Origin of the sequence: Hydrotalea flava, from assembly GCF_001623405.1 — a bacterium.
In the GTDB taxonomy this organism is placed as follows: domain Bacteria; phylum Bacteroidota; class Bacteroidia; order Chitinophagales; family Chitinophagaceae; genus Hydrotalea; species Hydrotalea flava.
The window spans coordinates 1-49,735 of the sequence record NZ_LUHG01000044.1 but is presented as its reverse complement, the minus strand read 5'-3'; the positions used below and the strand labels follow the sequence as shown (position 1 = coordinate 49,735).

Annotated in this window: 44 protein-coding genes and 1 tRNA gene; 19 read left to right on the top strand and 26 right to left on the bottom strand. The window is 36.7% G+C overall.

The features are described 5' to 3' along the window. Positions 1-211: 211 nt before the first annotated feature. From A0F92_RS04480 to thrS, 3 genes are all read right to left on the bottom strand, one after another. Positions 212-2,695: a TonB-dependent receptor domain-containing protein gene (locus A0F92_RS04480; protein WP_068242115.1), complete on the bottom strand. Its 2,484-nt coding sequence runs from the start codon at positions 2,693-2,695 to the stop codon at positions 212-214. 195 nt (positions 2,696-2,890) lie between these two features. Further along, positions 2,891-3,490 (bottom strand): translation initiation factor IF-3, encoded by a 600-nt coding sequence (gene infC, locus A0F92_RS04475; protein ID WP_068242113.1) that lies wholly within the window; start codon positions 3,488-3,490, stop codon positions 2,891-2,893. Positions 3,491-3,542: 52 nt separating this feature from the next. After that, positions 3,543-5,480, bottom strand: coding sequence for a threonine--tRNA ligase (gene thrS, locus A0F92_RS04470; RefSeq protein ID WP_068242112.1), 1,938 nt, complete (start codon positions 5,478-5,480; stop codon positions 3,543-3,545). A gap of 142 nt (positions 5,481-5,622) precedes the next feature. Between thrS and A0F92_RS04465 the strand changes: the two genes are divergently transcribed. Then, the gene (locus A0F92_RS04465; protein WP_068242110.1) at positions 5,623-7,062 is read left to right on the top strand and encodes a hypothetical protein; all 1,440 of its coding nucleotides are present in this window, start codon (positions 5,623-5,625) and stop codon (positions 7,060-7,062) included. A gap of 26 nt (positions 7,063-7,088) precedes the next feature. Here the strand turns inward: A0F92_RS04465 and A0F92_RS04460 are convergent, their stop codons facing one another. Continuing rightward, complete coding sequence (locus tag A0F92_RS04460) at positions 7,089-7,676, bottom strand: DUF3347 domain-containing protein (RefSeq protein WP_068242109.1); 588 nt, start codon at positions 7,674-7,676, stop codon at positions 7,089-7,091. A gap of 159 nt (positions 7,677-7,835) precedes the next feature. On the opposite strand from A0F92_RS04460, the gene abc-f reads away from it, so the two are divergent. Continuing rightward, positions 7,836-9,776 (top strand): ribosomal protection-like ABC-F family protein, encoded by a 1,941-nt coding sequence (abc-f, locus tag A0F92_RS04455; RefSeq protein WP_253810156.1) that lies wholly within the window; start codon positions 7,836-7,838, stop codon positions 9,774-9,776. A gap of 114 nt (positions 9,777-9,890) precedes the next feature. On the opposite strand, the gene A0F92_RS15505 is transcribed toward abc-f, so the two are convergent. The 4 genes from A0F92_RS15505 to hutI all read right to left on the bottom strand — a co-directional run bounded on the left by A0F92_RS15505 (position 9,891) and on the right by hutI (position 14,707). Further along, positions 9,891-10,094, bottom strand: a complete 204-nt coding sequence (locus A0F92_RS15505; protein WP_167516808.1) for a hypothetical protein — start codon at positions 10,092-10,094, stop codon at positions 9,891-9,893. Between the two features lie 15 nt (positions 10,095-10,109). Beyond that, entirely contained in the window at positions 10,110-11,165 is a 1,056-nt protein-coding gene (locus A0F92_RS04445; protein ID WP_068242107.1) for an arginase family protein, read from the bottom strand. Between the two features lie 39 nt (positions 11,166-11,204). Next, positions 11,205-13,358, bottom strand: a complete 2,154-nt coding sequence (locus A0F92_RS04440; RefSeq protein ID WP_068242106.1) for a cation:proton antiporter — start codon at positions 13,356-13,358, stop codon at positions 11,205-11,207. Positions 13,359-13,474: 116 nt separating this feature from the next. Continuing rightward, positions 13,475-14,707 carry an imidazolonepropionase gene (gene hutI / locus A0F92_RS04435; protein ID WP_068242105.1) on the bottom strand — a complete coding sequence of 411 codons (1,233 nt, stop codon included), beginning with the start codon at positions 14,705-14,707 and terminating at the stop codon, positions 13,475-13,477. Between the two features lie 150 nt (positions 14,708-14,857). Here hutI and A0F92_RS04430 point away from each other — a divergent pair, with 150 nt between their 5' ends. The 3 genes from A0F92_RS04430 (at position 14,858) to ctlX (ending at position 18,052) form a co-directional block, all read left to right on the top strand. Further along, positions 14,858-15,508 (top strand): DUF3291 domain-containing protein, encoded by a 651-nt coding sequence (locus A0F92_RS04430; protein WP_253810154.1) that lies wholly within the window; start codon positions 14,858-14,860, stop codon positions 15,506-15,508. Positions 15,509-15,688: 180 nt separating this feature from the next. After that, positions 15,689-17,137 (top strand): arginine deiminase family protein, encoded by a 1,449-nt coding sequence (locus A0F92_RS04425; RefSeq protein WP_068242101.1) that lies wholly within the window; start codon positions 15,689-15,691, stop codon positions 17,135-17,137. A gap of 3 nt (positions 17,138-17,140) precedes the next feature. Beyond that, complete coding sequence (ctlX, locus tag A0F92_RS04420) at positions 17,141-18,052, top strand: citrulline utilization hydrolase CtlX (protein WP_068242099.1); 912 nt, start codon at positions 17,141-17,143, stop codon at positions 18,050-18,052. A gap of 46 nt (positions 18,053-18,098) precedes the next feature. Here ctlX and A0F92_RS04415 read toward each other — a convergent pair whose 3' ends face one another. Both A0F92_RS04415 and A0F92_RS04410 read right to left on the bottom strand, forming a co-directional pair. Continuing rightward, positions 18,099-18,866: a CHAD domain-containing protein gene (locus A0F92_RS04415; RefSeq protein ID WP_068242098.1), complete on the bottom strand. Its 768-nt coding sequence runs from the start codon at positions 18,864-18,866 to the stop codon at positions 18,099-18,101. A gap of 115 nt (positions 18,867-18,981) precedes the next feature. Next, the gene (locus tag A0F92_RS04410) at positions 18,982-19,884 is read right to left on the bottom strand and encodes an SDR family oxidoreductase (RefSeq protein ID WP_068242097.1); all 903 of its coding nucleotides are present in this window, start codon (positions 19,882-19,884) and stop codon (positions 18,982-18,984) included. A gap of 355 nt (positions 19,885-20,239) precedes the next feature. On the opposite strand from A0F92_RS04410, the gene pfkA reads away from it, so the two are divergent. From pfkA to A0F92_RS04380, 6 genes are all read left to right on the top strand, one after another. Then, positions 20,240-21,229, top strand: a complete 990-nt coding sequence (gene pfkA / locus A0F92_RS04405) for a 6-phosphofructokinase (protein ID WP_068242096.1) — start codon at positions 20,240-20,242, stop codon at positions 21,227-21,229. 29 nt (positions 21,230-21,258) lie between these two features. Then, positions 21,259-22,752: a pyruvate kinase gene (gene pyk, locus A0F92_RS04400; protein ID WP_167516807.1), complete on the top strand. Its 1,494-nt coding sequence runs from the start codon at positions 21,259-21,261 to the stop codon at positions 22,750-22,752. 86 nt (positions 22,753-22,838) lie between these two features. Further along, complete coding sequence (locus A0F92_RS04395) at positions 22,839-24,695, top strand: CocE/NonD family hydrolase (RefSeq protein ID WP_068242094.1); 1,857 nt, start codon at positions 22,839-22,841, stop codon at positions 24,693-24,695. Between the two features lie 78 nt (positions 24,696-24,773). Next, positions 24,774-26,429 carry a beta-N-acetylhexosaminidase gene (locus A0F92_RS04390; RefSeq protein ID WP_068242088.1) on the top strand — a complete coding sequence of 552 codons (1,656 nt, stop codon included), beginning with the start codon at positions 24,774-24,776 and terminating at the stop codon, positions 26,427-26,429. Positions 26,430-26,513: 84 nt separating this feature from the next. Beyond that, the gene (gene nagB / locus A0F92_RS04385; RefSeq protein WP_068242087.1) at positions 26,514-28,451 is read left to right on the top strand and encodes a glucosamine-6-phosphate deaminase; all 1,938 of its coding nucleotides are present in this window, start codon (positions 26,514-26,516) and stop codon (positions 28,449-28,451) included. Positions 28,452-28,457: 6 nt separating this feature from the next. Continuing rightward, positions 28,458-29,132, top strand: a complete 675-nt coding sequence (locus tag A0F92_RS04380; RefSeq protein ID WP_167516806.1) for a phosphatase PAP2-related protein — start codon at positions 28,458-28,460, stop codon at positions 29,130-29,132. 1 nt (position 29,133) lies between these two features. Here the strand turns inward: A0F92_RS04380 and A0F92_RS04375 are convergent, their stop codons facing one another. After that, entirely contained in the window at positions 29,134-30,231 is a 1,098-nt protein-coding gene (locus A0F92_RS04375) for a BamA/TamA family outer membrane protein (protein ID WP_253810152.1), read from the bottom strand. 153 nt (positions 30,232-30,384) lie between these two features. Between A0F92_RS04375 and A0F92_RS04370 the strand changes: the two genes are divergently transcribed. The 3 genes from A0F92_RS04370 (at position 30,385) to A0F92_RS04360 (ending at position 32,262) form a co-directional block, all read left to right on the top strand. Then, positions 30,385-31,197 (top strand): phytanoyl-CoA dioxygenase family protein, encoded by an 813-nt coding sequence (locus tag A0F92_RS04370; protein ID WP_068242085.1) that lies wholly within the window; start codon positions 30,385-30,387, stop codon positions 31,195-31,197. A 63-nt stretch (positions 31,198-31,260) separates the two neighbouring features. After that, positions 31,261-32,040 carry an SDR family NAD(P)-dependent oxidoreductase gene (locus A0F92_RS04365; protein ID WP_068242079.1) on the top strand — a complete coding sequence of 260 codons (780 nt, stop codon included), beginning with the start codon at positions 31,261-31,263 and terminating at the stop codon, positions 32,038-32,040. A 148-nt stretch (positions 32,041-32,188) separates the two neighbouring features. Next, positions 32,189-32,262, top strand: a tRNA-Arg gene (locus A0F92_RS04360). 317 nt (positions 32,263-32,579) lie between these two features. Here A0F92_RS04360 and A0F92_RS04355 read toward each other — a convergent pair. The 8 genes from A0F92_RS04355 to traK are packed head-to-tail and all read right to left on the bottom strand — an operon-like array spanning position 32,580 to position 39,013. Beyond that, positions 32,580-32,906 (bottom strand): helix-turn-helix domain-containing protein, encoded by a 327-nt coding sequence (locus A0F92_RS04355; protein ID WP_068242077.1) that lies wholly within the window; start codon positions 32,904-32,906, stop codon positions 32,580-32,582. Between the two features lie 3 nt (positions 32,907-32,909). After that, positions 32,910-33,209 (bottom strand): hypothetical protein, encoded by a 300-nt coding sequence (locus A0F92_RS04350; protein WP_068242075.1) that lies wholly within the window; start codon positions 33,207-33,209, stop codon positions 32,910-32,912. 5 nt (positions 33,210-33,214) lie between these two features. Beyond that, positions 33,215-33,976 carry a hypothetical protein gene (locus A0F92_RS04345; RefSeq protein WP_068242074.1) on the bottom strand — a complete coding sequence of 254 codons (762 nt, stop codon included), beginning with the start codon at positions 33,974-33,976 and terminating at the stop codon, positions 33,215-33,217. 41 nt (positions 33,977-34,017) lie between these two features. Beyond that, positions 34,018-35,823: a hypothetical protein gene (locus tag A0F92_RS04340; RefSeq protein WP_068242072.1), complete on the bottom strand. Its 1,806-nt coding sequence runs from the start codon at positions 35,821-35,823 to the stop codon at positions 34,018-34,020. Positions 35,824-35,827: 4 nt separating this feature from the next. After that, entirely contained in the window at positions 35,828-36,592 is a 765-nt protein-coding gene (gene traN / locus A0F92_RS04335) for a conjugative transposon protein TraN (protein WP_068242070.1), read from the bottom strand. Between the two features lie 18 nt (positions 36,593-36,610). After that, positions 36,611-37,846 (bottom strand): conjugative transposon protein TraM, encoded by a 1,236-nt coding sequence (gene traM, locus A0F92_RS04330; protein WP_262490031.1) that lies wholly within the window; start codon positions 37,844-37,846, stop codon positions 36,611-36,613. Between the two features lie 50 nt (positions 37,847-37,896). Beyond that, positions 37,897-38,394 carry a hypothetical protein gene (locus tag A0F92_RS04325; protein ID WP_068242068.1) on the bottom strand — a complete coding sequence of 166 codons (498 nt, stop codon included), beginning with the start codon at positions 38,392-38,394 and terminating at the stop codon, positions 37,897-37,899. Position 38,395: 1 nt separating this feature from the next. Next, on the bottom strand, positions 38,396-39,013 hold the full coding sequence (traK, locus tag A0F92_RS04320; RefSeq protein ID WP_068242066.1) for a conjugative transposon protein TraK: 618 nt from the start codon (positions 39,011-39,013) through the stop codon (positions 38,396-38,398). 139 nt (positions 39,014-39,152) lie between these two features. Between traK and A0F92_RS04315 the strand changes: the two genes are divergently transcribed. From A0F92_RS04315 to A0F92_RS04305, 3 genes are all read left to right on the top strand, one after another. Next, positions 39,153-40,529, top strand: a complete 1,377-nt coding sequence (locus A0F92_RS04315) for a hypothetical protein (RefSeq protein ID WP_068242064.1) — start codon at positions 39,153-39,155, stop codon at positions 40,527-40,529. A 141-nt stretch (positions 40,530-40,670) separates the two neighbouring features. After that, entirely contained in the window at positions 40,671-41,255 is a 585-nt protein-coding gene (locus A0F92_RS04310) for a DUF6088 family protein (protein ID WP_068242062.1), read from the top strand. Positions 41,256-41,363: 108 nt separating this feature from the next. Continuing rightward, complete coding sequence (locus tag A0F92_RS04305; protein WP_253810148.1) at positions 41,364-42,212, top strand: nucleotidyl transferase AbiEii/AbiGii toxin family protein; 849 nt, start codon at positions 41,364-41,366, stop codon at positions 42,210-42,212. On the opposite strand, the gene traJ is transcribed toward A0F92_RS04305, so the two are convergent. The 7 genes from traJ to A0F92_RS04270 all read right to left on the bottom strand — a co-directional run bounded on the left by traJ (position 42,213) and on the right by A0F92_RS04270 (position 48,612). Then, positions 42,213-43,331, bottom strand: a complete 1,119-nt coding sequence (traJ, locus tag A0F92_RS04300; protein ID WP_253810146.1) for a conjugative transposon protein TraJ — start codon at positions 43,329-43,331, stop codon at positions 42,213-42,215. A gap of 106 nt (positions 43,332-43,437) precedes the next feature. Then, a complete protein-coding gene (locus tag A0F92_RS04295) occupies positions 43,438-44,064 on the bottom strand; it encodes a hypothetical protein (protein WP_068242058.1) in 627 nt (208 codons plus the stop codon). Beyond that, a complete protein-coding gene (locus A0F92_RS04290; RefSeq protein WP_068242056.1) occupies positions 44,061-44,705 on the bottom strand; it encodes a hypothetical protein in 645 nt (214 codons plus the stop codon). The genes A0F92_RS04295 and A0F92_RS04290 overlap by 4 nt, the downstream gene beginning before the upstream one ends. 35 nt (positions 44,706-44,740) lie before the next feature. After that, positions 44,741-45,421, bottom strand: a complete 681-nt coding sequence (locus tag A0F92_RS04285) for a conjugal transfer protein TraI (protein ID WP_068242054.1) — start codon at positions 45,419-45,421, stop codon at positions 44,741-44,743. A gap of 6 nt (positions 45,422-45,427) precedes the next feature. Beyond that, complete coding sequence (locus A0F92_RS04280; protein WP_068242047.1) at positions 45,428-45,808, bottom strand: hypothetical protein; 381 nt, start codon at positions 45,806-45,808, stop codon at positions 45,428-45,430. A gap of 4 nt (positions 45,809-45,812) precedes the next feature. Then, positions 45,813-48,257 (bottom strand): TraG family conjugative transposon ATPase, encoded by a 2,445-nt coding sequence (locus A0F92_RS04275; RefSeq protein WP_068242046.1) that lies wholly within the window; start codon positions 48,255-48,257, stop codon positions 45,813-45,815. Next, positions 48,241-48,612 (bottom strand): DUF4133 domain-containing protein, encoded by a 372-nt coding sequence (locus A0F92_RS04270; protein WP_253810144.1) that lies wholly within the window; start codon positions 48,610-48,612, stop codon positions 48,241-48,243. Before A0F92_RS04270 ends, A0F92_RS04275 begins: the two co-directional genes overlap by 17 nt. Positions 48,613-48,858: 246 nt before the next feature. Here A0F92_RS04270 and A0F92_RS04265 point away from each other — a divergent pair, with 246 nt between their 5' ends. Continuing rightward, positions 48,859-49,302 carry a GyrI-like domain-containing protein gene (locus tag A0F92_RS04265; protein ID WP_167516805.1) on the top strand — a complete coding sequence of 148 codons (444 nt, stop codon included), beginning with the start codon at positions 48,859-48,861 and terminating at the stop codon, positions 49,300-49,302. A 156-nt stretch (positions 49,303-49,458) separates the two neighbouring features. Continuing rightward, the coding region (locus tag A0F92_RS04260) for a helix-turn-helix domain-containing protein (protein ID WP_167516643.1) at positions 49,459-49,735 on the top strand (277 nt) is incomplete at its 3' end.

Genomic DNA, 49,735 nt, shown 5'->3' with positions numbered 1-49,735 from the left:
GATCGAACTCTTTTAAAATACTGGCAATCTGATGGGGACTGAATCTACTCTTTTTCATAATTAAACGTTTTAAAGTTATACATTTTTTGTCTACTTATAAAACGTACTATTTTTGGGGGAGCTTACAGGGTGGCCTGGAATAAATTCTGAATGCTATGATGGTGATTGATAAATTGGAAATATAAATACATCAACAGTTCAGTAGCATATACTAACCATTGTCTAATCCACTTCCCCCGGAATCTGGCTTATTATTGTCGTCTTTTTTAAATTCTAACTTACCGAATTTCCAAGTAAAATTGAGTCCAATAGAGCGGAAAGGAATTTGTCTTAAATTATTGGTGGTAAAATTAGGCCCTGTTAAAACCGTTCTCTGATCAAGATATTGACTGAATACATTTACTGCTGTTAAAGCCAAACTTCCTTTTTTGTTCCAGAATTGTTTACGAACCGCAAAGCTATAAGTAGTGAAAGAGGGATACCTGCCCTGTACTTCATTTCTGGCAGAACGAAAATTACCAAATACTTCTGCTGCTACATCATGTTTAAACTGGTAACTCGCATTTAAATTAATATGGTAATTGAAACTATTTGAATTATAGCCGGGATCTAATGCGTTGATGGTATTGCGTTCATAAAAAAACATATTGGTACGCAGGTTTAATGCATTAGACACATCAATACTGGCAAATAAATTTACACCCATATTTTTCTCCAAGCCAATGTTCTGTCGAGTACTCACAGATACGTTTGTAAAAACCGAATCGCCTACGGTATAATCAGGATAAAAAACCACATAAGGCTGTATATCATGATTTGATGTGCGATAAAATGCTGCAATCATGAACGAACCTATATTATTAATTTGCTTGTTGTAACTCAACTCATAGCGGTTACCTATTTGGGGTTGTAAATAAGGATTGCCGGTTGAAATATTTTTAGGATCGCTGGTATTAACGAAAGGATTCAAATCCTGATAGCTGGGGCGTTCTATTCGTTTAGAGTAGCTAATTTTTAAAGTTGAATTGCCGGTTAATTTTCTGATGAAGTAAACACTGGGTACAAATGTATTGTAACCCGGGGTTTTTACCTGGGTGATTGCATTGGAATAATAATCGTTTATTTCAGTTCTTTCGTAACGTCCGCCAACTTTGGCATCAAACAAAGTTCCAACCGGAAAACTTAATTCGCTATAAACAGCATATACCTGCTGATGGTAGTTGAGATGGTTGGATTGTGTAGAATCGAAATAATAATTGCCGGTATTGTTATTGAGTGAAAGAATGGAAGCTGTGCTGTTAATATCGGTTAAAGTAACTCTGCCACCGGTTCCAAATTTTATTTTTGAGGTAATGGGTTGTGTATAATCTACCGTCAATACATGTACGTTATTGGTACCCGGATTATCGTTCTGTGTTCCAAAAAACTTTGAATCGGATGGTACTAAAAACTGCTCGCTGTTTGAGTAACCATGATTATGTCCAAAACTGGAATTCAATGAAATATCCAATTCCTGATCGGGCTTTGCAAATGTTTTCTTGTAATTTAAATTGGCATCAATATTATGAAAATGAAATCCGCCATTTGAGTTGCTGAAAGAAGTGATGTCAGATAACACATTGCCACCGTTCATTATATTGGTGGTGGTTTGTGTTTGGTTCACAAAACCGCTGCCGGCATACCCAAACAAATTATAATTTACACCGCCTGAAATATTATTCATTGAATCGAGTGTCCAGTCGAAGCCAAGCCCCGATTGCATGCCATGACGGGTAAAACGTGATGTGCCTGATTGTAATAAAGCAACATTGGTTTTATTCAGCGTATCCATCGATGCTCTGTCAACTGTATTGGGAGTGGTTGATCTTAAACGGGCACCGCCGCTTACAAATGCATTGATACCAAAATTTTTCTTTCTTGCTGTTAGGTTAAATGAACCATTTTGCAATAAAGTACCTGCTGTTAATGACAAATTTCCATTGATGCCTTTTGCATGGTTATCTTTTAAAATGATGTTAATGATACCACCTAATCCGGATGCATCATATTTGGCGCCGGGGTTGGTAATCACTTCAATACTTTTAATCTGGCTGGCAGGTATTGCCTGCAATACATCGGCAATATTATTGCCAAATGCGGTAGAAGGTCGTCCATTAATTAAAAACTGAATACTGGAACTACCTGCCAACTGTACATTACCATCTACATCTACTGAAACCATGGGCACTTTCTTCAATAAATCAGTAGCTACTCCGCTTTGTGAGGTAAGGTCTTTTTCTGCATTAAAAACCATTTTATCAATTTTGTTTTCAACCAAAGGCTTTTTTGCAGTAACGGTAACGCCTTGCAGTACATTTTCTTGTTTAGCCAATGCAATAACCGGTAAGTTGATGGAAGCGTTTTTTTGTACACTAACTGTATTAATGGTATATTCCTGATAACCCAGCGATTGTATTTTAAAAATATAATTGCCCGGAGCCAATCCTTTGATTACAAAAGAACCTGTACCATCGGTAATGGTTCCATTAATTACATTTTTGGTGCTTTTATTTAACACAGTAATGGTGGCATATTCAATGGGTTGTTTGCTTACAGCATCTATTACTTTTCCGGTTACTTTGCCCGCAACATCATCAAAAGCCTGAACCTGTGTTGAAACAATAAACAATAAAACAGTGAGGAAAAATTTATACATCAGTTAAAAGAATTTAGGCAACTAATAAATTGCGAAATTAACCTTGTATTCTGTAGGAAATCTGTATAGAAACTATGCAGTATGTTAAAATGTATGAGCGGTGTTACTTATTTGATGAATATCAAAAAACCTGATGTAAAATAAAAGAGGCGGCCTCAATTTTGAGACAGCCTCTTAAAAAAATGATGCAACAATTTATGCAGATTCTTTTTTCTTTTTTGCTGTTTTAGGGGTAAGCATCAGGAACATTCTTTTGCCTTCTAATTTGGGTAAACTTTCCGGCTGACTAATTTCGGCCAGTCTTTCAGCAAATTTTAATAATATCAGTTCTCCTCTTTCTTTAAACTGAATAGCCCTTCCTTTAAATTGAACATAGGCTTTCACTTTATTGCCATCTTGTAAAAACTTTTCTGCATGTTTGGATTTAAAGTCGAAATCATGATCATCGGTGCCTGGCGTAAAGCGAATTTCTTTTACTTCGCTTTGTTTGGCATTGGCTTTCATTTCCTTTTCTTTCTTCTTTTTCTCGTACAGAAATTTTTTGTAATCAATTACTTTACAAACCGGTGGATCTGCGTTGGGCGATATTTCCACCAAATCCATCTCTTGTTCTGCCGCAATTTTCAATGCTTCCTGTAACGGATAAATACCCACGGTTACATTATCGCCTACCAACCTTACCTGCGCTGCTCTGATTCTTTCGTTAATACGATGTTCAGGTTCCTGATGTCTTTGAAAGCGGGGATTCATTCTTCCTCCGTATCCACCGCTGTTACTTTTAAAAGGTAATGCCATTAAAACTGGTTTGATTTAAAAATTTAAGTGTAAAAATAATGATTAAATATTGCTATTCAACAGATTTACGGTTAGATATTTCTGCAACGATATTTTTTATGAAAGCTTCAACAGGTAAAGTGCCTACATCTCCTTTTCCCTGACGGCGAACTGAGAGCATATTTTCATTCATTTCTTTTTCGCCCACTACCAGCATATAAGGTATCCGCATCATTTCAGCTTCCCGAATTTTCTTTCCTATTTTCTCATTGCGTTCATCTACCTGAGCACGTACACGATATTGCTTCAATTGCCGTGCTACTTCCTGTGCATAAGCAGCAAACTTATCGCTAATGGGCAATACAGCCACTTGCTGCGGCGCAAGCCATACCGGAAATTTACCTGCATAATGTTCTAACAAAAAGCCAATAAATCGCTCATGTGTACCTAAAGGTGCCCTATGAATAATCAGCGGAATATCTGTATCATTATTGGCGGTGGTGTAGGCCAATGAAAATTTTCTTCCTGAATTAAAATCAACCTGGTTGGTGGCTAAAGTAAACTCACGCCCAATGGCACTCCATATCTGTACATCAATTTTAGGCCCGTAAAAGGCAGCTTCATCGGGCACTTCAATAAAAGGTGTATTGGTTTCTATTAAAACTTTACGTACCATTTCTTCGGTTTCTAACCACAATTGCGGTTCATTCACATATTTCTGCCCCAGTTTAGCCGGATCGTGCAATGATAAGCGCATCACATATTTATCTATTCCAAACAAATCAAAATATTTCAGATACATATTGTTTACTGCCTTAAATTCTTCAGCAAACTGTTCTTTGGTACAATAAATATGTGCATCATTCATATGCAAACAACGCACCCGCATTAGGCCAAATAATTCGCCACTCTGCTCATATCGATAGCAAGTACCATATTCTGCAATACGGTAAGGCAAATCGCGATAACTTTTGGGTTCCGCAGCAAAAATTTTGTGGTGATGCGGACAGTTCATGGCCTTTAAATAATATTTCTCTCCATCCATTTCCATTGGCGGGAACATACTATCTGCATAATAAGGCAGGTGACCGCTGGTTAAATACATGCTTTCTTTGGCGATGTGCGGTGTAACTACCCTTTTGTAACCGGCTTCTTCTTCTGTTTCTTTGGCTAATTTTTCTAATTCTTCAATAATGATGGTGCCATTGGGCATCCATAAAGGCAAACCCGGGCCTACATCATCATCCATTGTAAAAATGCTCAATTCCTTCCCCAGTTTACGGTGGTCGCGTTTTTTAGCCTCTTCCAACATGACCAAGTATTCATCCAATTCTTTCTGATTCGGGAAAGTAATACCATATACTCTGGTTAGTTGTTTATTATGCTCATCGCCCTTCCAGTATGCACCGGCTATATTGGTAAGTTTAATGGCTTTAATAAAACCGGTATTGGGAATATGCGGGCCACGGCACAGGTCGGTAAAGTTACCCTGGGTATAAAAAGTAATTTCGCCGTCATTTAAATTTTGCAAAAGGTCTAATTTGTATTCATCGCCTTTTTCATTAAAATAAGCAATGGCTTCCGCTTTGGGTATGGCTTTACGCTGATAGGCATTGGCCTGTTTAGCCAGTTCATTCATTTTTTTCTCTAATGCCAGCAAATCCTCTTCCGTCATTTTTCTGTCGCCCAAATCCATGTCATAATAAAATCCATGGTCAATGGCCGGGCCTACCCAAAATTTAACACCTGGAAACATACTTTCTACTGCTTCGGCCATTAAGTGTGCAGAAGAGTGCCAGAATGTTTGTTTGCCATCGGTATCATTCCAGGTAAGTAATTGCAAACTAGCATCGGTTTCAATAGGGCGGGTAGCATCCCAAACTACACCATTTACTTTAGCTGCCAGTACTTTTTTTGCTAACCCTTCACTGATAGATTTTGCTATTTCTAATGAAGTTGTGCCTTTTGGATAAGACCGCACTGCACCATCCGAAAAACGAATTTCAATCATATTTAATTTTAAATATATTTTTTAGAGAAACACAAAGGTAACAAATTGGCAGCAGAGATTTTTTTTTGTAATAAATTGCTCAAAAAAACCTTAACGCTTTATTATACTGCCACCCACTTTAAGAAACTTAGCTTTGTAAGATATGTATCGTGTTGTTGCATTAAGCCTTTTTCTCTGCCTGAATTTCCAACTGCTCCCGGCACAAAAATTAACGGGAATATGGAGAGGCTATTTTATACAAAAAAATTACAACCCCTTTTCCGGACAGTTTGTGGAAGACAGATATAAGTATGAAGTGCAAATTAATGAACTGCCCAATAAAGCATTAGAGGGCGTTACCTACTCATATAAAACCACTGTATTTTATGGCAAAGCCGAATTCAGGGGCCTATATACCCCTTCTACCAAAAATCTGGTGATCAAAGAAACCAAAATGCTGGAAATAAAAGCCGGTGATTTAACAGTGCCTTGTTTAATGACCTGTTATTTAGATTATAGCAAAGAAGGTAAAATGCAAACCCTATCGGGTACCTATTCCAGTATGGGTGAAAAAGATAAAAGTGATTGTGGCAGCGGGATGGTGTATTTAGAAAAAGTACAGGAGTCTGATTTTGAACCGGCTCCTTTCCTTAAACAACATCCGTTGGTTGAAAAAAACAAGTCCGAAAAATTAACGGAAACCATGCCATCTGCCGATATTAATATCAAAAAAATTCAAGAAGCACTTGGTGTTGTTGCGGATGGCAAATGGGGTACTGCAAGTAAAGCAACTTTACTGAAAAAAATTCCGAATGCACAACCCAATCCTGATTTTAGCAATCAGCAACAAGTAAATGCACTACTGATTCAAATACAAAAAGCAAATGCACAAAAAACGCAAAAAACCAAAACAGAAAGTGTAAAACCCACTCCTCAGCCAGTAACCGACTCAATCGAAAACATAAAAAAAGTACAACATGCATTGGGTTTAGTGGCCGATGGAAGTTGGGGGCCTAAAAGCAAAACTGCCTTATTGAAAAAAATTCCTGATACGAAGCCTGTTCCTGATTTTAACAAAAATGAACAAATTAATGCGCTGATTCAACAATTGCATCGAACAACACCTTCAACACCCACTACACAAAGCAATCCAAATGAAACAAAATCGGTTTTAAAAGATACAACAAAACCTATTGTTTCAGTAATGCCACACACTGTTATTCCTCCTGAATTAACGGAAAGGAAAAACAAAATGGTGAGAGAAATTTTTGTTTCCTCTCCTGATGTTAAAATTGATTTTTACGACAATGGCGTAATTGACAATGATACTATTACCGTATATGATGACCATCAATTAGTGGTGAACAGCGGCAGACTCAGCGAAAAACCCATTACAGTATACTTGCATCTGAGCAAAGAAAATCCAACACATGAAATTATTACAGTAGCCAATAATTTAGGCGATGTACCGCCCAATACCGCATTAATGGTAGTTACAGCCGGTAATGAAAGGCATGAAATTTTTATTACTTCTGATGAAGGTGTCAATGCCAAAGTACTAATTACTTACCGACCCAAAACCATCCGGGCAGAAAAATATTAAAATAATGATGCAAATGCAAGCTTGTTTTAAGGTTTAAATTGTAATGAATCCAATAAATTACCACAAACAGTTTTTGCTTTTGGCAAATATGGATTTTGAATTTCAGAACGATTACTTAACCAATCGGATCCAGCATTATTAAAAACAGTAGAACAATGAAAATGATATACTGTTTCTTTACTGTATTGAACGGTTCTAATTAAATCATATAACGCCTGGCTTACTGCAGCAAAACCTTTTAATTTTTCCTGCATATTTTGTTCACCACCCATACCCGCTAAATCTGCCTTTATGTTCGCAACATTTTGTTGTGCTGTTTCAATAATCACTGTATCTGCTTTCAGTAACTGAAACGGTAAACTATCGGCAGCAGTCATCATATCGGTAGCAGCTTTGTTCACAGTATTCATTTGTTGATGATACAATCCGTCAGACAATTGATAATACTGGTGCAGAAACACCGAAAATGCAGCATCAAATTTTATTTGGTGTTTCGATACCATGAGTGGCTCATCTGTATTTTTCTGAATAGGAACTTTCTTATCGGTTTGATTACATGCTACTAACCCTATTACAACAAAATAACATACAAAACCCCAATGCCATAATTTCATACCATCAATTTTATACTGAATAATACATCAAATTTACGTAAACCTGCGCAAATCAGTTCTGGATTACCTTCAATATATTGATAATTAGATGCATGTCATTTATTGCATGCATGCATTCGAACCAGACAATTACCTTTGCAGCAAAACATACAAAAAAAAATGTTGATAGGTTTACAAAATGTTACGTTTGAATTTGGTGCAAGAGTAATTGTAGCAGATGCTACCTGGCATATACAGCCGGGCGACAGAATTGGATTAATTGGGTATAACGGAACCGGAAAATCTACCCTTTTAAAGGTTTTGGTGGGCGAGTATACTCCATCAAAAGGCACAGTTGAAAAAGGGAAAGATACCACCATTGGTTATCTGCATCAGGATTTATTGAGTTTTGATACCAATGATTCCATTCTTGAAGTGGCGATGGGTGCCTTTGAAAAAGTAAAACAATTAGAAAGAGAAATTACGGAATTGGGTAAAATTTTGGAAACAAAAGAGGACGAAGCACTTTTAATGGCATATACCGATAAGTTACACGAACTGGAAGTAGCCGGCGGTTATACCATTCATCACAGAACAGAGGAGGTATTACAGGGACTTGGCTTTCAGAATGCCGATCTGCACCGTCCCTACAAAGAATTCAGTGGTGGATGGCGGATGCGGGTACTTTTGGCCAAAATGATTTTACAACAACCCGATGTACTATTGTTAGATGAACCGACCAACCATCTTGACCTGCCTTCTATTGAATGGTTAGAAAAATATCTGAAACACTACCAAGGCAGTGTTGTAATTGTGAGCCATGACAAGTTTTTTCTGAATAGGATGGTGAATAAAATTGTGGAACTATACCAACAGCAATTGCATGTATATGTAGGAGATTTTGATTTTTATGAAAAGGAAAAAGAGCTGCGTATTGAATTACAACAGAAGGCTTATGAAAACCAGCAGGATTATATACGCCAGCAGGAAAGATTCATTGAACGTTTCCGTTCAAAAGCTTCAAAAGCGGCCGCAGCACAAAGTGCCATAAAACGGTTAGATAAAATTGACAGAATTGAAAACGTTACACTTGAACGCCCGAACATTAAAATCAATTTCCAGGTGGATAAGCAACCTGGCAAAATAATATGCGAATTAAAAGATATACAAAAAAAATTTGGAGCTACTACAATCTTACAAAATGCACAGGCAGAAATAAACCGAGGTGATAAAATAGCACTGATTGGTGCCAATGGTAAAGGAAAATCTACTTTGTTAAGAATTGTTGCCGGTACCGAAACATTTGAGGGATTGCGCAATTGGGGCCATAATGTTGAGGAAAGCTTTTATGCGCAACACCAATTAGAGGCCTTAAACCTCAACAATTCAATTCTGGATGAAATGAAAGAATGTGGCAGCAACAAAAATGAATTGGAGCTGCGCACCTTGTTAGGTTGTTTTTTATTCAGCGGGGATGACAGCGATAAAAAAATCAGATTACTCAGCGGAGGTGAAAAAGCTCGTGTTGCTTTGGCCAAAGTAATTGTAAGCCGAAGTAATTTTTTATTACTGGATGAACCTACCAACCACTTAGATATGCATTCTGTTGAACTATTGGCCGAGGCACTCAATAATTATGAAGGCAGTTATTTATTAGTTAGTCACGACCGATTTTTTATTTCAAAAACAGCCAATAAAATTTGGGAAATTGTTGACTATCAGATTAAAGAATTTAAAGGAACTTATCAGGAATGGATAGAATGGAATGAAAGAATGGCGAAGCAAAATTCTTCCAAAAAAGAAGGAAAAGCGGCAACACCTCAGCCGGTTAAGGAAGTAGCTTTTCAAAAAAATAACATCCCATTCAATCAACTCGAAAAACAACAAAAAAAGGAATTAGCACAGGTAAAAAGAAAATTTCAACAAACAGAGGCTTTATTAGAAACACTGAACGAGAAAAAATCAGCTTTGGAAATATCATTGGTACACCCCGATTTGTACAAGGATCCTGCAAAATTTTCTGAATTTGAAAAAGCCTATGCTGCGATTCAAAAAGAATGGGATGCCGCTCAGCAGCAATATGAAATTTTATTTGAAAAATTGATGGAATTAGAGGGTTAATGGTCTGGCATTACAAACTCAAGCACAATTTTATATTGTTGTTTTGAAAGCGGGGAAATGTTGGTATTTTTTTGTAATTGCATGGTAACTACCGGATAAGTTGCTTTGGTAATATCAGATAATTTTGCAAATACAACTTTTGCTTCTGCAGAGCTGTTTTTTCTGAAAATAATAAACATAGCCCTCTCCCCTTGCAGCTTTTACATTATCAAAAGCTGCCTGATATTCACTAATGGCATTGAGTAAACTATCAAATCCGGATTGGGAGTAGGTATAAAAAACGGTATCGTTATTGGTATGTCTACTTTTTATAAACATTGTTATTTTTTTTACTCACAGTTGAGCCAGCATGGCCTTAATAAAGTCGGACACCAGATAACTGATTAATTTTCCGGAAGCAATATTCTGACGGCCATCTTCCAGTGTGGTAGCAGCTTCGCAGATATGTAAATAAGCAGGACGAGTATTCCAGGCCATAAAATTAACATATTGCCGAGCATGGATAACACCAATACCTGTTGGGCTGCCGGCACTACTCAATATATTCTCAATAGCATCCACATCTAATTCAATGCCACATAAACCTCCTTCCGTAAAACCGGCAGCATGTGCCATTGCCTGTTGAAAACTACGTTTTTCGTGCAGAAAAATATCTTCATAAGTAATGCAATCAATAAAAGGATTGTTCACAATATCCATCCAGATGTTTTGTGCAATATAATTTTCGTGAAGGCCCAGAATACAATATTTTTCCAAATAACCATCTTCTTCCGCATAGCGGAAAGCATTGCCACTATGCCTTCCTTCCATGGCACGGTAATCGGCATGTGCATCTAAATTAATTACATTTATCTGCGGCAAATCAATCACACCCGCTTTGTACCAGCCTTTTGCAGCACCTTTAATACAGGGGTAGGCATTGTTATGGCCACCGCCTATAATAATGGGAATTTTTTTTTGCTGGGTTATTTCATGAATCATCTGTTCTACAGCATCATCAATGGTATTTACTGCATGTCGGTAGGCTTCTATTTTTTCTTCATGATTATAGGCATTCATTTCAATAATATCCTGCAAAGAGTTAAAGTCGAAATAACCGGCTATCAAAATTTCCCGGCCATCTAAAAAATCGTTGCTTTGAATGTTGAGAAAAGTTTGCAAAAATGCTGACCAGGCGGTATGTGCGCCACCAATCCCTTCATTGGCCTTTATGCCAATATCTTCCGGAATACCCAGCACCACAAAATCCGCATCCGATTCCATCATACTTTCTCTAAATTGCTGCACCTGATGCATGGTCTGCACCCGCTCCCCTAATTTCGTTTCGTACCTGCGTATACGAACCAACGATAAAATGTCTTCTTTTTTAAATGGGTGCAGATAGGGCATAATTGAAAAGTTTATAAATAATATAAAATTATTCGAAGCTTATCTATCTCCATCTTTTTTCTTTTTAAAAATCAGGTCAATTCCCTTTTCGATGGAGGATTCAATTCCTTTTGCTATGGGCGCTAATGGAATGCCATCATATTCATTTTCCTGATGTGCATTATTTTGCTCCGGATAAATAATAATTTTATTATTCTCATCGAAATATTTTTCCAATTTATAGGGAATGTTTTCGAGAAAGCTATTATAAGACATTGTCCCCTTTCGGGAAGACACAAAAAACAACAAATCGGTTTTTACAATATTTCTTGATAAAATTAGGAAATCTTCCCAATTTGAAAATTCTTTGAAAGAAGGAACAAAATTAATTTTATTGTGGGTACAAAATTGTTGAATGGCTGAATAGGTTTTGTTGCTTCCAAATATTAAAACAGGGATTGAGAGTTCCTGCGACAGATAAATTAATTTCTTTAACCAGGCATTAAAGCCTGTTTCCAGTTCGGCAAGAGCCGGTATAATTACAACAATACGCTTATTATAAACAAATGGTTTCGATAAATGGGTAATGAAAATATTTTTATTAACTTTTGTTAATATATTTTCAAATTTATCGCTAATCAGGTTTTCCAAAATTCCATTTTTATGAGGCCAGCCTAATAAAATATAATCAGCCAATATTTCGCGGGTAATTCTTGAAATACCGCTGGAAACATTATGATCAATGGTAGTAACGGTATTCACCTTATTTTCAGTAGCAGATGCCTGTTGTTTATATTCTTCTAATTTATTTTTCGATAATATAATATTTTTTTCTGCAGTTTCATCATTAGGAACAACTGTTAAAATAGTAACGGGATTAGCTGATTTTTTGTCTTTAATTAAAATAGCCAAATCCAATATTTTATCAACTGTTTCAACATTTGCAGTAGGTATTAAAATTTGTTCACTGTTCATTACACTCGATTCTAAGATATCAATTTCATTTTTTTCCTTATTCAGCAATATTTTTTTGGAAGCTTTTTCAGTTGCAAAAGAAGAAAAAACACAAGTCACTAAAATCAGAATAATGGTACCATTTAAAATATTTTCATCAATAATATTAGCTCTAAAACCTACCAAAATAATAGCCAAAGTGGCAGCAGCATGTGAGCTGCTTAAACCAAAAATAAGTTGGCGCTGCGCTTTTGAGTACTTTAAAAATAGTTGTGTAAGCCAGGCTGCAAGCCACTTGCCAGATAATGCCACTGCAATTAAAGTACCTGCAACAATTAAAGCAGCTGGTCCATGCGTAATTACACTGACATCAACAATCATTCCCACGGAAATCAGGAAAAAAGGAATAAACAGCGAATTACCCATAAATTCAATCCGGTTCATTAAGGCTGATGAATGAGGAATGAGTTTATTGAGTGCTAAGCCTGCAACAAATGCACCAATAATGGGCTCTACACCGGCTACTTCAGCCAGAAAGGCAGCAAAAAAAACTACAGCCAAAACAAATATATAATGTGAATGGCGTTCACTTTCTAATTCTCTGAAAAACCATTTGGCAATTCGTGGAACCAATAAAAACATGATGGCTGAAAAAATAGAGAGCGATACCAGCAACCGTATCCAAAAATCGGAGTTTAATGTTCCTGCATGATTACCCATAATAATGGCTAAAATAATCAGCACTGCAGTATCTGTTAATACCGTTGCCCCCACGGTAATAGCTACCGCCTGATTTTTAGCAATTCCTAATTTGCTGACAATAGGGTATGCTACCAAAGTATGTGTAGAAAACATGCTCGCAGTTAAAAAGCTGGCATTTACATCGTATCCCAATAAGTAATGACATACCGGAAAACCAATACCCAATGGGATGATAAATGTTAAAAAACCAAACAGGAAACTTTTATTTTTATTGGCCTTAAACTCATTAATATCTAATTCCAATCCTGCTATAAACATAATGTATAGTAAGCCGATGGTTGAAAATAAATCAATAGCCGAATTTTTTTCAAGTAGATTAAAACCATGTGGCCCAATAATAACTCCTGAAATAATTAAACCTATAATTCCGGGTATGTTTAATTTTTTTAAAATAATAGGCGATAATAATATTATAAATAATATTAATGAAAATATCAACACAGGATTTTTTAACGGTAGTTGAAATTCATGAATAAAATGTTTGAAAAAATAGTTCATAAAATAAAAATTAAACCATAAGTTTATATTAAATTAAGATATGGCAATGTAACTGAAAAAACTAAAAAAAATATTTTTCAGTTACAATTTAACTCTTAAACAATTAAATTAGTTAATTATATCCAATTTCCCTCTATCATCACCTTGTCAATTAAATGCATTCCAAAATGGTAAGGTAAATAAGCAACTGACGGTATGGGTTTAGTGAAGATAAGGTTTGCTTTTTTACCAATAGTAATACTCCCTACCTCTTTTTCTATTCCCATAGCAAATGCACCATTTATTGTTGCAGCATTAATAGCTTCTTCAGGTAAAAATTCATTTTGTATGCAGGCTAATGACACTACAAAATTCATATTACCACTGGGCGATGAACCGGGATTATAATCGGATGCCAATGCCAACGCACAATTTTTCTGTAACATTTTACGTACTGGCGCATATTGCATTCGGAGAAAAAAAGCTGCAGTAGGTAGTATGGTACCAATGGTATTTGAGGTTGCCAATGCATGTATTGATTTTTCATTCATGGCTTCTAAATGATCAACGGAAATGGCTTTGTGCTTCACTCCTACTTCAACCCCTCCGCTTACAGCAAGTTGATTGGCGTGTAATTTAGCAGGTAAGCCAAATTTGTAGGCAGCTTCTAAAATTATTTCGGTATCAGCAACACTAAAAAAGTTTTGTTCGCAAAAAACATCCATATAATCGGCCAATTGCTCATCGGCAATTTTGGGTAGCATTTCCTGAATAATGAGTTGAATATAACCCTGTTTATTTTCCCGATACGCAGCCGGAATAGCATGTGCCCCTAAAAAAGTGGCTTTCACCGGTATGTTTACTGCTGCTTTTAACCGCTGTATTACCCGTAACATTTTTAATTCATCGGCAACTGTTAATCCATACCCACTTTTTATTTCAATAGCACCTGTTCCTAAATGTATCAATTCCTGCAAACGCAAGATGGCACTTTCATACAAAACCGATTCAGGTGTGGTATGTAAAGCAGCTGCAGAATTTAAGATACCACCCCCTTTGGCTGCTATATCTGCGTAACTCAAACCATTTAATTTGTCAACAAATTCCTGATCCCTACTTATTGCAAATACCAAATGGGTGTGACTATCGCACCAAGTAGGTAAAACAGTTGCACCACCTGCATCATAAACTGCATCATACGTTTTTTCAGGTAATGCATCCATACTACCATAAGCTTCAATTCTGCCTTTATGAATTACCAAAAAAGCATTTTCAATCATCGGTAAATCAGCCATTGCTTTTCCTCTGAGTAATTGGTTTTGTTCCCGAACATTGAGTAACTGATGTATGTTGGTAATTAGTAAATGCATGTCGGTAAATATTTATGCACCTGGCAGGTTAAACAATTCTAATTTAAATAATGTTACATTTATATTGCACTGTAACCGGCTAAAAATATGATTTGTTATGTACATATTGTAAGATACCCAAAATATTTGGAATTTTTTGGAATGCTCTCCATGGCAATTTTTAGACTACCATTGGTTTTTAACAGAAATATTCAATTCTATAAACTATTGGGTTGTGGTAAAAATGGCAGTTTTGATATACACCCCGATTGGCGTCAATGGGCCGTGTTAACCGTTGCAGAAACTGCAAAGGAAAGTGTACAACATACCGGTAAATTTTTGCAATGGTGGTGGCAATTGTTTCATTGTGAAATACTTCGTTTAAAACTACTACCTATTGAAGGGCATGGCACTTGGGATGGAAAATTATGTTTCGGCAACCTGCCACCAAAAACCGAATATAAGGGGCCTATTGCCATACTAACCCGAGCCACCATTCATTCCAAAAAAGTAAAAAGATTTTGGCAACATGTAGATGCCGTTTCTGCAGAAATGAAACAGGCAGATGGTTTCATTACATCGGTAGGAATTGGCGAAATGCCCTGGTTTAGAGGGGCAACTTTGAGTGTATGGCAAACAAAAGCTCAAATGCGTGCTTTTGCCTATACACAACCCTTTCATAAAGCAGTAATTGTAAAAACAAGAAAGGAAAACTGGTATGCGGAAGATATGTTTGTGCGCTTTATTCCGCTACAGGTATCAGGAACCTTACAGGGCATTGATCCTTTCAAAGGAAAATTGTACCTTGCGCCCAATGAATAGGTTTTTTACCATCATATTGCCTTATCTCAATCATTTTGCCTGGTTGTATCGCGGCCTGAATGCTATGCCTGATCATTAGCTTCTCTGCTATATACTTCCTTTTTTTCAATTAATTTTTTCAATGGAATACCAATATTGTATGTCTCATTGATCATTTCTATTACATAAAAATATTAATTTATGCAAAATACACAAGCATTGTTTGTGAACTCAGAAATTGGCACATTAAAACGATTATTGGTTCATAGTCCGGATAGCGGTTTGGGGAAAGTGGTTCCTTCAAAAGCGCAGGACTGGTTATTTGAAGATATTGTGCACTTAAATACCATTCGGAAAGAAGAATATGATTATTACACCAAAATATTGCTGCTTTTTTTAGATCCCGAAAAAATAAAGGGTAAACTTCCTGAGATTGATGCAGAAAAAGCCAACCGAAGTTTTTATAAACCAGATAATCCTGCCTTCTTCAAATCGGATAAAGTAATTGAATTAGAATGGTTACTGGCTGAAATTTTACTGAACGATGCAATTAAACACAGCTTAGTTGCTTCGGTTTGTGCCATAGAGGGATGCACTTTTAAAACACAGAATGCATTAATGGATTATGATGCAGTTTCATTAGCCAAAACATTTATCAGCGGTTCAGCAAAAAACAAAGAAATGCTGTTTGCACCCATACCCAATTTTATTTTTACACGAGATATTGGTATTACTATTAAAGATCATGTTTTATTGAACAAACCTGCTAAAAAAGCAAGAACCAGAGAAGCTTTGCTGGCGAAATATATTTTCTTTAACCACCCATTTTTTAAGGCATACCAGCAGAATATAATTGAATTAACCGATACCTATCAAAATCTTTTATTACCGAAAGAGGAAGATGAGAGAAAAATTACTTTAGAGGGAGGCGATATTATGGTGATCAGTAATGATCATTTACTGGTAGGCGTTAGTGAAAGAACATCGCCGGAAGCGGCAGCTAAAATTGCACATATTGTATTTAAGAAAAACCTGATGGAAAGAGTAACCATCATTAAAATACCAAAAAAACGCGATTACATGCATATTGATACCGTTTTTACACAGGTAAAAAAAAATGTATGGGTAATGTTGGGTAATTTTTCGAAAAAGGCAGTTTTACATGAAGATGAAGATGCCATTGAACGCACACTGGAACTGAAAAAAGACGAAAAAATAAAGATTAAACAATTCCATAAAAACGATCCGGAGAATAGTGTGCATTTTGATAGTCTGGAAGAGTTATTAATCGATATCAGTAAAAACGATTTTCATTGCAGGGAAGAAGATATTAAAATTATTTTTTCGGGTAATAATGAATTTCCTTACAGCGCCAGAGAGCAATGGACAGACTCCTGTAATTTATTGGCTATTAAAGAAGGGGTAGTTTTGGGCTACGACCGAAACGACAAAACCGCCGAAGCATTTAAAGCAGCAGGTTTTCAGGTAATACATGCCAAAGAATTAATTCCACAAATTGTTGCAGGAAAAATTAATACACAACAAATTACGGATACCCTTATTTTAATGCCATCTGCAGAATTATCGAGGGCCAGAGGCGGTTTTCATTGTATGAGTATGCCCTTATTAAGAGAAACAGTTAATGAATAAGTTATGCAAAACACTTCCCATTTATTAATGATACGTCCGGTTAAGTTTTCATTTAATGAACAAACTGCCGTGAATAATGCTTTTCAGCAAAATGATACCAATAATAATGTAGCAGAAATGGCAGCCCGTGAATTTGATGCTTTTGCACAAAAATTACAGGATAATGGTGTAGATGTTACCATTGTGGAAGATACCCCCGAACCGTATACACCAGATTCAATTTTCCCGAACAACTGGATATCTTTTCATGAAGATGGAAACATTATTTTATATCCCATGTTTGCAGTAAACAGGCGTGCCGAGCGGAAACCACATGTATTGAAAGCCATTGAAAAAAAATTCAGGATTCAAAATAAAATTGATTTAACTGCATTAGAAGCCAACCATCAATTTTTGGAAGGCACAGGCAGTATGGTTTTAGATCGTGATCATAAAATTGCTTATGCCTGTTTATCGCCCAGAACCCACATGAGTGCATTAAACAATTTTGCTGAAAAAACCGGTTTTACAACAGTTGCTTTTCACGCAAACGATCGAAATGGTTTGCCCATTTACCATACCAATGTAATGATGTGTGTGGCAGATCAATTTGTTGTGATTTGCATGGAAAGTATTACGGATGAAAATGAAAAAAAATTAGTGCGTGATGCCATTCAAAAAACGAATAAAAGCATTATCCCCATTAGCTTCCATCAAATGCAACATTTTGCCGGCAATATGTTGCAGGTGCAAAACAATAGGGGCGAAAAACTGCTGATTATGTCAACACAGGCCTATGAAAGTTTAACTGCTGACCAAATAAAAACTTTAGAAAATTATAACCGTATTATTCATTCCGGCTTAAATACCATTGAAACAAATGGCGGTGGCAGCGCCAGATGTATGCTGGCAGAAGTGTTTTTACCTGTTCAATAGGCACAATAAATAACAACTATTTTACCTGAGCAGGTTGCACCAGCATTTACAGCAGGTGTTTAACCTGCTTTTCGCGGTATTGTAAACCCGATAATAATGTGAGTTGTGCGGCACTTAATTGTTGCTGCAATTGTTTGTCAATTGATTTCTGTGCCTGTAATGCAACAAAGTAATCTTGTATAATAATAAGGTCGTGCCAATTACCGATTGCTTCTTGCAAATTATTAAAATAAGGGAAATGCGCTTCTTCAAAATCATCCCCTTCAATAGCCACCCATCGAATAGCATTCATCCAACGTTTAATTTTTTTTCTGAAGTCGTGCCACTCTTCTATCGTTAAATTTTTTTTCAACTGTTCCTGCAATTCAATTTTCAATTTTTGCATGTATTGCTCCGGTAAAAGGGCATTGGTTTCTTCAACCAGGGGGCCACAAATATCAATCACCTTTTGCAGGGCTTGTTTGTGTTTGGGTATATGTTGTAAAAAAATATGTTGCGAATACAATAAAGAACCTTGTAACCCCAACATAGTTTCTAATTCATTCATTTTATGCTGCTGCAGCCATTGTTGCAACAATTGTGTTTCACGTAATACCCCGGCTTCATCAAAAACAGAAGCCACTAATTTCGCTGCTTTTTTGATGCGATGTCTGGGATAAACCGTTTTTAAAAAATGTAAAATGGTTTTGAATTTCTTCAATTCAATCCGCATATCATGCAGTGCAGTGCTGCTGGCAGTTAATTCTACCTCATAAAGATTGTTGAAAACATTCTTTACCCTGAGTGCATAATATTTTTGAAATGGCGATGCCATAAAAATTGAGTACCTCTTTTATGTAATAAAATAGTTATTACATTGGCACATAAATTTACAACAACGGTTTCATTCCTGCATATTTTAAGGCTTGAACTTATCAAACAGCATCATTTTACTGGTATGAAACCTGTTTTTCAAAACTCAACCGGATGGCTGTTTCAAAATCAGTAGTAGTATAACCCAATATTTTTTCTGCTTTTTGAATGTTTAATCCACCTTGTTTTACTCGCTTTACCGGTTCAGGAAAATCGTTGGCTGTAACTGCTTTTAGATGATGTGTTGGTAATTGCAGTATGTTGGCCATTGAAATAGCCATTTGGTAGGGCGTTATGTACGTACTGCCCGCCAAATGAAAGGTTCCCGTTTCACCCTTAGTGATAATTTGATGCAGGCCTTTACAAAAATCCGAAATAAGCGTAGGGGTTCGGTACTGGTCGTTTACAATTGAAAACACTTCCTGCTGTTGAATTTTATCATACACCTGATGCAAAAAATCTTTTCTCACACCTTTTATTTCCGGGCCAAAAACAAAACTCGGCCGCACTACTGTAACCGGTTGGGATGTTTGCAATAAATATAATTCCGCCATTAATTTTGAAGCACCATAAAAATTAAGTGGTTGCTTTAAATCTTCTTCCGCATTAGGCCCATTGCCCCCGAACACAAAATCGGTTGATATAAATATGAAATGTACAGCCTGATTCAGGTTTGCTGCCTCCATTAAAAGGTGATGTGTTCCCAACAAATTTACCTGCAGACAGGCCTCCTGATTCAATTGGCATTCATCCGGCTTACTCATGGCTGCAGCATGCAATATCACATTGGGCTGATATTGCTCCATTACTTTCCGGATATTTTTTCTATTGGTAATATCCATCGTGGCATAATCATTCGGTATATCAATACTACAAACAGGCTTGGTTCCTGTAGCCACAAAATTTAATTTGTGTTGTAAACAATATTGAATGAAATGTGCACCAATAAAACCGTTAGCACCTGTAATTAAAATTTTCATCACCAATACTACAAAATTAATACATGGATGAAACTGTTTTCTGCTATTGCATCATTTTGAAAGAAATATTTTTAACGACAGTATATCCTCAACATATTCATATTCTACACATAGAAACACTTCTTAACCCATAACTGAATATGTATATCAATTAATTTGACAAAAATCAAATGATACAGCAAATAGGCCATACAAATCAATTTGCCATTATGTTTTGGTAAAGAAAAATTTAATACCCCGGGGCTAAATGGTGGTATACCGGTAATTGCTTACTTTTGCAACTTTAAAATAAAAAGCCTTGTGCTTTAAAAATTATTAACAAAACCATTGATAGCCGATAATTTTTCAATTAAAAATGACAGACAAGAAAAAAGTTACGAAAATAGGTGTACTAACATCGGGTGGTGATGCCCCCGGTATGAATGCAGCCATTAGAGCTGTTGTTAGAACGGGCTTATATTATGGCCTGGAAGTATTTGGTATTATGCGGGGATATAATGGTATGTTGGAAGATGATATTATACCCATGAACAGCAGAAGTGTTGCCAATATCATTCAACGTGGCGGCACCATTTTAAAAACAGCCAGAAGCAAAGATTTTTTTGAAACCGAAGGCAGAAAGAGGGCTTATACCAATTTAAAAAAATATGGCATTGATGGACTGGTGATTATTGGAGGAGATGGAAGTTTTAGAGGCGCACAACGTTTTGCCAACGAATTCGATATTCCCTGCATAGGTATACCCGGCACCATTGATAAAGATATGGCAGGTACTGATTATACCATTGGTTTCGATACTGCCGTAAATACTGCTGTGGATGCCATTGATAAAATAAGGGATACAATGGATGCACACGACCGTTTATTTATTGTAGAAGTAATGGGCCGTGATGCGGGTTACATTGCTTTACACAGCGGAATTGCAACCGGTGCAGAAAATATTTTAATTCCCGAAACTAAAACAGACATTGAAGAACTCATACATTCATTAACAGAAAAAGAAAAACGGAAAAAATTAGTAAATTTAATTGTTGTGGCTGAAGGCGAAGAATTTGGCGGTGCAGAAGAAATTGCCAAAGTAATTAAAGAAAGAGTGCCCAATGCCGATACCAGGGTATGTATTCTGGGGCATATTCAACGTGGGGGCGCTCCAAGCTGCCACGACAGACTGGTAGCCAGCCACATGGGTTATTATGCTGTAGAAAGTTTGTTAATTGGCAGGCATAATGTAATGGTGGGTGTTATCAATAATAAAATTCATTATACCCCATTAGATATGGCCGTAAAAGAAAAACAGGCTATTGGACAGGAATGGATGAAAATTGTAAAAATTCTTGCATCTTAATTATTTAGCAAAGCAAACCAACCAACTATATGTCTAAAAACATTGACAAGTACCTGTACTCAGAAATGAACAAAGAAGCAGGTATTGAACACGCTTATCACAGAACCAAAATTGTTGCAACAGTTGGCCCCGCCTGTAATACTTATGATAAATTGTTGGGCCTCGTTAAATCAGGTGTTAACATTTTTCGGCTTAACTTTTCTCATGGCACACATGAAGATAAACTCGAAATTATTCAATATATCAGAAAAATTAATGCAACACAACCCTATAATATTGCTATTTTAGGCGATTTGCAAGGCCCTAAATTACGCGTAGGCGAAATTGAAAATGGTTCGCTGCAAATTAATCCGGGCGATATACTCACCTTTACTTCAAAAGAAAAAGTAGTAGGTACAAAAGAAAAAATTTATGTATCGTATCCCAATCTGCACAATGATGTGGAGATTGGCAATAAAATTTTAATTGATGATGGCAAGTTGGAAGTGGTAGTAGATTCCATCACTGCTTCCGGCGATGTAAAAGTAAAAGTAACTTATGGCGGAATATTATTACCCAAAAAAGGCGTCAATCTTCCCGATACGAAAATATCCCTTCCTTCCATGACGGAAAAAGATATTACCGATTTTGAATTTATTGTTGACAATGAATTAGACTGGATAGCCCTTTCATTTGTAAGAAAGGCAGAAGATATTATTGACCTGAAAAGAAGAGTGCAGGAAAAGAAAAGCAAAATTAAAGTGATGGCAAAAATTGAAATGCCCTCCGCTTTGGTTGATTTAAGAAATATTATTATTGAATCGGATGGTATTATGGTGGCCAGGGGCGATTTAGGTGTTGAATTACCGGTTGAAAAAGTACCGATGGCACAACGCGATATTATTCGCAAATGCATACACAGAGCCAAGCCCGTTATTGTTGCAACACAAATGATGGAAAGTATGATGGACAGGGTAAAACCCAACCGCAGTGAAATTACAGATGTTGCCAACGCTGTTTTAGAAGGTGCCGATGCGGTAATGTTAAGCGGTGAAACCGCAACAGGTAATCACCCGCAATTAGTAGTGGAAACCATGCGTAAAATTATTACAGAAGTAGAAAATACCGAATACAGATATAACCGCGAAGAAGATTTAAAACCACAGCCCCACTCTCCTTCCTTTTTAAGTGATGCTGTTTGTTACAATGCCTGCAAAATGGCCGAAGATGTAAATGCACAGGCATTGATTGGTATGACGCAAAGTGGTTACACTGCCTTCATGTTGAGCAGTTACAGACCCAGAGCACCATTGTATATTTTTACAAAAGAAAAAACTTTGGTGAACCAATTAAGTTTAAGCTGGGGTGTCAGGGCTTTTCACTATGATGAAGAAGAAAGTTTAGATGATATTATCTTCGATCAAATTAATATTTTAAAACAACGTGGTTTCATAAAACCAAATGATGTGGTAGTAAATACAGGAAGTACACCTGTTGATAAACATTTGCCTACCAACGTATTAAAAGTTACAAAAATTGATTAATAGCAAATCATTCGTTTTTCATAAAAAAAGATTCTTCATTTGAAGAATCTTTTTTATTTTCATTACTCCCAACAAAATAAACTGCCATGCGAAAATTTTTATGGTTGCTCTTACTGAGCCCAATGATTTCCTTTTCACAAAATTCCGATTCGGCCTGGATTGTGCAACACTACATAAAAAAAGAAGTATATATTCCAATGCGGGATGGTGTTCGATTGTTTACATCGATTTATATACCCAAAGATTCCACAGAAAAACATCCCATTTTAATGACACGTACCCCATACTCCTGTGCGCCTTATGGTGAAAATGAATATAGAAAATTCTGGCGAAACCATTATAAAACCTATTTAAAAGAAAATTTTATCATGGTGATTCAGGATGTTAGAGGACGTTGGATGAGCGAAGGAGAATTTGTAAACATACGCCCCTATCAACCCAATAAAAAAAACAAAACCGATATTGATGAAACATCTGATACCTATGATACCATTGACTGGTTAATACACAATATTGACAATAACAATGGCAACGTAGGCATATTTGGCATTTCATATCCGGGTTTTTATACAGCCATGGCTGCATTAAGCAATCACCCGGCATTAAAAGCAGTGAGTCCGCAAGCGCCGGTTACCGATTGGTTTATGGGGGATGATTTTCACCATAATGGTGCATTCTTTGCCATGGATGCATTTGCCTTTTATTCATCGTTCGGAAAACCCCGACCCAAACCCACTACCGTTAGTCCCACTGCTTTTAATTACACAATTAAAGATAATTATCGTTTCTATCTTACAACCGGGGCATTACCCAATTTAACCCGGTTGTTAGGTGATAGTATTGCATTTTGGAATGACCTGATGAATCATCCCAACTACACTACTTGGTGGCAGGAACGAAATGATAGAAATTTTATGCAACATATTTTACCCGGAACAGCATCATTAGTAGTGGGTGGATTATTTGATGCAGAAGATTGTTTTGGGGCCTGGAATTTGTACAAAGCCATTGAAAGCAAAGCTAAAAACAATAACAAATTGGTAATGGGCCCCTGGTATCATGGCCAATGGGCAAGCGGCGATGGTTCACACTTAGGCAATGTTTATTTCAATAGCAATACAGCAGATTGGTATGCCCAACACATTGAAATTCCATATTTTAATTACTACTTAAAAGGAACAAGAAGTATAGATAGTATTGCAGAAGCCAATATATTTTTTAGTGGCGCCAATGAATGGCATCAGTTCTCTTCATGGCCTCCTGCTAACATACAACCACAATCCATTTATTTAGAAAAATCAGGAAAACTTACTTTCTCATCAAAAAAAGATAAAGCTATTAGTTTTGATGAATATATCAGCGATCCCGCAAAGCCGGTACCGTATACAGATGGTGTACATGAATACAGAACCAGAGAATATATGGATGATGATCAGCGCTTTGCTGCCACACGACCCGATGTATTGGTATATGAAACACCTCCACTAGAAGAAGATATTACCCTTGCCGGCCCGCTTACAGCACATTTAAAAGTAAGTATTTCTACCACTGATGCCGATTTTGTTGTAAAACTAATTGATGTTTTTCCGGAAGATTTTAGTTACCCAAACCAAAATACGTATCCGATGGGCGGATATGAAATGCTGGTGCGGGGCGAAATTATGCGTGGCCGATTCAGAAACAGTTTCGAAAAGCCGGAAGCATTTGTACCCAATATACCCACAGTAATTCAGTATACAATGCCCGATGTAGCGCATACATTTAAAAAAGGTCATAAAATTATGATACAGGTGCAAAGCAGTTGGTTTCCTTTGGCAGATAGAAACCCACAACAATTTATTGACATATACCACGCAAAAAACAGCGACTTTAAAAAAGCAACCATTCGAGTCTTTCATCACGATTCGTATGTACAGCTTCCTATTTTACCCAATTTTAAATAACAATTGAAGACGATAATATGCTATTCATCCATACTATCCAATTGAATACATCATTACAATTTTTATAAACAACCCATCATGAAAAAAACATTATATCTGTTTCTGCTTTTCGCCACAAAAATGCTTGTAGCCCAAAATGCAAACATTCGCATTATACCGGAACCTGTAAAACTCACCGTTCAAAAAGGCATTTTTACCATTACCCCAAAAACGGCTTTGGCAGTTTCTGATAAAGGCGATTTACATGCTGCAAATTTTTTCAATCAATACCTGAAAAAATATTATCATTTTCAATTACAGATAAAAGAACATCCCACACCCGGCAGTATTACCATCCATACAAAAAAATTCATCAAAGCACCCAATAATCCTGAGTTTTATTCATTCCAATCAAAGCCATCGGGTATTGATATTTCAGGCAATAGCTACGCAGGCAGTTTTTATGGCATACAAACCTTAATACAATTATTGCCGGTAAATATCACCACACAACAACTAAAAATTCCGATAGTAAGTATTGAAGATGAACCGCGCTTTGCATACAGAGGCATGCATTTAGATGTAGGCCGACATTTTTTTTCAGTTGATTTTATCAAAGAATACATTGATTTGGTTGCCCTACATAAAATGAATACATTTCATTGGCATTTAACAGAAGACCAAGGCTGGAGAATTGAAATTAAACAATACCCCAGATTAACTTCTGTAGGTGCTTATCGCAACGGCACCATCATTGGCCGTTCACCGGGCACAGGAAATGATGGTATAAAATATGGAGGTTATTATACACAACAAGAAATTAAAGAAGTAGTACAATATGCTGCCGATCGTTTTATCACAGTAATTCCTGAAATTGAAATGCCGGGGCATGCTTCTGCCGCTATTGCTGCTTATCCTGCATTAAGCTGCTTTCCCGACAAAAACACGCCTACACCTAAAAACAAAAATTTATGGAATGGCGATACTACCGGCAAACAAGTACAACAAAGTTGGGGTGTGTTTGATGATGTATTTTGTCCGAGTGATTACACCTTTCATTTTCTGGAAAATGTTTTAGATGAAGTGATGGAATTATTTCCTTCAAAATATATTCATATTGGCGGTGATGAATGTCCCAAAAACTATTGGAAAGCATCGCCATTTTGCCAGCAACTGATGCAGGAAAAAGGAATAAAAGATGAACATGAATTACAGAGCTATTTTATTCAGCGCATTGAAAAATACATTAACAGCAAAGGCAGGCAAATTATTGGATGGGATGAAATTTTAGAAGGTGGTCTGGCACCCAATGCAACGGTAATGAGTTGGCGTGGCGAGAAAGGAGGCATTGAAGCTGCCCAACAAAAACACTATGTAATAATGACTCCCGGCGCCTGGTGTTATTTTGATCACAGCCAAAACAAACCCGAAGACTCACTGACCATTGGAGGCTACACTACTGTTCAAAAAGTTTACAGCTATGAGCCCGTTCCAAAAGAATTAAATGCAGAAGAAGCAAAATATGTATTAGGCGCACAAGGAAATGTATGGACAGAATACATGAAATACCCTACCAAAGTTGAATACATGATATTACCACGAATGAGTGCATTGAGTGAAGTGTTATGGAGCCCTGCCAATAAAAAGAACTGGCAAAATTTTCAGAACAAAGTAATAACTGATACCAAACGCTACCGGCTATGGCAAGTTCATTTCAACGAAAAATGGAATCAAAATGCAAATTCAGTTAATTAAAAAACGCAAACGTTTGCCATTATTATCCAATTTTAAACAAAGAGTTGTACTTTTAACCTGCAAAAAAACGCAAATTATTTTGTCATGTCCACACTAACCAAACCACACAAATTAAACATTGATTTAATAGACAGTTTTGAAAAAATTCCTGTAAAAATTTTTGATAGTTCGAATGATGGTTCTTTGTTTGTTGCACGGGAAATTGCCGCTTTGATTAAAGCAAAACAAGCCAAAAATGATACCTGTGTGCTGGGATTGGCCACCGGATCAACGCCATTACGGTTATACACACACTTGGTGAATATGCATCGGAATGAAGGGCTTAGTTTTAAAAATGTAATTACATTCAATTTAGATGAATATTATCCAATTGAGCGAGATGCCCTGCAAAGCTATTGGAGCTATATGCATCGACACTTATTTAACCACATTGATATTTTACCGGAAAATATCCATTTACCCAATGGCGAACTATCGAAAGAAGCAGCAAAAAAAGCCTGTGAAACATATGAACAATTGATCGATAGTTGCGGAGGCATTGATTTACAAATTTTAGGAATAGGTACCAATGGACATATTGGTTTTAATGAACCCGGCTCCAGTATTTTTTCAAAAACCAGATTAGTTTCTTTAGATAATTCAACCCGCATCAATAATGCATACGAATTTCAAAATATATCAGAAGTACCTCGTATGGCCATTACCATGGGCATCGGCACAATTTTAAAAGCAAAAAAAATATTATTAATGGCATGGGGCTTAAAAGCGCCCATTATTGCTAAAAGCGTGGAAGGTGCCGTAACAGAACAAATCCCTGCCAGTATTTTACAACAGCACAACGATTGCACCTTTGTGATTGACCAAAGTGCAGCAGCCGAACTTACCAGGATAAAATCACCATGGTTAACGGGTGAGATTGAATGGACTCCGAAAATGATTAAACGGGCAGTTGTAAACATGGCTTTAAAATTGAACAAACCTGTTTTAAGTTTAACAACACATGATTATAATGAAAATGGCCTGAGTGATTTGCTGGTAGAAAAAGGAGAAACCTATGATATTAACTTACAGGTGTATTATATGCTACGCGATAGCATTACAGGATGGCCTGGTGGAAAACCCAATGCCGCTATTCCGGGGCATCCAGAAAGAAGTAAGCCTTATCCTAAAACATGTTTAATTTTTTCTCCTCATCCCGATGATGATATTATTAGCATGGGTGGCACTTTTATGCGCCTGCACGATCAGGGACACGATGTGCATGTGGGTTACCAAACCAGCGGAAATATTGCCGTAACCGATGAATTTGTAACACGGTTTTTAGATTTTGCCGTAGGCTTTGAAGAACAATTTGGCATTGACAACAAAAAGAGCGAACAAATACTCTCAGAAGCCAAAAGATTTTTAGCCTCCAAGAAAAAAAATGAAATTGATACACCTGAAATTAGGGCCATTAAAGGATTGATAAGAAGATGCGAAGCCCGTGCTACCTGCCGATATGTAGGTATTGGCGATACAAATGCTCATTTTATGAACCTGCCATTTTATGAAACAGGTACCATAGAAAAAAATCCCTATACAGAAAAAGATATTGCAATTACGATTGAACTATTGCAAAAATTAAAACCACATCAGGTGTATTGTGCCGGCGATTTAGCCGATCCACACGGCACTCATAAAGTTTGTTTAGATATTGTATTAGAAAGTTTGAAACGAATTAAGGCTTCAGGCGAAAAATGGATGGAAGACTGCTGGTTATGGTTGTACAAAGGTGCCTGGCAGGAATGGGATATTTCTGAAATAGAAATGGCCATACCCATGAGCCCCGATCAGGTAATGAAAAAACGATTTGGTATTTTTATTCATCAATCACAAAAAGACATGGTGCCTTTTCAGGGAAGTGATAGCAGAGAATTTTGGCAAAGGGCTGAAGACAGAAATGCTACCACTGCGCAACTGTATGCCAGCCTTGGGCTTACACAATATGCAGCAATGGAAGCATTCGTAAGATGGCACTATTAAAAAAATATGTGCTATCTTGCACCGGTGATGCATGAGAAAAAAATACTGCACCAGCAATGGAAAAGTGCATGGCAACAACACTATTTCAGATCGAAATTAATTAGCGGTGTGCTTTTACTGATTATTTTACTGGCTATCCTGCCTTTTTATTTTCAAAGTATTGAAAACAGAAATGGGTTTCAGTTAAATGATTGGCTGGTGAATCATTTTGCCCCCATGAATGTATCCACTCCCATTTTTATTATCATCTGGATCATGGCAGGATTGGTTATTCTGAATGCCCTCATAGATCCGGATATTTTCATTTTGTTTTTATGGTCATTTATTTTTTTAACCATTTCCAGATTATTGACCATTTACTTTGTGCCGCTGAATCCGCCCAATGATTTAATTCCGTTGGTAGACCCTATCAGCAATACATTTTATGGTGGAGGCTTTGTTACAAAAGATTTATTTTATTCAGGGCATACATCTACACAATTTCTAATGTTTCTTTGTTTTAAAAATAAAAATTTAAAACTGGCGGCATTACTTTCAACAATTGCAATTGGTATGTTGGTGTTAATACAACATATACATTATACAATAGATATAATTTCTGCACCACTGTTTGCATATGCTGTTTTCAGAATAGCCAAAGCATGGGTAGCTCCTGCTTTAGCCTATCCTCATGCCGCTTAATTTAAAAGGCTTCGCCTAACTGTAAATAAAATCCCTGATTATTACCCTGCCCTATGCCATAATCTAAACGAAGATTTAGTTTTTCTTTTTTGGTTAATCGTATTCGCAAGCCTGCACCATAAGCATACTTCAATCCGTTTAATGTAAAATCATCTATTGCATGGCCCACTTCACCGCTGCTACCAAATAAAGCAATACCTACTCTTTTATAAATGGGTACTCTGTATTCAGCCTGCAAAACAAAAGCCTGTTTGTCTCTGTACCTGCCGCTATAATAACCACGCATGCTATTGGCACCACCTAACGAAGCCAAACTTCTTAATGGCACTTCAGCGCCAATATTAGAAAAACTATATGCCTGTAATGCCAATACCTGTTTTCGGTAAATTCTTAAAAATTTGCGAAGGTCAACTACTAAGTTGGTATAATTAAAAGAGGAACCAATTAAAGGATCAAAATGATTAAAATAGATCTGTGCAAAATTGCCTTTATCCGGCGCAAATGCATCATTTCTGTCATCATACGTTAAACTTAATCCCAGGCCTGAAACAAAATACCCTGATCGGCCTGCAATATTTTCCTGATCAAATAAACCACCAAATATATAACTAATTTTATACACATGTTGCATTTCATACAATACCCCACCAAAAAAATGGTGCCCTAAATTCCGCAATAAATGCAAGTACAAATAATACTGTTGAAAACTATAATGCTCCACTACAGAATCTGGCGTTGTATTACCAATACCCCAAAATTTATCAGGAAAAGAACTATACGAAATTTGTTCATTCAAAATATATTTTTCATTCTTAAAATATTCAGCACCATTGATTGCTGTAATAAATTGTTTTTTTAGTGAATACAACACAACTGACTGTATATTAGATGTTCGGGAAGTGGTATCAGATTTAGATAATCGGAAAGTTGCTGAACCGGCCAGTCCAAATGACCAATTAGTTTCAATTGATTTTGCAATGACCGGGAAATACAATATTTTTTTTGAAGGAAGGGTATCTTTTTTAAGCGTTTGCGCAAATGAATAGCCATTCATCAGCACAAAAAATAAAAAAAAGGGTAAGTAAGCTATCTTCAACATATGGGTTAGTACTCAAAAATATAGGTAAAAACGATGTAAAACACGAAAGGAATGCTAAATTGAAAGATTTAATTTACTTTTAGTTCACGTAATGTTTACAATTTTATAATAATTAATTAACATTGCAGTTACTTTGATAAACATAACCCTCGAATGAACAAATGGAATAGTAATTTTAAATTAGGTGATACGATAACTGTGGAACAAAAAGAATTTTTCGATAAAAACGGAGTCATTGTTTTTAGAAATTTTCTAACCCCCAAAAAAGTATCCCTCTATTTAAATGAATTACACCGGCTTGAGCATGTTTGGCTTGCTGAAGGACGCGATAAAATAAATGGCGTTCCATTAAAATTTGGCAAGGATGAACAACATAACAAAACCATACAAAGGCTTTGCTTTACTTCATTGTACAGCGATGCGCTTCATAATTTACTAGGGGATGAGCGCTTAAAAGCTTTGATAGCTTTGCTAGGCCCTTATGAAGGTCGCATAGCAGAAAATGAAAAAGATGGTTTGGTGATCAATAATTATATCAATATACCCAACAGTACTTTTACCCAAATGGGTTGGCATACCGACAGTCCCCGAGATTTATTTTTAGGACAAAAAATTATGCCCATGCTGAATGTAGGCATACATTTAGATACTTGTTTATTTGAAAATGGCGGTCTGCGTGTTTTACCCGGAACACATAAGCAAAACATTTTACAATTACTGTTTGGTAAAAAGTATTTTGTTGATTACAGCGATGACCCCAGAGAAGTTGGGTTTGATATTTTTGCCGGCGATTTAACTGTGCATGATGGTCGTACCTGGCATCGGGTAAAGCAATCTCCTTTAGTGGGTGAAGCCAGCAGAAGAAGAGTAATGTATGTACCCATTATTACCGGTAAATTTAAACCCAAACACGAAAAAAGTAAAACGCCTTTTTACCACCGTTTTACAAGTGCCGTACACCATTAAAAGAAAAGCTATTTAATTAACCTGACTTTGTTATATTGCAGTAAATCTTTATTGCATTTTGATATGAAACCTTATATACTTATTACAGGTTCCAGTAAAGGCATTGGTAAAGCCATGGCCGAATTATTAGCTAAACAAAAAAACAACCTGTTACTGATTGCAAGAAGCGAACAAATTTTAGCAAGTTTTTCAAAAGAATTGGCCGATAAATGTGGCATTGATGTGCAATATCTGGTAATAGATTTAGCGAAAGAAAATGCAGCTGAAAAAGTATATAATTGGATACAACACAACAACTATCCCATACAGGCCCTGATTAATAATGCCGGTTATGGATTAAGCGGTTCTTTTGAAAAGTATCCGCTGATGCAACATGAAGATATGATGCGCTTAAACATGCTGGCACCCGTGCAGCTTACTTATTTGTTACTTCCACTTTTAAAACAACAAGCCAGAAGTTATATTCTGAATGTTGCCAGTGCTGCAGCCTATCAGGCTGTACCGGGTTTAACTTTATATGCTGCCACCAAATCTTTTTTACTCAGTTTTAGCAGGGGTTTACAATATGAATTAAAAAATACCAATGTAACAGTAACCGTTGTTTGCCCCGGTGCAACAGATACTGATTTTCCGAACAGGGCCCAAGTTGGTTTAAAAGCACAAAAAGCGGCAGCGCGTTTAAACATGCCTGCTAAAGATGTGGCTACTATGGCAATTGATGCCATGTATGCCGGAAAAACAGAAAAAATTACAGGCTGGATGAACCAATTAGGTGTATTTTTTGCCTGGTTACTCCCTAAAAAATGGGTTGAAAAAGCTGCTGCAGGAATTTATAAGGAATAAAATTTTTTATTACCTTTTTGCTTTTAAAGATTAACCCTTTATATTTGCAGCCCTAATTAGGGATAAGGCCCCGTAGCTCAACTGAATAGAGCATTTGACTACGGATCAGAAGGTTGGAAAGTTGTTTTTTGATAATTTGATTTAACACGGCTCTGTAGCTCAACTGAATAGAGCACTTGACTACGGATCAAGAGGTTTTAGGTTTGAATCCTAACAGAGTCACTGATTTTCAATTTATTGCGAAGAGATTGATTTGATAAAACAAGTCAATCTCTTTTCTTTTTTGATGGATTTAAACATCATTTTGAGATTGAAATTTTCTTGTCTTGCTTGTCTCAGTTTTTTGTCATTTTTGAAATTTGCAAACAATTTGCAAACAAAACGACATTAATCCTGATTTGCAAACATCTTTTGCAAACAACATTGAGATTATGATGTAAAAGAACTTAGGTGCTGTAAAGCTACAAATTATCCTAAATAATTTGGCAAAAAATTCAATGAAAAAGCCTGAAACTTTCAGGCTTAAATAATGCATTGGTTTAACCAACTTGCTGCTTTAAATGAAACAGCTTGGAACCAACTTTAAGTTGTCGCATTTTTTTCTCCTTGATGTAATCCAGAACTTCTTTTTTATCAAAATAAATTCTTCCTCTTTGTGGATGTGATGGCAGCCCTCTTTTTATCCAGTCGTTCAGGGTTACAAGGGAAATGCGGAGAAATTTTGCAATCTCTTTCCGATTGAGCAGCCCTTCATCATCACTCTCATTTGAACATGCATGTTGCAGATGTTCCTGGATATATTCCTTAACTGCATCTTTAATCCACCTTTTAAAATCATTTTCTGTAGGAATAAATAAAGTTTCCATAACTCACTTTTCAATTTCACAATATTTCAATACCACAATACTTTTAACCGAACTATTTGCAGACGGCTTGTAGCTGATATACCCAAACTCATGTAGTTGATTCATGCACCGGTTATATGTCTGCCGGGCATTTATTTTAGCCGCTTTCATAATTATGGCTCTTTCTATTTTCACAGGATTACTTCCACCATTAATATTCCATTGTTGCAGTAAGGCCATATAGATGCTGATATGAGTGCTACAAATTCTTGCATCACCTGCAATGGCATTATAAAAACCTGATAATGGTGGAAACGGTTCCATACTGGTTAATCCTGATTAGTCTTGTTTCGCTTTCCCTTTGAAGAATGATTTATGCGCCGCTTTTTTAACAAGCCGCTCCCTGTAGTACTGTTTGTTTCGGCGTTATCATTTTCAGCAGTTGAATCTGTCTGTTTCTTTTTCAACTGAAGTTGCTTTTCAAGCCACTTATTTTGTAAAAACCGGTAGGCTTCATCTACAGATATTCCAATACTATTTTCAGAAAAGTAAAACCGCTGACTAATATCTGACTTATTCTTTACTGCCGGAATACTTCCAAAGATTTCATAAAATGGGGTACCATGCCAAAACTTCGCTTTAAGTGCTGATGCAACGGTTTTACCTTTTTCATCCTTCTCAAGAGCAGCTAAACTTTCAACAACAGATTCAACTTTTACCTCCGCTTCCCAGGTTGTTTTATCGCTTGGGTCCAACTTCTTTTTTTCATCAAGATTGAATGCTGACATCCAGTTTATAGCAGTCATTTGCTTTTCAAGATCGGCTATGTTAATCCCGGCAATCATTAGCTCTTCAAAAACATTTTCCTGTTGTAGTGCTACATCATAATACAGCAACATATAAGCGTTGCTATTCTTGTGCTTCTCAAAATAAAGCCGGAACTCCAGTAGCTCGGTATTCTTAGCTATTTTGTGATTCAAATAAAAATTATCCGGTTTAAAGCAAATCCTTTTCAAGAGTAAGCTTGCCAAATTTTCAAAACCCAAAGATTGTAATTGGCTTACCAGTGCTGTTATATTCTGAATATTCATGGTACTACTGTTGTATAATAAAAAAATGATTTAGGGATGCATTATGACACCCCTAAACCTTTGCCTTTACTCTCCCTTTTTTTAGGCAGCAGGCTTTGCCCATTCTTTTTCTCCAGCTTTTCTTTTTCAGTTTTCGTTACTGGCTTCAAATCTTTTTTTTTATCATTCTCCTGGCCTTCCTTTACTTCTTTACTGCCTTTATCTATTCCAGATTTGTATTGCTCCAGCGATTCTTTAGCAACCATTTTCATATTTGAATCGTACAGTGTTACTTTCTTATACTGTGGGTCCGCCTCCATAAACATTTTGTGACTGCTACCATCTTTTTCAATGGTTACCGATTGTACATTCCCTTTTTCCAGTGATTGCATCAGCGCCTTTGATTTATCAGGGTCGTTCAATTCAGCCACCGCAAATTTTTCAACTGCTCCTTTCAAATCATAGCCATAGTTTTCATGGAATTGTTTTACTTCAAAATTGTTATTCTTGTCTTTGTTCTCAAAGTCAAGTTGAATCCAGGCTTTGTATGGCTGGCCTTCTTTGGTTGTAAGATCTTTGTGAACGGCACGGCCGTCCAGCAGATTGTAAGCTTCTTTTGCTGTTACCCCCTTTCCTTTGTTCAGATAGAATGTTTGCTCATTCTTTTCTCCATTACTTTTTGCTAATGAAGCATGGTAGTTGTTAAAGAAGTACATATCCGTAGAATCAGATTTACGGAAATTGAGTGTGGCCTCGAAAGGCTTTTTGTTGATTTCGGCTTTAAAGTTCAGTTGAAACTCACCTTTGCCTTCTCCCATGTTTCTTTCCAAATCGGCTTTAAGTGTTTCACCAAAGCCCATGTATTTGATGTTATCCGCCAAATACTGAAAATTTTCATTGTTCATAAAATTTGTTTTTAATTGTTTATTAAATATTGATACTTGTTGTGAATCAAAATGGTCAATCAATGCATCGGTAAACGCATTGCCTTCTTTATTGTATAAACCATTTCCATCCGGGTTAAGCTGCGGAATTTGATTTATACTTTCGCTGTAAGGAATTTGTGCAAGAACATCCTTAACTGAATTGAAATGAAGAACAGTGAAGTGGTCCAGGTCACTGATATTATTTTTAGAAAACTGAGTTGCTTCTTCTTTTGTTCTGAAAAAATGAATATCATCTTTATCAATAAAGTACAGACTGTTATTATAAGTCATATAATGTTCACCTTTTGACAGAGCAATATTCACCAGGTCAAGTACATCATCAGCTATGGGATGTTCATTATTCATTCGTTTAGTTTCTTTAAGCCTTTTATACGCTTCTTTTGCGTGTATTAAGTCTCCGGCAGCCTCATCGACTTTAATTGATGATTCGTATTTTGCTTTTAACTGGTTTCCATCCTTTAAGTACTTTGCATATTCGCTTTCGGGCCAATACTTAACCATCAGCAGAGAGGCTAAATCCATTCCCTTTTTGCCTGCATTAAAAACATTCATTAAGTCAGCTTCCAGTTTTTGGAGAAATGATTCATCATTTTTACGAATCATCCCAGAGTAATAGTTATTGTATATCTTGTCAGCTCTTGCAAATCTTCGTTCCAACTCTCCTGTATCAAAACCGGCCACTGTCACTTTGGGTATATCAATAGATGTTTTAACCAGGTTATAGCCTTTTAATCTCCACCCATTGTTATCCTTTTCAAAATCGAGTGTGTACATCAACTGGTCATTACTACTCTTTATAAACATAAATGCTTCAAAGTTCTTATTACCTGCTTTTGCATAATCTTCTACCTGATTAATAGCACTTGAAAAACCAAGCCCATGTAATTGACTTTTCAGGGTTGTAAGATTTTGCTTTGGCATTTTATCATTTTAAATCCGGCAACACTCTGGCTTTCATTATATCTTTATTACGAACCTTTAATAAAAAGTGCCTGCCGCCATTCTTCTCCATCATTTGGATGGCTAAATATTTTTTATCAGGAATGGTAAACTTTTCAAGTGCCGCTACAAATACAGTGCTGCTGCTCCCTTTCACTTTGCTATAATTTCCAGTTATATGCAGGGGCTTTTGTTCAGACTCCTGAACTGCGGTTCTTTTACTTCTTTTCTTGTCCTTAATAAAAAAACGCAGCAGGTCCATATCATAATCGACAGTTCCGGCATTGTTCACGTACACCTGGAAATATATTGTGTTGTCCTTGATATAAATTCCTTTCACACCTGCCTTCATGTTGTACTTTTTATCTTTTATGCCTTTTATAATTCGTTCATTATCCAAAATGGCATTTGCATAGGAGCTAATTGTTGCAGTCCTGTTAACAGGCAGATAGTAAACCCATGTAGCAGGTTTATTATCGTAAGTAACTGTAAAGGCATATACGCTCCCGTCATCTGTAACAACACTCAGGTTTGTTTCTGTAAAATCTTTTTCGGCTGCTTTTACTAATAAAATTTCCGGGGCTTCTTTTACCTGTTGTGCCAAAACTGAGGAAGTGCCCCTGTCAACATGTTTAATAGCAAAGGGAAATACAAGGCTGGTGGTTTTATCTGTTGTAATACTCAGTTTTGTTTGTGCCTCAGCAGAGACGAATAACCACACTACACAAATCATACACACTAATCGTTTCATCTTTTCAAAGTTTATACGTTATAAATTGGATTCGTTATTCTTATCCTTTAGTAGAACTTTGTAACCTTCTTTAACCATAACTTTTACCTGTTTTACTTTCCTGCTCATTAAACTTTTTACCGTATTGATGCCGGCAGCGGCGGCCTGTGCCTTCAAAGAAGGGTCAAGTGTGGTGAGTTCCATTAATTGGAGACTGTTATCGGCAGAATTTTTAGCCACATCCCTGCTGATGGAACCAGGAACATAAATGCCCGGCAAGCCGTCCATATCATATAATTCTAATTTTACAGGGAATAAGGTGTTTTTATACCTGATAGAATTTATCACTACTTCAAGCCTCTCGTTATTTAGTGAAGCAGTACCATTTACAGGGTTTCCTTTGGGGATAAGAATGCCATTTATAAAGATATCAGTTGCTAACCTCAATTGAATAACAGCTCCGTTCACTAACATTTGATTACTGTGCACTATCGCTTCAATTGCCTGCCCTTCTTCAACCACTGATTTATCAGGGTCCAAACTATAGAATTTGTTTAGCTTATTTGTAGCAATTTTGTTTGTGTCCATTAACGAAACATTTGCCAATGCAGGCTGAGTAGTTACAGCATAAACCACTTGTTTATGTTGTAATGATTTTTCTTTTAGCTTTTCCCTTATTCTTTGTGGATGCTGAATATCCAGTATCTTTTCTAATGTTCCATTAAGTTGGTTCATCTCTTGGTCGCCAGTATTTGTTTTATTCATTGTAAGCAACATGTTTTCTAATCTATCCACCTCGCCTGAAAGTTCTTCATCTTGTTTGTAATTGGTTGCATTCTGGTTTTCATTGGCTGATGCTTCCGGCTGTTTATTAATTTCCTTTTGCAGCAGAGCTAATTTTTGCATCAGCTTTTGTTCAGGATTATTTGAAGATGTTTCATACGGCGATGAATTTAACCGCTGGTTGTATTTGGAAGCTGAGTTTTGAGTGAGTACTTCTAATTCGTTTACGGGCAAAATAGATGTGTCTTCATGTTGCTTATAATACGGGTCTGTACGCATCCATTCCTCAAGTTTGGCAGAATCTTTATCAGCTTTATCATAAAAACTTAGTTTGTCTGTTAAGTTCTCATCTTTCATTTTTGCATCAGGGAGATTTAAGTTTAAACCTTGCTGCTTTACTATAATAGCCTGTTCTTTTCCCTGACCACCACCCAATGCCCAAAATGCCATTGTAAGAAATGGTACTACCAAAAAAGGCAACACCAGCATCATTTTCCGTTTACGCAGGAAGGCCTGCGACCTTTGTACACTGCTCATACACTTCATTTTTGGTTTTGTGATAAGTAAATTTGTTCCAGCATTTGCACACTATCCATCAAACCCGGCCGGGCTTGCAGGATGCTGTCGTATTCATTCGTTCTGTTCAATTTTAAACTATCCATGTATTTTCTAAAATCCTGTATTTGTAAATAGGTTTGTTCATCTACCGTTGCCTCCGGCATTATAGTTTCATCACCCGTTTTATTAAAGTGCTTTGGAATATCCATTTGCTGTATCTCTAAAGCTTTCTGCTTTCTTTCAGGACTGAAAACACTGTTTACAATAAGATAAATACTGTAGCCACCTGCAGAAACGCAGAAAAATATCAGTAGTAGTTTTAATCGTTTAAAATCTGTGTTCATAAATATCCTGTTCATTTTTTCTGCAAATAACTGTTGTGCTTTAATGCCGACACCGGCAATTTTGCCAGCCACTTTATCAGATACGGTAGTTTTATCATCTGACTGAACCTCTTTCTTTTTCTTTTTGGACAACCACATACTACCTGTTTTGAATGTTGATGTCAGTATTCTCCAACGTCCGCCATTTTTCAATTAAAAAACCATGTGAATTATTATCACTACGGGAAACATTTCTCAGGTATCCTTCGGTAATCAGACTCCTGGTTACAATGGTGGTGGGGCGAATGATTTTCTGTTCCCCTTTATACCTGAAATAAAACGGATACACATCTGTATTAATAATGATGCTATCCATTGTGATTTCCTGGCTGATGTTGCCCGATATGAGGTTTGAATAATACCCATTCTCCTTCAGGTTATCGTATTGTTGTTTTGCAGAATTATCTGCCAGGTATAATGCTTTTGTAATGTTGGCCTGAATAACTTTATCGTCCGGGTCGAGAGTAAAGAAATAATGATGAAACATTTTTACATGGTCCCTGGCTTCCACAGGTATATTATCTTTTCTGTCGGCTGCATAAGCTTCTAATGCCTTGCCATTTGCCAGTATAAAAACTTTATTCTGAGATTGGGATGAAAGCTGATAGCTTTTGTATGCAATAAAAAGAGAGATGATAACACAGGCAGCCAAGAATGCCACACTGAATAACCGGATATACCTAAAAGCGGTATCTATATTTTTTGTTTTCTGAAACATTACTCACATTTTTCTAAACTCACAATTATATATTCTGCAATTACTTTACCAAGAAAGGCAAATAGTGGGTAAGTGCGGTAGGGCTAACTTTAGAACTAACGTCCTTAGCTTTGCCATTTAAACTATTATCAGAATTTTAATGAAAGTTGAACCAATCACTATACGACAGATTACTAAGAATCAGTTTAATATTTTTATGCTGTTTACACGGCATCCAGCCGTGCAAAATTTTGCAAGAGAGTTAGAATATCATTCAAATGACGACAACTCTATTTTAGGCGTAGTTCTTTTGGATTTATATGACAGGGACTTTAGTTATGTGCTTTTGGTAAGAGATGAAAACAGACAATTCAGGGAATTTGATACCAAAGTAAGTTTTTCGAGTAAAGCTGAAGCTGTGGATATGCTCAGCAATTCCATGAAGTGGCATACAGCCCAAAATCTTAAATCTGTTGTGCATAATCTGCCTGAAAGAGGAATGGATTTATTTAATATTGTAGTGAATCAGGAAAAAATTCATCCCTATTTTACAAGACTTAATGAGGATACTCAATTTATCCCTTCAAAGAGGGCTATCATAGAAATAGCCAACCACCTTTCTGATATTGACGGAAATTTTATCGAGCAATTTCAGTCGCTAAATGGATTTGATGCCAGGCTTTGGGAAATTTATTTGTTTGCCTCGCTAACTGAGCAAGAGTTTTTAATCAACAGAAAGTATGAAAGGCCTGATTTTATTATTCAAAAGTATGACGTTGAAATTGGAGTAGAAGCTGTTACATTGGGAAGGGATAAGAACAATCCGCCAACATATTTGCCCAATGAAGAAAAATTAACGAGGCCGGCAGATATTTTGACAAAAATTCAAAATGAAATACCCCTTAGATATGGAAGTACCCTTTTTTCAAAATTGAGTAAAAAATATTGGGAATTATCACATTTAAAAGACAAACCTTTCTTATTGGCTGTGGCTGACTTTCATGATGATTTTTCAATGACCTGGTCATACATTTCTTTAGTGGAATACCTATATGGACAGAGAGAGGAGCTAATTGTTTCGGAAGATGGCTCCGCTTTTGCCAAGACTGAAAAGATAACACACTATACTAAACCTACAGGTGCCAAAATAAATTCAGGATTCTTTTTTGAGCCAGATTGTGAAAACATAAGCGGTGTATTATTTAGCACAACTGGAACAATTGCCAAGTTTACAAGGATGGGTATCCAGGCAGGCTTTTCATCCAGCAAACAAAAAGTATTGAGAGTTGGCGACCGGTATGACCACAATTCTCATTCATTTACTCCAATATCGTTTTCATATATGGTTGATGAAAATTGTACTGAAACATGGAGTGAGGGGTTAAATTTATTTCATAATCCCAATGCTAAACATCCCATTGATATGGATTTATTTCCAAACATTGCCCATCATAAACTTAAGGGAGAACAACTGATTAGCTGGGCTCCTGATTTTCATCCTTTCTCTTCGATTAACATTAATACGATAGTAAAGTAAGAATTAGTTTGTGATGCCCGAATTGGTTTATTAAAACATAACTGATTATCAATATATTATGATATATTTTGAATGAATTTTAAATTAATATTCATTTATTTATCAAAAATTATAGTACCTTTATCCGGTAAATAAAAATATATGAGCAGGTTACAGCAATTAAAAAGGCAATTAAAGCCGGGTGAGGTTTACCGCCGTACCGAACTGGCCAATTGGTCTAAGTCGGTTGACAGGCACCTGGATGAATTGGTGCAGGATGGGACTTTGCAAAAATTGTCTCAAGGGCTGTACTATTACCCAAAAGAAAGTGCTTTTGGCAAAACACCACCTGATGAAAATATGCTGGTTGAAAGTTTTTTAAAAGACCATCGCTTTTTGCTTACCACACCTAATGTATATAACAGCCTGGGTGTGGGTACCACCCAATTGTATAATGTGAGAACGGTATATAATCATAAACGTCACGGAGAGTTTAAGCTGGGTAATAAAACATTTCAGTTTCGAATAAAACCCCACTTTCCTAAAAAAGTAACACCCGAATTTTTATTGGTTGATTTAGTAAATAATCTTGAATCACTGGCGGAAGATAGCAGCGAAGTATTAAAGAAAGTGGCTGACAAAGTTGAAGTGATGGATAAGAAAAAGCTGAAACATTCAGTGGTGGAATATGGCAGCGTAAAGGCAAAGAAATTATTTGCTCCCTTACTACAACCTCATACACTCTAATATGGCTGACGGTTACCTGCATAATCACAAAGACTTTCCAGATCTGCTGAATATATTGGCAGATAAAACAACATCCTGCCCGGGCTTATTGAGAAGGATTACTGGATTATGCATGTACTGTATGGATTGAAGAAACAGGGATTCGATTTTGAACTGAAAGGAGGAACATCATTATCAAAAGGATATAAAATTATAGACCGGTTTTCTGAGGATATAGACATTCATATAAAGCCACCGGCATCATTGGGAGTTGAAGAAAATCCGGCCAAGACAAAACCCAATCATATTGAATCAAGAAAGAAATATTATGACTGGCTTGCAGCGAATATAAAGATTGATGGTATTGTTTCTGTAAAGAGAGATACAGCGTTTGATGATGAAGCATACTATCGCAGCGGTGGTATCCGTCTTTTGTATGAGAGCAAAACAGAAAGTATAGAGGGTGTGAAAGAAGGAATATTAATGGAAGCAGGTTTTGATACCGTAACTCCGAACAGCAACCTCACAATAAGTTCCTGGGCGTATGATGAGGCTGCCGGTAATGGCAGCATAAAAATTAATGATAACCGGGCGGTGGACATTACCTGCTACCACCCTGGTTATACTTTTGTAGAGAAGTTGCAAACTATTGCAACAAAATTTCGTCAGGAGCAGGGAGACAAAACGGAAAGGCCCAATTACATGCGGCAGTACTATGATATAGCCTGCCTGTTAAAGAATGAACTGGTGCAGCAATTTATAGACACTGATGAATACAAAGCCCATAAAAAGAAAAGGTTTCCTGCAAAGGATTTTGCTATACCGGTTACAGAAAACCAGGCTTTTCTTTTATCAGATGCTGCACTACGGGACGCATTTAAGAAAAGATATGAAAAAACAAACAAGCTTTACTACAAAGGCCAGATACCTTTTGATGAAATAATGAATATCATTCAAACAAATATTGGGAAGTTGTAGTTATGTTTTCCCACTCAATTTATCCTTCATATAATTACTTCCGCCACCACTATTACCTTCTTTAAAATATCCTTGTGATGCACCTGCATCAGCCATACTGTTACTCATTTTGTTGTAAGCTCCACCCATTGCATCTCTTGCCATAGAAGTGCCACCCGCTACAACAGTACGGCTGGATGTACTCATCATATTTGTTACTTTATAAAGTAATGTATTGCCGCCACCGGCATGTATAATATAATTGGCAACCGACGGCACAGTGAAGTAACCAATGATACCGATAATCATAAAAATTAAGTATGCAGTATCTGTGGTACTAAAAAACGTATCGCCATTGGTAGCAATCTGCTGTAAATCTTCCTTCAACATGTTTTCCTGGATTTTACCCATAATGCCGCCGAAAATATTAGCAACAGGCAACCATAGGAAGATGTTGAGATAGCGGGCAATCCAAACTGTGAGTGTGTGCTGAAAGCCATCAAACACGGCAATGCCAAAGACCAATGGGCCAAGAATTGCCAATACAATTAGGTAAAATGTGCGAATGGTATTAATGCAAAGTGCTGCAGCCTCAAAGAGAACTTTCAATACTTCACTCATCCATTGCTTAATAGAGTTGCGAAAGTTATAGGAGAATTTTGCAAAAGCAAATTTAATATCGTTGCCAATACTTTTAATCCAACCTTCGCTTTTATCCCCATAATTGTATTTGTACCATTTATCTCTATCACCAGACCCATTTGGGCCAACATACATTTGCCAGTAAGCTGTTTTCTTTATTGCCTCTTCTTTCATTTTTAGCAATTGAGCAACAGCTTTATCTGAATCTGTTACCATTGCTGCAGTAGATGTTACCGTTGGTTTCATCACTCCGTTAATCATGGCAATAACAGAAGGAAATATCAATACAGCAAAACCCAAAACAAACGGACGGAACAAGGGATAAAAATCAACCGGCTCCGCTCTTGATATATGGCCCCACACTCTTGCAGCAATATACCAGGTAGCGGCAAAGCCAGCTATACCACGACCGACACCAATCAATCTGCTGCACAAAGGCATCATATCATCATATAATTTTTCCAGCACTTCATGCAGGCTGTGGATCCTGTTGGCCATTCCCTGGGCTTCTGCTAAATGAGGTATCAATAATATTATGACCCCTATACAGATTATTCTTACACACAATTTCATTCTCACAACTTTAAAAGTGAACACCCCTTTTTTATTTATTCAATCCATACAGTCTTCGTGACATCTCAATCTGTGCCTGCTCTGATTTCCTTTGCAACGAAAGCATATTGGTATTATTAGTAAAATCTTTCAGAAAGGAATATTGGTCTTCAACAGACAAATAAATTTTATCAATGGCTTGTAACCGTTCATCATCGCTCATACGAAGTTTTCCTGATGTAATGACCATAGCCAGTTCATCCAGGCTTTTCAGGCTTTCATTAAACAGGTTGCTGTACACTTTGCCGAGATAATTAATTTCTTCAGCACTAAATTGTTTTTCTTCCTTAAACCGGTTATACGCTAATTTATATTCCTTACCTATGCGTAGTTGATAGCTGATTATATCCGCAATTCGCTTATACTTTTTAACTGCCGGACTTACCTGCATTAAACCATCTAAGAAAGTTTTATGGATATTAAAATTTCCTTCCGAAATGTTTTTAACCGCAGTATATCCCTTATTCAGGAGTTTATACCCATCATACATATTCTGTAAAATCTTTTTAAACTGCGCCAGTTTTTCAATATTCAGCAACAGTTGCTGCACTTCTTCACTTTGCGCCTTTAACTGAAAACTCATACTGCACATAATCAAAATCACAATCAGCTTTTTCATTTTATTCCATTTACTATTTTAGAACGGTTAATTTCCATCTGCTCTCCCAAGCGTTGTACAGCCAGTAAACCCATATCTTCACTAAAGGAGCAGGCAAAGGAATACTTATCTTGCACATCAGCATACAACCCGTCAATCCGTTTCAGCCTTTCATCATCCTTCATTTCCAATTCACCTGGTGTTGTAACGAGTAATAATTCTTCCACTGTTTTTATACATTCATCTAAAAGTGTATCAAATACATGTTTGCAATAATCCAGTTCAGCTTCAGTAAATTGTTTTGTTACCCTGATTTGCTGAAGGGAGAGTTTTGTTTGTTTGATGATTTTGACCTGGTAAGCAATTATATCCGCAACCTTTGCATACCGGCGTATGGCAGGGTTTACATTTTTGAGGCGGTTAAAGAAATCACGGTGCAGGTTGAAGTCTCCGTTTTTTATGTTGCGGATAGTATTAATCCCTCCTGTTACAATGTTGTACCCTTTTTTGGCATAGCCAAGATAAACTTGCAGGGCTGCAATTTGTTGAAGCAGGTATTTCTTTTGCGTTGACTTTTGATTGAACCATTCATCAAAGGTTTGGGCATTTGATGAGTGAAAGGCAAACAGACTTACTGTTGCCAGTAGCAAAATTCTTTTCATTCTTCACATTTTCATTTTTCACAATATTGTTTCAGCTATCGGCTAATACCGTATAGTCTTTTTACATATTCAATTTCGCCCTGCTCGGATGCCCGTTGAATACTAAGCATCTTGTTCTGATTATTGAAATCTTTTAAGTCAACATACTGTCGCTCCAGATTATCAGAGACGGTATTAATAATTTCCAGCCGTTTGGCATCACTCATTTGTGTAGCAAAGGCATTCACCACTAAAAACAGCTGGTCAATACTTTTCAGGCTTTCGTCCATCATCCCTGAATAAATGTTGTACATATAGTCCAGTTCTTCCTGTGTAAAATTCTTGTCTTGCCGAAATAAAGCCCAGGCGCCCTTGTACTCTTTTACCATTTGTACCTGCCGTTCTATAATGTCTTTAACCCTGTTATAATAAGCCAGGGCGGCTTTTACTTTCCATAGTTCCTGAAAATAATCATCATAGAGCTTTCGCTGCTTCTCCACCCAGTCCTTAATCTCATTCAGTTTTAGCTGGCTCATTTTATTCTCAAGCGTTTTCTGTGCATTTTGCAGCCAGATGGTTTTGTTCTGCAGCCGCTGCATTTGAAGGTCAATTGCCTTTATTACTTTTTTAACTGCCGCTTTGATAATGTCTGCAATTGGAATTTGAGCTTTGGTTTCCTGTATTGGCAAAAACATACAGCACATACTCAACCCCACCACTGCCAATATTTTTTTCATAACACGCTATTTTATTTTTTTAAACTTATTAGTTCCATCAAACAAAACTTTTTCTTTCACATCAAAAGAATAATGGTCTAAGGTTTCTGCCTCTTCCAGCAATTTTGTTTCAGCATTGTAAATACCTGATGTTTCTTTCACTTTATATTCGGGAACATTGGCTTCACCTTCTACCTGCCGGATATAGTGCCATCGGTTTTGAATTTTGAATTGCTTTGCTGCAGGATTTTGGATAGTGATAACTAGGGTGTCAAATTCTTTCCCAAATTCATTTTGCCCGACTCTTACATAGGTGCCGGGTATAAATTCCATAATTTCATCTTTGCCGCTGGTATTGCAGCCGGAGATAATTAAAGTTGCTAAAAGGATAAGCATTGTTGTTTTCATACTATCAGTTTTTAGAGTGAATAATCTCATCTGCTAAAGCCTTAATCCCTTTTTCGATATCCCCGCCAAATTTTGCAGCATAAGCATGCACCTTCACTTTTTCTTTTTCCTCTGTTGTGTATGCCAGGTATTCTTCCGGCGATACTTCTGTACGATAGACTTTGCTCAACACACCACCAAGAGAAATAAAGACCTCTTTATATTTTTTTGTCGGGTCATTGGCTTTGTTGATAGACAAAACCAACGCCTTTTCTTTTTCAGTCAATCCCAACAATTCCTGTATCTGGTCGAATTTGTTTTGATACTTACTTTGGTCTAATAATATTTTGCAATCGCTGTTGTTGATAATTGCCTGCTTTACCACCGGTGATGAAATAATGTCTTCTACTTCCTGTGTTACTACAATCGCTTCGCCAAAAAACTTTCTCACCGTTTTAAACAGGTACTTAATATATTCTGCCATTCCTTCTTTAGCAATTGCCTTCCAGGCTTCTTCAATCAGTATCATTTTTCTTATTCCTTTTAGTTTCCTCATCTTAGAAATAAACACTTCCATAATGATGATAGTTACGACTGGGAACAGAATCGGATGGTCTTTGATATTATCCAATTCAAAAACAATAAACCGCTGCTGCAACAAATCAAGGTTTTCTTTCGCATTTAGTAAGTAATCAAATTCACCACCTCTGTAATATGGTCTTAAAACATAAAGGAAGTTTGAAACATCAAAATCTTTATCCTTTACATTATCACCTTTCAGTACCGCTACAAAATCATCTTTCAAAAATTCATAGAAGCTATCAAAGCAGGGAAACAAGTTTTTATCGCTTTCTACCTTTTCAAAATATAATTGCAACGCATTTGAAAGGGCTACATATTCGCTGCGGTTAAAAGTTTCATTATCTTTTTTCCAAAGAGCTAATAACAATGTTTTGATGCTTTCCTTTTTCTCAGTGTCCAGTATATCGCCTTCACCAATATAAAACGGGTTAAACTTTATGGGTTTGGTTTCAGAATAGGTGAAATAATACCCCTTCACCATATCGCACAAGCCTTTGTAGGAATGGCCCACATCCACCAGCACAATATGTGTGCCTTTTTCGTAATAGCTCCTCACCATGTGGTTGGTAAAGAAAGATTTTCCACTTCCAGAAGGCCCCAAAATGAATTTATTTCTGTTGGTGCAGATGCCTTTATCCATTGGCTCATCCGAAATATCCACATGGATGGGTTTGCCAGAAAGCCGGTCGCCCAAACGGATGCCAATGGGGCTAACAGAGGAACGATAGTTGGTTTCCAAATTGAAAAAGCAACAAGCCTGCGGACTGAATGTATCAAATGTATCATTCATAGGAAAGTCGGCAGCATTGCCCGGAATACCTGCCCAAAATATTTGCGCTGAACCTTCAGTTTCTAACTTGGGAGTGGCATCCATTTGAGTAAGTGCTGATGAACATAAGTTTCTAATGTTCTTCAATTCCTCTTTGTTATCTGTCCATGCCAGTAAATTAAAGTGAGCTTTTACCGGTAATCGTTGTTCACTGATGGCTTCGTTCAGAAAATCATCTGTTGCCTGCTTACTGATTGCATTTTCCCGGCTATATGCAGAAAGTGATTGCAGCCGCAATCTTTTACTTTCCAGCTTTTGCATCGTTTTTTGTACATCCTCAATAAACACATACTGATTATAGATGTGATTGCAGGAGAGCAACTGACCAATTGGTGATGCAAACCCTACGCTGAATTTTGTTTTATCAGTGGAGTACTTGTCATAGTTAATCCGGGAACCACATAATGCTGGAACAAATTCTGCATCGGCCATTGTGTAAAGCTGGCAATGGTTTTCGCCAATTTTCCATTCGGGTTTAAATTCAATATCCCGGAGAATTACACCATCATTGCTGAGATTCATATAATGAAGTACAAAATCAGCCAGTAATTCGTTTGTCAGCATTTTCATAGACACAAAACCACTGTCAGACAAAATTTTTTGAAACTGGCCTACATGATTCATGAAATCATGAAAGTGTTTTGGCTTCAAGGTTTCTTCTGGCACAATTGTTCTGCGGAGCAGGCTGCTAAAAATGGAAGAACCTAACTTCCGGTTCGCAGGCTTTTTTGTAAGCATGATATAACAGCGATGGTCCAAGTAAGGCCGTTCATTAAAGAACCGGTCGCTGCTTCTGGTAAGAAAACTATTATCTTCTTGTACAAACAAAGGTTTATACTTTGCTTCAGTAAACCAATCCTGCTTATGTAATACACTATTAACCGGTAGAACTTTTATAGCTTTTATCCAGGCATGATGAAAGGCTTCGTATTCGTCATTGCTCATCGTAAACAGTTCCGGTAATTGCACATCAAACACAACTGTTACATCACCCATTTTGGAAAGGATGGCGTTATTTTCAATTGAATAAACGGGTAGTATCTCATTCAGATTTTTCATTCAGCAACATCTTTTTCAGTTTCACTTTTGAATAGCTTTTTATCACATCAGGCACCGAACGCCGGGCAATCTTTTTCATCATACCATGCTCGCCATAAGTGCGGCTTAACTTGTAGATACGCATAAATAAAGCCGTAGTAAGCACCGCAATGAATGGCAGGCAAAAAAAGATACCCAGGCCGCTGATATAGAGTATTGCAAATAGTATCAGCAATACCACTAAGCCGCCGCCCAGGTACCAGATATATTGGGCTTTGAGCCCTTTGAACTCAATGCTGCGATTGATGCCTTTGTTAATTTGATAGACGGATGAGGACATACTTTCCGATGTTGCAAATTGTTCACCAAAAGTCAATTGGAGTTGGTAAAAGGGGTAGGACTAACAAACGAGAAGGTACTTCGCAAATCATCCTATTTTGGAAGTATTTGCGAAAGTTTTATCTTCAAGATTCGGAAATACAATAGTTACAAGCAATGTTAGACGGCTACACAATTCAGACAGTTTGTAAGTTTATCAGTAGACAGTCCTTCGCAGACGAACAGGCAATCATCTAACACGACTGTAATGATTGACATGCATAAACAAGTAAATCATAATAACATGGGCATAGAGATAATTACCAAAAACTTTCAATTAGATATCTACGGTTTTGGCAGTATAGCGACAAACAAAGATTATGCTGGAACTGCTTTTAAGTTGAGCGGCAAAATGTGGGATGTAATTAAAACCAACGAAATAAAAAATAGGGGAAAGAATATTTGGGTTTACGAAACTGCCGACAAAGTTTTTGCAGGTGTTGAACTTGAAAATCCAACTATCGCCAACGACAACTTTGGACTTGAAAAAATGATAATAGACGTAGAAAAATATGCTTACTATAAACACATTGGAAGTCACAATCTCATAAAGCAAACAGGACAAAAAATGACAGACGAACTGGCCAAGCGAGGATTTGAAATTATACTTCCATATATTGAAATTTACGGTCATTGGGCAAAAGACGAAAGTAAATTAGAAACAGAACTAATAATGTGCTTGAAATAAGAAATACGAACAACAATGCCTGTAACATTGGGTTCGTTAGTGGTAATTTTCTTGCAGACCACAATATTAACTGAAATAGTTAAAACTTAATCTGACAGTTGGGTTAAATTGCAAATGAAATAACAAACAATTTAACCACTTTAAAAACTGTCAGAAATGAATGTAGAATCAAAGTTAATCCAAAGCAAATTAGGATTACTCAAATTAGCAGAAAAATTAGGTAACGTATCAGAGGCTTGCCGTGTTTACGGTTACAGCCGCGATAGCTTTTACCGCATTAAAGAACTCTATGATACAGGCGGTCCGATTGCCTTGAAAGAAATTAGTCGCAAAAAACCAATTCCGCAAAACAGAATTGAGCCGGAAATTGAGAAGGCTGTTGTAGAAATGGCTTTTGAAAATCCTGCTTTGGGTCAGTTGCGTGTATCCAACG

Excerpts from the sequence above, each read along its gene's own strand:
- A0F92_RS04480 (WP_068242115.1), bottom strand. The coding sequence starts at position 2,695 with ATGTATAAATTTTTCCTCACTGTTTTATTGTTTATTGTTTCAACACAG.
- infC (WP_068242113.1), bottom strand. The coding sequence starts at position 3,490 with ATGGCATTACCTTTTAAAAGTAACAGCGGTGGATACGGAGGAAGAATG.
- thrS (WP_068242112.1), bottom strand. The coding sequence starts at position 5,480 with ATGATTGAAATTCGTTTTTCGGATGGTGCAGTGCGGTCTTATCCAAAA.
- A0F92_RS04465 (WP_068242110.1), top strand. The coding sequence starts at position 5,623 with ATGTATCGTGTTGTTGCATTAAGCCTTTTTCTCTGCCTGAATTTCCAA.
- A0F92_RS04460 (WP_068242109.1), bottom strand. The coding sequence starts at position 7,676 with ATGAAATTATGGCATTGGGGTTTTGTATGTTATTTTGTTGTAATAGGG.
- abc-f (WP_253810156.1), top strand. The coding sequence starts at position 7,836 with ATGTTGATAGGTTTACAAAATGTTACGTTTGAATTTGGTGCAAGAGTA.
- A0F92_RS15505 (WP_167516808.1), bottom strand. The coding sequence starts at position 10,094 with ATGTTTATAAAAAGTAGACATACCAATAACGATACCGTTTTTTATACC.
- A0F92_RS04445 (WP_068242107.1), bottom strand. The coding sequence starts at position 11,165 with ATGCCCTATCTGCACCCATTTAAAAAAGAAGACATTTTATCGTTGGTT.
- A0F92_RS04440 (WP_068242106.1), bottom strand. The coding sequence starts at position 13,358 with ATGAACTATTTTTTCAAACATTTTATTCATGAATTTCAACTACCGTTA.
- hutI (WP_068242105.1), bottom strand. The coding sequence starts at position 14,707 with ATGCATTTACTAATTACCAACATACATCAGTTACTCAATGTTCGGGAA.
- A0F92_RS04430 (WP_253810154.1), top strand. The coding sequence starts at position 14,858 with ATGGCAATTTTTAGACTACCATTGGTTTTTAACAGAAATATTCAATTC.
- A0F92_RS04425 (WP_068242101.1), top strand. The coding sequence starts at position 15,689 with ATGCAAAATACACAAGCATTGTTTGTGAACTCAGAAATTGGCACATTA.
- ctlX (WP_068242099.1), top strand. The coding sequence starts at position 17,141 with ATGCAAAACACTTCCCATTTATTAATGATACGTCCGGTTAAGTTTTCA.
- A0F92_RS04415 (WP_068242098.1), bottom strand. The coding sequence starts at position 18,866 with ATGGCATCGCCATTTCAAAAATATTATGCACTCAGGGTAAAGAATGTT.
- A0F92_RS04410 (WP_068242097.1), bottom strand. The coding sequence starts at position 19,884 with ATGAAAATTTTAATTACAGGTGCTAACGGTTTTATTGGTGCACATTTC.
- pfkA (WP_068242096.1), top strand. The coding sequence starts at position 20,240 with ATGACAGACAAGAAAAAAGTTACGAAAATAGGTGTACTAACATCGGGT.
- pyk (WP_167516807.1), top strand. The coding sequence starts at position 21,259 with ATGTCTAAAAACATTGACAAGTACCTGTACTCAGAAATGAACAAAGAA.
- A0F92_RS04395 (WP_068242094.1), top strand. The coding sequence starts at position 22,839 with ATGCGAAAATTTTTATGGTTGCTCTTACTGAGCCCAATGATTTCCTTT.
- A0F92_RS04390 (WP_068242088.1), top strand. The coding sequence starts at position 24,774 with ATGAAAAAAACATTATATCTGTTTCTGCTTTTCGCCACAAAAATGCTT.
- nagB (WP_068242087.1), top strand. The coding sequence starts at position 26,514 with ATGTCCACACTAACCAAACCACACAAATTAAACATTGATTTAATAGAC.
- A0F92_RS04380 (WP_167516806.1), top strand. The coding sequence starts at position 28,458 with ATGTGCTATCTTGCACCGGTGATGCATGAGAAAAAAATACTGCACCAG.
- A0F92_RS04375 (WP_253810152.1), bottom strand. The coding sequence starts at position 30,231 with ATGTTGAAGATAGCTTACTTACCCTTTTTTTTATTTTTTGTGCTGATG.
- A0F92_RS04370 (WP_068242085.1), top strand. The coding sequence starts at position 30,385 with ATGAACAAATGGAATAGTAATTTTAAATTAGGTGATACGATAACTGTG.
- A0F92_RS04365 (WP_068242079.1), top strand. The coding sequence starts at position 31,261 with ATGAAACCTTATATACTTATTACAGGTTCCAGTAAAGGCATTGGTAAA.
- A0F92_RS04355 (WP_068242077.1), bottom strand. The coding sequence starts at position 32,906 with ATGGAAACTTTATTTATTCCTACAGAAAATGATTTTAAAAGGTGGATT.
- A0F92_RS04350 (WP_068242075.1), bottom strand. The coding sequence starts at position 33,209 with ATGGAACCGTTTCCACCATTATCAGGTTTTTATAATGCCATTGCAGGT.
- A0F92_RS04345 (WP_068242074.1), bottom strand. The coding sequence starts at position 33,976 with ATGAATATTCAGAATATAACAGCACTGGTAAGCCAATTACAATCTTTG.
- A0F92_RS04340 (WP_068242072.1), bottom strand. The coding sequence starts at position 35,823 with ATGCCAAAGCAAAATCTTACAACCCTGAAAAGTCAATTACATGGGCTT.
- traN (WP_068242070.1), bottom strand. The coding sequence starts at position 36,592 with ATGAAACGATTAGTGTGTATGATTTGTGTAGTGTGGTTATTCGTCTCT.
- traM (WP_262490031.1), bottom strand. The coding sequence starts at position 37,846 with ATGATGCTGGTGTTGCCTTTTTTGGTAGTACCATTTCTTACAATGGCA.
- A0F92_RS04325 (WP_068242068.1), bottom strand. The coding sequence starts at position 38,394 with ATGTGGTTGTCCAAAAAGAAAAAGAAAGAGGTTCAGTCAGATGATAAA.
- traK (WP_068242066.1), bottom strand. The coding sequence starts at position 39,013 with ATGTTTCAGAAAACAAAAAATATAGATACCGCTTTTAGGTATATCCGG.
- A0F92_RS04315 (WP_068242064.1), top strand. The coding sequence starts at position 39,153 with ATGAAAGTTGAACCAATCACTATACGACAGATTACTAAGAATCAGTTT.
- A0F92_RS04310 (WP_068242062.1), top strand. The coding sequence starts at position 40,671 with ATGAGCAGGTTACAGCAATTAAAAAGGCAATTAAAGCCGGGTGAGGTT.
- A0F92_RS04305 (WP_253810148.1), top strand. The coding sequence starts at position 41,364 with ATGCATGTACTGTATGGATTGAAGAAACAGGGATTCGATTTTGAACTG.
- traJ (WP_253810146.1), bottom strand. The coding sequence starts at position 43,331 with ATGGCCAACAGGATCCACAGCCTGCATGAAGTGCTGGAAAAATTATAT.
- A0F92_RS04295 (WP_068242058.1), bottom strand. The coding sequence starts at position 44,064 with ATGAAAAAGCTGATTGTGATTTTGATTATGTGCAGTATGAGTTTTCAG.
- A0F92_RS04290 (WP_068242056.1), bottom strand. The coding sequence starts at position 44,705 with ATGAAAAGAATTTTGCTACTGGCAACAGTAAGTCTGTTTGCCTTTCAC.
- A0F92_RS04285 (WP_068242054.1), bottom strand. The coding sequence starts at position 45,421 with ATGAAAAAAATATTGGCAGTGGTGGGGTTGAGTATGTGCTGTATGTTT.
- A0F92_RS04280 (WP_068242047.1), bottom strand. The coding sequence starts at position 45,808 with ATGAAAACAACAATGCTTATCCTTTTAGCAACTTTAATTATCTCCGGC.
- A0F92_RS04275 (WP_068242046.1), bottom strand. The coding sequence starts at position 48,257 with ATGAAAAATCTGAATGAGATACTACCCGTTTATTCAATTGAAAATAAC.
- A0F92_RS04265 (WP_167516805.1), top strand. The coding sequence starts at position 48,859 with ATGGGCATAGAGATAATTACCAAAAACTTTCAATTAGATATCTACGGT.